Genomic DNA, 57,671 nt, shown 5'->3' with positions numbered 1-57,671 from the left:
ATAGCATCAGGTGAGCCGCCCGGTAGATTAAAAGGAGGGCCTTGATAATAATAAGCCCACTCAATCAGCCCCCAATACAGGATGCTGGCACCAATACCGCCACAAAACAACATGGACGCCCAAGAAGAATCTGAAAACTCAGGAGTTTCTTCTGGGCGGCCTAGTTTGATCTTACCGATGTCAGATATTACGATGTAAATGACAAACATCATGGCGAGAACACCGAACGCTAGATAAGCGAAGCCAAAGTTATCAACCACAAAGCTACGTGCTATTCCTACCCAAGCTTTGCCTTGTTCGGGGAATAGTATCAAAGGTATGGCGATACTGAAAAGGATGGCCAATACCATAAAAAACGTGAATTTGTCGATACGGGTATCAGGTACGTGGTCGGGTCGCCATTGTGGTACTGACATCCCGACATCGAAGGTGCCTAGATGTGGAGGTTTGTGGTGCTTTGATCGTGCTTTTACATAATCTGGAAGGTATTCTTTTGAAGATTTACTCGTGCCCTTAGCTGGTTTCTGACGATTTTGCTCGTTATCAAAGTTACTCATTTTATTGTCTCTTTATATTGCTCTTTGTATTTGACATTACTGTCTATCACTTATTCAGTTTTTAAGACTAGAACTCCTTTTTCTCGTGGTTGATATATTTCCTACAAATAATGTTTGGATATTCTAAAGTACTAATTAATTTTCCAAGACTACTCACTAGATAGCCTTCATCTTGATTACTACTATGTGTATCATATTTTATGGTAATGGTCAGCATGGTAGATATAAGCCTACCTTCTATGAGCATAACCACTACGACCATAACCACTATGAGCATAATCACTATGAGCATAGTAGCGGTAAATACATGGTTTTGTTTGTTTAGTTGCAATACCCCCGTAATGAACTGGTTTTGGTTTTCTTTATTATTTACTTTAGGTCGGGTTGTTTTCGAGCACTTACCTTCTAAAAATTCAAATATTTATGCATAACTGTTAATAATCGAACATCTAATAGCCAATAGAGGGCGTAAACTTGTTAAAATAGGGCACCAATTTATCTATTGATGGACATCGATTTATGACCATAACTGCTGCCACTCCTACCATTAAAGAAGACCGCATCTTAATCCTCGATTTTGGCTCGCAATATAGCCAGCTAATCGCCCGCCGTGTGCGCGATTCTGGGGTGTTTTGTGAGATGTTCCCTTATGACATCGACGCTCAGCGCATCATCGATTTTGGCGCAAAAGGTGTCATCCTATCGGGCGGCCCTGAGAGCGTGCATGCTGAAAACAGCCCACGTATCAACGATGCTGTATTCGATTTGGGCGTACCAGTATTGGGTATTTGCTACGGTATGCAAGCGATGGCAGATCGTTTCGGCGGGCAGGTTCATGCCAGTGATATCCATGAGTTTGGCGCAGCGACGATCAACATCAATGGCACGTCTACCTTGATCGATGGTATCGAAGACGCGGCTGGCACGCTCAATGTCTGGATGAGTCATGGCGATAAAGTGATTGAAGCACCTAAAGGCTTCGATATCGTTGCTAGTACGCCAAGCTGTCCGATTGCGATTATGGCCAATGATGACAAGCAATATTACGGTCTACAGTTCCATCCAGAAGTGACGCATACCTTACAAGGTCAGGCGTTGCTAGGTCGTTTCGTCCATGAAATATGTGAGTGTGCAGGCGATTGGACACCAGACAACATCGCTGAGATGCGTATCGCACAATTAAAAGAGCAAATCGGTAACAAGCAAGTATTGCTAGGTCTGTCAGGCGGTGTTGATAGCTCAGTGGTAGCAGCGTTACTGCACAAAGCCATTGGCGATCAGCTGACCTGCGTATTTGTAGACAACGGCTTACTTCGTTTGAACGAAGGCGACCAAGTGATGCAAATATTTGCAGAAAACATGGGCGTACAAGTGATCCGTGTTGATGCAGAAGACTTATTCTTAAATGCACTAGCTGGCGAGTCTGATCCAGAGAAAAAACGTAAAATCATTGGTAAAACGTTCATCGATGTATTCGCTAATAGCGCGCGTCAAGTGAGCGAGCAGAGTGATGGTAAAGTGGTTGAGTTCTTGGCACAGGGTACGATTTATCCAGACGTTATCGAATCTGCTAAGTCGCATCAAGGCAAAGCGCATGTGATTAAGAGCCATCATAATGTAGGTGGTTTGCCAGACGATTTGGCATTTAAGCTGATTGAGCCATTACGCGATTTGTTCAAAGACGAAGTGCGTAAGCTTGGTATTACCTTGGGCCTACCAGCAAAAATGATCTATCGTCACCCGTTCCCAGGTCCAGGTTTGGGCGTGCGTATCCTTGGTGAAGTCAAAAAAGAATATGCTGATATTCTGCGTTTGGCAGATGCAATTTTTATGCAAGAGCTTGAGCGTTCAGGCTGGTATGACAAGACGGCACAAGCATTTGCGGTATTCCAACCAATCAAATCTGTCGGCGTGGTCGGCGATGGCCGCCGCTATGCATGGGTAATCGCGCTACGTGCAGTTGAGACCGTAGACTTTATGACGGCTCGCTTTGCGCATCTGCCGTATGATTTGATCGAGACCGTATCGAACCGTATCATGAATGAAATCGCTGAAGTATCACGCGTGACTTATGATGTTTCGAGCAAGCCGCCTGCAACGATTGAGTGGGAATAACATCAAACTAAAAATCTGATTAGCGTCGTCAAACTCGTTCAGCCTACTTGATGTAGTGCTATCACTCGTTTTCCTCGCTACTCAGATTTTTTGAATTGATATACAGCTTGTCGTAAATAAAAAAGCACTCAACTTAGTTGGGTGCTTTTTTTGCCTAAAAATATCTGGAGCTAATCTCGCTTTCCGCTACTATCTTGTCTGCCCACTAGAGCCGCGACTAAAGCCCGCTGTGTTTCTGCTACGCGATACCACAGCGAGCTAAGTCGCTGCAATCTAGTGATCAAACAAGGATAACCGCTGCAATCAAGGCTAAAAAGCTCTACAAGTCGTAGATTAAGCGATTATCAAAACTCAGAGACCTGTAAAAATACCTTACCTAGTATGATAAACGTCTTATTAAGAACCGTATTCTACAGCGGCATCCCTCAATGTCTGCCAGTTTTTATTTTCTACCCATACAAAACCACAAGCTCCATTACTTCTCTTTGCCCACAAATCACCAATACGCTTTTTCTCTATACTGTCTCGATTACCAATCTCTACAGAGCGATCTTTTCCTTTGTATTCAATAGCTAAAATTACTCCACTGTTAAGTTTAACAACAAAGTCAGGATAAAATTTATCAGAGGCTGTCTGTAACCAAAAAGACGTAGATTTCTTTTCTACATTTCGTACCCACCATTCAACTCCTTGCATTTGATGCGCAATATACTCGGCACACTCAAACTCCTCTCCTTTATCTTTTAGATTACCGATAGGTTTAAAGAAATGCTTTTTTAAAGGAATGAAACCATTATAAACACTGTCATAGCCATATCGACCTTGTTCAAAAGTAATAGCGTGCTCATTTCTAACTTCGAATTTATCTTCATCAGCAAATAAATCGTCAAAAACACGCTGTTTCACTTCTACTAGTCCCGCAGCCATTTTCCGTTGTAATGCACCTCGTAAACGAAACTTACGGTAAGCTAACTCATCTAATGTGAAATTCTTTTCATTCATTAGGTAAGAAACGGCAGCATTCAACCAAGCAACTTTTACATCACGTTCTGAATACGGAAAATATAGATTTCTATCTAGCCAATATACGAGATCTGTTACTTGCCAGCCTTCCTCTTTACCAAAAATCGCTAGTTGGCTATCCATTTGATCATAAATATCACACTCTACTTTTTCTAATTGAGAAATACTTAATGAAGCGCGGCGCATAGTCTCTATGTCTGGAGAAAATTCACCATCTGTTAGCTTGTAATCAAAATCTGAAATCTCCCAGTCAGCATCTAATAATGGAGTTTCATCAAAAATATCAAAAAAACTAAATTGAGTATAACTAAGTAAAGGTATTTTAGCCGAGACTCCTTTTTCTGCAGGCGTTAATTCTTGCGTGGGTGGTGCTGCCTGAATTGCAAGTGCAGTATTAAGTTGTTCCTTTACCGATTTTGCGACTTCGGGTCGTCTAAAGGTTTCTGCTATCTGCTGAATTTGTTTGGAAGTCGCTCCCTCTTTTACGGTCAATGTAGATGTTTCTGGCGAAATTTCGATTTTCTCACGTAATGATTTTGGTAACGCTAAAACTAAGTCTTCATCAGGAAGAGACAAAAATCCATTATGCTCAGGTAAAGGAATAATCAAATCGGTAGGTTGCGAAAATAAATCTCCACTATGTTCTTCTCCACGAGCGACTATTAAGTCTTTCGCTTCTAAACGCTCAAAACCACTTTGAACTAACCCATCTTTTAAGTTCTGAACGGTAGTAGCAAGCTCATTCGAAACAACATAAGCATAACTGCGATTAAGAGCTTCTTCACTTTTACGTACAACATGAGGCATACGTAATATACGACCGAGTACTTGCTCTACAGCTGTAGCAGAAGTTGTGTTTCTAAAAGAAAATAAAACGTATGCATTCGGACAGTCCCAACCTTCACGCAGTTTATCGACAGTAATAATAAATTGTGGGTAATCAGGGTCGCCTAGCCTTTTACCTGTTAATTCATCAACAGCGCCCGTTGCGATAGCTATCGACTCTTCAGGAATATTAAAGTCGTCAATGAGATGCTTCTTTACTTTGTCTGGCGTAAAGGTTTCTTTCTCTTTAGCAATCCGTTCAGCCTGAATCAGCATAACTACTGGGTCTATGATTTCTCCCGTGAGTTGTTTCTCTTGTTCAGCATGTTTTTCTAGTCGGCGTAACCGTGCGATTGCTTCTGTCAATGAAACGCGCCATTCTGGATGAATAGCCAACTCTAATGGCAGCTTCAACATATCTTCTGACTGTAGAGTAGCGGCAGAAACGCTACGTAATACATTAGAGGGCTGATGAGATCTATCTGGTGTGGCGGTAAGCTCTAAAATGCAGCTAGGATTAAAGCGTTTAAGAGTATCAGATGCTAATTGAGTGCCTTGATTATGTGCTTCGTCCACAATAACGAAGGGTCTTCTCAAGCGAATAACGTCTACTAACGAATGCTCACCTTTTTGTTCGGTACTTGCACCTTCAAAGTGTGGCATAAGTGCACCGTTCTGACGATAAACTCGTAGCCCATCCGCTGTATCACGCTTAAAGCTCTGCATAGTAGCAACAATGATAGTATTGCCAGTATTCAGCGTAGCAGGCTGCATATACAGTGCTTCATTGATATCTAATACGTTAACTGCACCAAATAGGTCGCGCATATCTTGATGAAGTAGCTCTCCCTCAGTTTTGAGCGCATATAATGTTTGCTCACGTATAGGATCTGAAGGCACTAACCAAAGCACTAACGAGTGCTCTGTAGCTAAAAATGCATCATTGACACATTTTATAGACTGTCCTGCAATACGAGTTTTTCCGCCGCCAGTAGGTACTCGAAGGCAAACATAAGGGACATGATCCATCTCGGGTAATGGATAGTAGGGTTGGGCTAAGCCCGAAGTGGCCAATTTAGTAGATTCTGCAAAAGCGGTAGCGGGATCTTTTAATTCTCTACAGCGATACAGATAACTTGAGTATTCTTCAAGTAAAACTTCCTGGTAATTTTTTAGTGATTTATTATTTAGAACCATGTTTTAACCGCCAATTCATAGGGGAGTTGGTGAAAAGTAATATTAAGTCTAGCTAGTTTTGTTTTATCAAATCGTGTGCGAGCACCATAGACAATTTTTTGTCCTTTAAAGTCTGGCAAAGCCTCTTCTAGTAGCTCCAGAGTTCTACTATTAAGGACGTTGCCACCAGCGTCAGATTTATCTTTTAGGATGTCGTTATAAAGCAAAAATATTGCTCTATCTTTGTATTGTCCTAGATAGGGCGTACTGTTTTTCTTATCTATAGATTTCAAATCAGATTTATTTAAACCAGTTCCTGTTTCCATAAACCAAACAAATTCAGCTAATTGCTCAAAACTAACGTCCGAGCGTATTGCACCATCAGCGTTGAATAGCGGCTCTTCGGATAAACGACAATATTGAAAACCACCACCTAAGCCAGAAATAAGCTCTTTGTTACCTTTAGTGTAACCTTCAATAACTCTTTTCATTCTTGGTTGAGTTATTGTCTTAGCTATATTTTCTTTCATCTCAGTCAAAATAAAAGTTCTATTATGATTGTCTGCTTTATTGGCTTTTAGTACTGCATGAGCTGTAGTTCCAGAACCTGCAAATGAGTCTAGAATTATATCTGAGTTCGAAGTAGTAAAACTTATCAGTTCTTCTATCAGGTCAGTTGGTTTAGGAAAATCAAATGGTCTGACATTCTCTGGGAATATTTCTTTAAGTTGATTTGTTCCTTTTCTACCGTCAAGCTCAAAAAAACTAGATAGCTTTGCTCGATAATCCTTAGCATATACCTTTAGCTCTACTAGTTTATTTTCGTCATTCCCAAAAATAATACGGCCTTCTTTAATTAAAGAGTTCATAGTACTTTCTGGAAATCTATAACCCATTAAAGGTTGTTTACATGGATTGTTAGTTTCTGGATGTAATACGTCGTAACGATAGCCTTCTTTTCCAGGGTTGTGAACGCTCCTCATTCCAGTATAAATACCTTCAGAATCAATGAATTTATAGTCTTGAAATGGCCACATCTCAAACTTATGTTCCTTTAGCCATTTAGAATATACTTTTTGTAGCTCCTCTGAGTCAGTGTATTTTGAGATTAACTCTTCACTTAATTCTAGAAGCCGTTCTTTAGCTGATAAGTTTGGAGATTTCCATTCTTTCGGCAGATATGTAATTTTTTTTGCGTAGCACAGTATGTATTCGTGTTCTATTGCAATTTTCGTAGGATTATTATCGGTTGCATTTTTCCAAATAATCGTTCCAACACGATTAGTAACTCCAAAAATTTCATCAAGAAGTATCCTTAAGTTACCATATTCGTTTTCGTCGATACTGACAAAAATTACACCGTCTTCCTTTAGAAAGCTTTTAAGAAGAGCAAGTCTTGGCTGCATCATGCAAAGCCATTTATCATGCCTAGATAAATCATCTGATTCGGCTCCAACAACCTTACCAAGCCAAGCTTTAATCTCAGGGCTGTTCACGTTGTCATTATAAACCCAACCGGAACGCTTACCAGATTCATCTCTATCATCCATACCTGTATTATAGGGCGGATCGATATAGATACATTTTACTTTTCCAGCATAGCGCGGCAATAATGCTTTTAGAGCATCCAAATTATCACCTTGTACGATTAGGTTGCCGCTATCAGCATCCCCGCAAGATAACTCTTCTACGGGTTCTAACAAGCGAAAGGGTACTGCTTTATGGTGCTTTTCTACGGCTTCTTTACCAATCCAGTTGAGTGTTGGCATTTATATCCCTTTATTCATCTAAGTTTGTTTCTATTTGATGTGGTTAGTATATGTCTCAGAACATTCTAATACTATCTTTGAGTGATGTCAGGAGTACTTTGCAGTTTTTTAATAATCGTAAATGACCGCAAATTTAATTTCATAAAACAAAAAAAGCAGCACCCAAAAGAGCACTGCCATTATCTAAAATCCAATTATAGAATCAAAAGTCTACCCCTTCACATTCACCACATAACGCCCAACCACTTTGCTCGACATAAAGCGATCTAAGTATTCTGGTGTTTGCTCTAGCGTAATCTCTTCACCATAGCTTTCAAGATTGGGCAGTTTCATATCGGTGGCGACACGTTTCCAAATGGCTTCTTTATCAGCCAGCGGAATATAGACCGAGTCGATACCCAATAGCGACACCGCACGGGTGATAAAAGGTATCACCGACATCGAAAAATCCGCGCCACTTGCTAGGCCACAACTGGTCACTGCACCGCCAGATTTGGTTTGCTTGAGCAGGTTGGGTAAGTAGTCGCCGCCGATGGTATCAATGGCGTTTGCCCATAGCTCACGGCCGACAGGTTTGTTACCGATTTCATTGATGGTATCGCGATGACGTACTTCGCTCGCACCCAATGCTTTTAGATGCTCGCTTTGCTCTGGCTTACCTGAGAATGCAATCACCTCATAGCCGAGCTGCTTTAAGATAGCGATACTGATCGTACCGACGCCGCCCGTTGCACCAGTCACGGCAACTGGGCCATCACTTGGTTTTGCGCCCATTTTCTCTAATTTTTGGACACTTAGCGCTGCGGTTAAGCCGCCCGTGCCATAGGTCATCGCTTCTTTTAGGGTTAGCGTTTCTGGACAAGCCAGCGCCCAGTCTGCGGGGATTGAGATCATTTGACCCAGACCGCCATCTGTATCCATACCGAGATCATAGCCGAATACCAATACTTCTTGCCCTACGGTAAACGTGCCTGACTTATCGCTAATCACGATGCCAGCTGCATCGATACCAGGGGTATGCGGATACTGTTTGGTGATTCTTTTATTACCCGATGCCGACATCGCATCTTTAAAGTTTAACGATGAATAATGCACCTCGATGAGTAAGTCATTCTCTGGTAAGTCACTAACTTTGCGTTCTTGAATGCTTTTTTTGAATTCACCATCGCTGGTTTCTTCAACGACTAATGCTTTGAATGTTGTATCGTTTGACATGGTTATATCCTTATTAAATCTTATTATTTACGCTGATTGGCTTAGCGATACTATTACAGCAGAATGGTTAAAAAGCCCACCGTATCTTATCGCTAATACACATGGGCTTTCTTATATTTGCTAATACCGCTGGTTTTTGCCCTTATTACGAAATTAGGAGGCGAGTGTAGGAATTAAGGTTTTAAAAGCACTTTGCCTTTTTTACCTGATTGTACTTTTCCAGACACTGCGGTTGCGATATCGTCCAGACTATAGACGGCTTCGATCGGTAGCTTTAAATCGCCATTCGATGCGCGTTCTAGCAACTCAGTGATCAGGCGTTGTTTGTTGTCTAGATCCATTTCTTGACTGGTTTTGCTGCCCCAGAATCCTTTTACCGTGGCTTGCTTAAAGATCAAGCTACCAGCGTCTAATGCCATTGGCTTGCCTGACATGATACCAAATGAGACTAGCGTTCCTTTGCTACCCAGTAGCGATAGCAGCTCATTGCTCGACTCACCACCGACTGAGTCAACGGCTGCTGTGATTTTATCATCGCCGATGATGGCGCGGACTTGGTCTTTCCAGTCGTCATCAGCGGTGACGACATTGTTTTTGATACCGAGTGAGGTCAGCTCTTCTATCGCGTCTTTACTACGTACGAGGTTAATCGTATTTACGCCGCGTGCTGCTGCGAGCATGGCAAGGGTTTTACCCACTGCGCCGTTTGCCGCATTGTGGATGATCCATTGACCGCTATCTACTTCTAAGAATTCTAATAGCATTAAGGCAGACAGCGGCATCGCAATCAGCTGGGCAGCCAACTCGTCTTCGATGCTATCAGGCATGTTAAATACCATGCTGGCAGGGGCGACAAAATACTCCGCCCACGTCTCATGCACACTGGCACACGCCACACGCTGACCAACACTAAAGTCTGTCACGTCAGCGCCTACCGCATCGATAATGCCTAGCGCTTCACTACCACCGATGGCTGGCATCTCAGGCTTATAGCCATATTGTCCACTCACTGTCAGCATGTCATGGTTGTGGATAGGGGAGAGAATGGTTTTGATACGGACTTCGTTGGCAGCAGGCTGCGGCATAGGACTGTCGCCCACGCTCAATACGTCAGAAGGTTTGCCAAAGCTGTTATGAATAGCACTACGCATGATGATTTCCTTTATATATTTATGATTTAATTTATGTATAAGTGTATGAATAACCGACTATAAATATCATGTCATTGAGATCACTCATCGATGTATTTTTTCTTCTAGTAGAAACGATACCATGATAATGATGCTTAGAGGTTATCGACTAACAAAGATACTATACTTAAAAATAGACTGGTCGTCTAGGAGTTGGATACATTTGCGCTAACGGGATTTTGTTATAGAAAGCTTGGCTTACATCGGTAATATTCTCTAGCGTTAGATAGCCAATCTCATATATATGGGATACGGCATCAGACCAGTTCAGTCTATTCTCTGTGGAACCTTGACTGGCTTGCCCTATATCTAAACTATCTTAGAATTACGATAGCTATCGATACTATTTAATAAAACTCAATATGACTGAGCACATGCTCTTGCACTAGATAGGCACAAATATAAGCACTTGGCCACGCAAACATAAAGGCCAGTCCCCACGAATGCATCAACTCCATAAAAAAGCCGTCGATAAAGCCTTGTTTTACCACCAATAAGGCCGTCGAGATAATCAATGACATCATCATTGCCATGATACCTGTGAAGATAAGGCGGTAGTATTTGCGCCGTGTGCGTATTCTGATGATAGGAAAATTTGCCATAATTTTAGAGTGTCCTGAGTGGTGCTAATGACACTTCACTGATGAGGTAAGTGTCAATTTTATATAATAAATGGTGGTAGGGGCCGTTAAAATTTGCCATTGAGTACTATCATATCGCGTGCTGACCAATGAATAAAATGGTTATTATAAATGGCGAGGTTTGTTATGGTTACACTATAGCCATTCTTACAACAGGATAGTTTTTACAGCAGAACAGTATAAAGAAATAGCGCACTGAATCTGATTAATTTTGCTACGATAAAGTCGATCACAATAAACACGTAGGACAATGAAATGGTAGCTCAAAAGCAGCGCACATTAGGTATCATTGGCGGTATGAGTTGGGAGAGTACTCAGGTCTATTATCGCTTAATCAATGACGGCATCAAAGTTGAGTTGGGTAACTTACACTCAGCAGATTTGCTGATTCATAGTGTCGACTTTGCACCGATTGGCGCGTTGCAAGCACAAGGAGCGTGGACTGAGCTTGGCGCAATGATGGCAAATAGTGGCGATCGATTACAAGCGGCTGGCGCACAAGGGTTATTAATTGCGACCAATACTATGCATAAAGTAGTCAGCGACGTTGAAGCCGCGACTGGACTACCGATTATTCATATTGCGGATGCTACGGCTGAGGCGATTAAGCAGCGAGGTCTGACCAAAATTGCGCTACTCGGTACACAGTTCACCATGATCCAAGACTTTTATAAGCAGCGCCTTATCGATGCAGGGTTACAAGTCTTGATTCCTGAGACTGACGCTCGCGCAGAGGTGCACCGTATTATCTATGATGAGCTGTGCCAAGGACAGATACTCGATAGCTCACATCAGTATTATCGCCAAGTCATTACAGATTTAGCCAATGTGGGGGCAGAGGGCGTGATATTGGGCTGTACCGAGATAGGCTTACTTATCGGTCAGGCCGATAGCCCGATTCCAGTATTTGATACCACGGCTATTCATGCTGCCGCAGCGGTTAATTTTCTGTTAGGTAAAAATGATTAGGTAAGGGTTAATGGAAAGCAGTTAGTGTATACATTTTATTGGTTGGTGGCGAGTTATAGTAGATTGACTCTAAGCAGCACTAGCCGCATCTTGCACACCAGTCTTTTACTGTTTCTTAATAGGAAAGTTTCAATGATATTAAAACGCCTAAGCCTCGCGACTGTACTCAGCTTGTCAGTCGTCGGTTGCACCACCGCACCCAATACGCTAGCCGTAAATACAACTCAAAAAATCATCCAACACGAACGTGCTAAATCAGATCTTACCAGCAAAGTATTCACACTCGCTTCAGGTGAACAGCTCACTTATACTGAAAATAATACGATCAATGCTGAACCTCTATTATTGATTCATGGTTTTGGCGGTAATAAAGACAATTTCACTCGTATCGCTGACAAGCTGGCTGACTATCATCTTGTTATTCCAGACTTATTAGGGTTTGGCGATTCGAGTAAACCTGATACTGCGGATTATCGCGCTGATGCTCAAGCGCAACGTCTGCATGAATTAATGCAAGCAAAGGGCTTGGCTTCCAATATCCATATCGGCGGTAATTCAATGGGCGGTGCCATCAGTGTGGCTTACGCAGCAAAGTATCCAGAAGATGTTAAAAGTCTATGGCTCATCGATAGTGCAGGGTTTTGGTCAGCGGGCATTCCTAAATCATTGGAAAATGCCACGCTTGAGAACAATCCGCTATTGGTCAATAAGACGGAAGATATCTACGATATGTATGACTTTGTCATGTACAAGCCGCCTTATTTACCCAAATCGATAAAAGCAGTGTTTGCGCAAGAGCGTATTGCTAATAAAGCGCTTGAGTCCAAAATACTAGAGCAGATCGTCACAGACAATGTCGAAGAGCGTGCCAAAGTCATTGCGAACTATAACATTCCGACATTAGTCGTTTGGGGTGAAAAAGACCAAGTCATCAAGCCTGAAACGACTGCGTTGATTAAAGAAATCATCCCACAGTCAACAGTTATTATGATGCCAGAAGTCGGTCACGTACCGATGATAGAAGCGGTAAAAGAGACAGCAGCAGATTATAAGAAATTTCGTGCAACAATAAAAGATGAGTAAATTTATAACGCTTTTACCAATCGCTCAAGCAGTTCAAGCGTGCTCTCTTGTTTGACCAAGGCTACCCCTTGTCCCGCCCACAAAGAGAGGTGTTCTGCATCAGAGTTCTTACTAGCATGAGCTCGCATAAATTTGGTCATGGCATTTAATTGCGGGTAGGGCGGTAGCTTATCAGCGCTTTCAAATTGGGCAAAGTCACTTAGATAACTATTCAATAAACCACGAGCAAGCTTACCTGAGAATAATCGAGTTAGTCGCGTTTCTGAGCTGCGCTTATCTTGACTGGCATCGAGTAATGCTTGTTTATAAATGTCATTGATACCGCACTTGTCTGTGGTCAGAAATGCCGTCCCTATTTGTGCCAACTCGGCACCAGCTGTCTGAACCGCTTTGATGGCTTGGCCATTCATGATGCCACCTGCTGCGATCAACGGAATATCGGTACAGGCGCGTGTTTGGCCAATCAGCGTCAACAGCCCCAATGGATCGCTTTCACTTTGCGGTAGCCAACCACCGCGATGTCCGCCCGCTTCGACTCCTTGTACACATACCGCATCTGCACCAATATCTGCCCATGCTTTTGCTTCTAATGGATGATTGGCGGTGCCGATGACGCGCGTGCCGAGACCTTGGAGATGCTGAACTTGCTCGGCACTGATAATACCAAAGGTAAAACTGGCGACAGGAACGGGATTGTCATAGAGCACTTGCAGCTGGTCTAAAAAGCTTAGCGCTGGGCGTTCAGGTAGTGCATATTCGATATTATTGTCTTGATAGTACTCACTCAGCCAAGCGGGTATTGCGGTATCAAAGGTCGTAGAGTCCTGCTCAGAGAGCACCATTAGATTGATCATAAAAGGTCGGTCGGTGAGCGATTTGATGGTATCAATTTGGCTGGTCAAAATATTTGGCGCAGTCATGCCAGATCCTAATGAGCCTAGTCCGCCAAAGTTACTCACTGTCGCTGCTAGTTCGGGTGTGGTTGCACCTGCCATTGGCGCTTGAACGATAGGGTAGGTTAAGTTTAGGGTATCAAGTAAGGTCATGACGGACTGCCTTTTTAGTAGGTTGTTTGCATGACTTACTTTAACAGAGCTGAGTACAGAGTATGTGAGATAGTGTTTATTTAGTTAGGAAATAGGGTGGGTGGGTTTTGGCTACGAAGTTGTAGCTAAGTTAGTTGACTATGGTTTTGTAGTTAAGGGGATAGTGTCAATCTGACTCGTCTTAACTGTATAATATATTTATTGAAGAATGTTTAGGTTAGAAAGATGAGTCGGCTACAAAACTATAGTTTTCATGGTATTTATGATCTAATTAATCTTGTTGAAGAACACATAAACTTAGAAACGGAGTTTTGGAACTATAATGAAGATTATTTTATAAAGCATTCAGCTAAATTTAGTAAAGATACTCTGTTGCATCAGTATATTGTTATTACAGCATTTAATTTTTATAGACGTGATTTTAGGAAGAACGAAGATTGTTATGATGATGAGTACCTATCAATTTGGTATGAGAAATTTGATATTTACAGTATTAATATTCAAAAAATAGTGGAAGATGATGATAGAGAGGATCCATGTGCATATGAATGGTTCTTAGAAAATGAGGATAAATTTTATGAGTTATTCTTTGAAATGTCTGAAGAGGCTTTCTATGTTTTATTTAATAATAGAAAGTTTCTTCTGAAATTCAATAAGATAGTTTCTACTCATATATATGAAAAGAATGTAATTTATCCTAGTGAATATATGACTAAAAAAGGAACAATCAAAAGGTGTCATATACCGGTATGGGTGAAAAAGGCTGTTTTTTATAGAGATAAGGGTAGGTGTGTATTTTGTAATACAGATCTAACAAACTTGATTAATCACTATAAGAAAAGCAATTTTGATCATATTGTTCCTCTAGATATGTATGGAGTTAATGATCCTTGTAATATTCAATTAACTTGTGAAACTTGTAATAAGTCCAAAAGCAATATAGAAGTTACCACTTCAGATAAATACTTTTCATGGTGGTAATGGTATTTTGAAGAGAGATACATGTAATAGAGAAAGGTTTACTGAGTAGATTGCCCTCACAAACTTAAAAAAACAGGAAATCTTAGCTAGAGTTTTCCTGTTTTACATTAAATCTTAGAGATTCTTTCAAGAGTTGATTTGCATAAAATCCTACTCCTTAATTTAACTGCAACGATCCCTTCGCATTCATCAGTAGCTCAACCACATCATCACCGCTAATCACTGTAAAGCGTTTATCGATGGCTGATTCTTCGACACCATTGTGCTTCATGCAGGCGCTACACACCAATACTTGACCGCCTTTTTCGATAAAGGCTTCTAGTAACTCGCCAGCAGGTTCAAACGGTGCACCAATATCCACTTTTGCCAAAGCATTGGGCAATGCCAAATGCACTGCATCTACCATCAATATTACTGAGGCAGAGTGCCCTTTTTTGAGTGCCACACCTGCCATAGTAAAAGCCAAGGTGATTTTGCTTGGACTTGATTCGCTATTGTCGAATAAAGTACCGACGTAATCCGTATTATTAATCATATTATTTTCCTTATGAGACTATTCTAATGAGATAGTATTTAGTTGAGTGTCAAACTCACTACCATCCTAACATTTAATATATTTATTTATATAATGTATTGTTATGCAATAGTAGCCATAAGGTGGCTTGTTTGTGACGTGCTTTCAATAAACGCTTAGATAAGAGTTGTTTTGAGTTAAGTTTTCTTGCCACTACTCCGTTGGTGGCCATGGGCGGTCGGCATCACTCTCTATCCATTCGGCGACGTAGCCAGTTGGCGGCAGATCCCAATCAGACTGTCCCAATGCAGCCAGTACTTGAGCCGTATCGATCACTCTGCCGCCCTTGGTCACACCCGTACGCAGTAGCGCAGATGAGCAGGGCTGGCCCTTGACCCACATTGATTGCTCGATATAGAGCCAACGCGCATCGATACCGACGATTTTGGTCTTTAGCGTGACTTTTTGAAAGGCGCGAATACGCTTACGGTATTGGATGGTACTGCCAGCGATGACCAAACCCCAACGCTGTTTTAATAGCTGATTACCAAGCCCAGTCCGTACCGCAAAATCCATACGCCCTAAATCATACAGCGTGAATACGCGACCGTTATTCATCTCCAAAAAGTTATCGATATCAGATAAGCGGCAGCGAAATTGAATCTCACTGGTGTCCTTGAATGTCAATGTATCGCCTCGTTTTGCTTTGAGGGCGGCATGAGCGATGGTGCTGGCGTAGCGGATAAATGGGTACATAGAACACTCTCAAAAGTTTATAAACGTTGGCGTTATTATTTTGTCATCTATGGCAATGATTATTGATTGTCAGAGACCGCATCTTGATAAGGTTCTTTAATAGAAGCCACGCCAATATAATTAAAATAAGCACTGACAGTCTCAGGTATCCAGTTGATATCGAACTTTGAGGTTTTTGCTTTTTTACCATTGGTTCCAGATGGCTTAACGTTAGATTTATCATCAGTAGATTGACCGTTTACTGAAGAACTGTCTGCGCTATTTTCTGAATGATTGTCTGAGCGATAACGCAAATAGCCAATATGACCACCGTGCGGGGTATCTAAAATGGTGACACTATCAGAGACATCATTTGGCGTCGCGGTAAAGCCAATAAAAGGATCGTCCTTTGCACTAATTAATAGCAGAGGCTTAGTTACGTTGATCAAATAAGGTAGGGCAGAAGAAGATTGATAATAGTGATTGTTGGAGCGGTAGCCATGACGCGGGGCGGTGAAGATATCATCGAAATCGCTGATACGATTGACGGCTTTGATAGCATCAATTTCTTCTTTGGTAATATCGTTCGCCAACGCTTTTTTGATAATTGGATTGAGCAAATAAGGCGTATAGATACGATGACTCAAAAAGCTGTGCATGGTAATGGCCGCTGACGACATATCGACGGGAGCAGAGATGACAGTAGCGCCTTTGCAGATGGCTTCGTCACCATACTCGCCCATGTACTTCGCTAGTGCATTACCACCGAGTGACACGCCAGCCGCATAGATATTGGCATATTGCTCACGCAAGTTTTGTAGCGCGTGATGCACCTCGGCAGTATCACCCGCATTATAAAAAACTCGACCATTAGCTGGAATACCGCCACAACTACGAAAGTGCACCACCACAAAATGCCAGCCTTGCGCATGTATTTGATATGCCAGCGCGCGAGCATAATGGCTGTCGCTGCTGCCTTCCATACCATGAAATAGCACAATCAATGGCGTTTGCTCAAGCTCACCATCTTTTGATACCTCTACAGGATGCGCATCATAAAAGTCGTAAGCAATATCGGTTTCACTTAAGGAATCTTGCATCACCACGCGGCGATAGGTTGGTGCTTTGGGTGCAAAGAACTTGGGCAAGATGCTTTGTAGATGAGGATTGGTCAGCCAAAATGGCGGTTTAAAAGGGGCTGGAGAGAATGGCTTGTTTGATTTTGAAACAGACATAAATGGCTCTTATTTAATTATTGTTAAAAAGCAATGGCTTATCATACCGATGGCAATGGCCAAAACCAATGCTTTTCAGTGAACGCATGGATACTCAATGTTAGCTATTCAATATCAGCTACTCAATAGCAGTCATTTAAAACAGCTACTTAAAACAACCACTGCAAAGTAGATGCTAAAAAACAGTCCTTCAAAACTAAATACTGAAAAGCAATCAATTAGCATCATGCATTATTCAGGGCTTATTCAACACACGTCCATCCATCGCAAGGCGTTCTTTTAAACTGTCAATATTGGCCTCAGCTAGCGTCACGGTCAGTGTCACTTGCTTACTATAAGCGACGTCATCGATGCTGCCGTTCAGACTATCGACGACGTAACGGCATTGGGCTTCAGTCGCAAACTCTGCCAATATCTGTACTTGTGCCATTGGGACATAAGGGCTTAATGTCATCTGGTCGACGGCTGCTTGCGCCGAACCGGCATACGCACGCGTTAGACCACCTGCGCCTAACTTAATACCGCCAAAATAACGCACCACGATGATAATGACGTTGCCGATAGACTTGTGCTGTAAGACATTTAATATCGGGCGTCCTGCCGTGCCATTTGGCTCACCATCATCATCAAAGCCAGCACTGGTGGTGTTATTTGGATCACCAATGATATAAGCCCAGCAGTGATGACGGGCATCGGGGTATTGAGTACGTAGTTGTTCCACGTGAAACATTGCGTCCTCGCGTGACGTTACGGGATAAGCATAAGCAATAAACTCAGATTTCTTGATTTCTAAGCGAGCAGTGACAGTACGTTTTAGCGTTTGATAGCTCATATTTCATCAGGTCTAGGTTGGATATGGTAAACTGGTCTTACTTTCACTGTCGTCCGTATTTGGCGCAGTGTTTATTTAATTTTTATTATAGTACCACTTCTTACCCGTGAAGATAGCGATGCAAGCTCAATGTGAGTGCCCGCGTTGCTGCTATAGTCGGTTCAAGATAACTTAGAGACAAGAACGGCAAGTGAAAGGACTACAAACAGTAGACGACACTAGCCTGACATCCTCTCTAATTTAGATAGAATTGAATATGTTGAGGTAGAGTAGGTATCATAAAACGGATGGTAGTAAATAGTATGCGTCTAGATAAATTTATTAGTAAAGCCACTGAGCTGTCACGTAAAGAATCCAAAAAAATCATGCATGCCGGTGAGATTATGGTGAACGAGCAGGTCGTCAAAGATCCTGGTTTGCATGTCGATATCGTCAATGACGAAGTGATGTGGGGCGGTGAACCACTTTCGGTCGCGGCTGGCAATCGTTATATCTTGCTTCATAAACCTGAAGGGTTTGAATGTACGCTAAAGGCCAAAGAATACCCAATCGTCACCGAGCTGATTGCCGTGCCAGAGCTTGGTAGCTTACGCATTGCTGGTCGCCTCGATGTCGATACCACCGGCGCATTGCTTATCAGTGATGATGGCGGCTGGCTACATCGTGTAACCAGTCCTAAGCACGAGCATGCAAAAACATATGAGCTTACCTTAGCTGATGCGATGGATAGCGATGCTCAGGCCAATGCAGTCAAAGAAGTAGCGGAAGGTATCTTGCTAGAAGGTGATCACGAAGAAACCAAGCCTGCAGTTCTCGAATTCATCGACGAAACACATGCTCGCCTGACGTTAGAGCAAGGCAAATACCATCAAGTTAAACGTATGATGGGTTATTTTGGTAATCGAGTAACTGAGCTACATCGTGCCAGCATTGGTCATATCAATCTAGAAGGGTTAGAGAAAGGCGACAGTCGTTTCTTAACACCAGAAGAAGTTGCTAAGTTTTAAGTCGTTACTTTCTTTCGATTTGAGATGGTTTCGATTTGAGATGATTTCGCTTTAAAATAACTCGTAAGAATATTTATTTCTAGAAAGAGCAGCCACTAAACAGTGTGCTGCTTTTTTTCGTTCATTTTCAGGGCAGTATGTGTTGCCTATCTCTTAAAGCTAGGTAGCAATTTTGCAAAATTGAGCCTTTAATACTTTGAAATCATTGTCCTTGTGCTAAAGTCTTCTCACTTCTTTAATCTCTATATTTACATAATATGGTACTCGTTATGCCACGTGGCCACCATGAACAATGTCGTTCTTAAAAACTATCGTTATTAAATACTGTCATTATTACAAATCAGATAGGACTGTCTCTGTGAAATTATCCGTATTAAAATCTGCTGGTCTAATCAGTACCATACTGTTGGCAACGACTGCATGTGCTGAGCCTAGTGCCAATGATGCTACCAGTAAGAATGTCAGTCAAAGTGCTCAAGGCACTCAAATTACTGACACAGTAAGTAAATCTGTTGACAGTCGCTTGCGCCAATTGCTGGATCAGGCAGGTATCAAAACGCAAATCACCTCTATTGTGCCTTCCAACTTACCCAATATGTATCAAGTCAATTTGGCTGGGCAGTTGCCTTTGCATATCACTGAAGATGGTAGATATGTCATCCAAGGTGAGCTACAAAAGAATCCAAGCAAGCGGGTAGTTACCAAAACACCAGCACGTAGCACAAGTGCGCAGGTAGGCAAACCTGTCAGTGCTAGCGTCAAATCTGACATGCTAGCAAATATGGCAGCGCTAAAAAACATGAGTGCTAAAACACCATTTTTCTATACTGCCGTACCTGGTGTGATTTGGGGGGCGACGTTAGAAGGCGTGCCTTTCTTATTATCAGATGATGCGCAGTACATCACAGATGGCGAGATCTCTGTCATCGAAAACGGTCAGTTTATTGGGCTTGATGAAGAGTTTGAATCGCTGAAAAACCAGTCTGTGTTTGCGACGTTGGATAAGAGCCAACTGATTACTTACACAGCGACCAGCAAAGAGCGTGCTGTCATCTATGTGGCTGATGATGTGAATTGTCCGTACTGCCGTCGATTGCATCAACAGATACCCATGCTCAATACAAAAGGTGTCACCGTCAACGTTATCGGCTATCCAATATATGAGGCCTCACCTGCACAAATGCGTGGTATCTGGTGTCAAGCTGATGAAAGCAGTCGTCGCAAAGCTTTTGATAAAGCAATGCTAGCGGGTCAGATGACGCCTGCACCAGGGAGCTGTAGCACTGATCATATAACGCCGAACCGTGAAAAAGCGGCTGGTCTGGCTGTGATGGCGACGCCTGCTATTTACCGTGAGGATGGCGTACTCTATCAAGCTAGCTTTGAAAGCCCTGAATTCTTAGAGTTTTTGGGCGTAGAGTAAACCACGCCACCAGCGATGCTACTAAAATATTCTTATCTATAGTCGGTTCAATATAATTTGGATACAAGGAAGGCGAGTGAAAGTACGACAAATAGTAGACTAAGCGATACCAATACCGTATCCAGTTTATAGAGAATTGACTATAGGTGCTGCGCGAGTCGTTCGATATGCTCAACGCCAATCCCGCAGCAACCGCCAATGATATTGGCACCCGAGGCTTGCCAGAGCTCAGCCCACGTTAGGTAATGCTCAGGTGTGTTGTCCTCACGCATATCGCGCAATTGTGCATTGGCTTGTTTATGGACTTGTTTTGAGACAAACGCATTGGCATAGACGCCCAGTTGCATAGGGTGCGATGCTTTATCAATCAGCTCTTTCGCAGTTTGCAATGCTGCATTCATGACTTCAGGCTGACTACAGTTAAACAGTACGGCATCGACATTCAATGCCATCATCGCCTGTACGGCCTCGGCTACTGATTCACCAGAGCGCAACATCGGTTTGCTCACAGCGCGACTAGGCTCAGCACTGCTATCAAGGTCATCGGTAGCAATATCTAACTGACTGTCATCTAGCGTAAATGCGATCCAAATAGGTTTAGATATGGATTCTTTTCTAGATGTAGCTTCTTTTTTAGATGTGATTACCTTGTTAGATATACTTTCCTTTTGAGTCGCTGTAAATTCCGTTATTAGCTGATGCCACGTTTGTGCTTCAACGATACTGCTTTGCGTCTCTACCAGCCACATATCCACATAATCTATCTGTGCAGACAACAAAGGACGCGCAATCGTAGGAGCTTGCGTGGAGTCAAATAAATCAGGATGGTAAGAGCCAAACAGTGGCGGCAAACATCCAGCGATTTGTACGGCTGCTGAGTGGTTAGGCTTTTTGCTTGCTTGCTGCCTGTCCACTTGCTTTTCGCTTTCTTGTACGGCTTCGAATGCGAGCTGCGCTGCAGTTCTGATGAGCTGCTCACCCTCACTAAAAAAGCTGTCTCCCAAATGATAAGGAGTGACTGCATAGCTGTTGACCGTGATAACAGTGGCACCCGCTTTTATGTAGTCTAAATGGACATCACGAACACTATCTGGCGCTAGGCTCAATGACAGTGCTGACCATTCAGGTTGGCGAAAAGGAGCGCCGCGTCGTTCAAGCTCACGTCCCATACCGCCATCTAGTATCGTGATTGGTGGTAGAGAGTTAGGCGCTGGCGTGGTAAGCGAGTCATTAGGCTGAGTCGCTGTTACTGTATCTGTCATTGGAGAGGTTGTTTGAGTGTGCATCGTACGCTCACTTATAAATTGGTTTGATGTAGGGCGTATCATCAATCAGCATATTAATACATTTAGTGGCCTTAAAATGGCTATATTTTGCTAAACATCGTCAGTAATTTTGTCAATATGTTCATATTAACGGCAATTCCTTCCTTGTTTATCTACAATTTTTCTCATTTTAAGCCTCACAATCTAATTGATGACACGCCCTCGTTGATTCAAAAAACAGCCAAGGCAACCGAGTGCAAGAGTACAGGTGAAACTCATAGCGAGGTTCGCGCTGTGACTGTTTTATAACGGATTATGATAGGTGTATTTCTTATAGATAATTAGCGATAGCGCAAAAGTCGCAACCATAGCGTCTTGTGTTATGGCAACACGATATCGACGATTTTCCAGTCAATCAGACCCTCACGTTGCATCTCTATGGTGAGTGGGTAGCCTTTCACTTGCCCGCTAATAGTGAAGCAATTGATGCCGCAATAGCTCAGCTTAGGTTTGTCGCTATCAGAGCCTTGCGCCACTTGTTTCTCAAGTTCAGCGGCTTGTTTTGTCATGATTTCCTGCATTTGGCTTTTGACCACCGCATCGACATCACCGCGTTGGATAATGAGGTTTTGAATCAAATTTTTCAGATTGACCTGATTGCTCGCGATAGCCCATGCCGCCGCTAACTCTTTGGTTGCTGTATTGGCCTGACCCTGAGTGTTAATAACTTTTTCGATATTCTGCGGAGTGATGGCACCATCAACGGCTTTTGCAATAAAACTATTGGCAGCTTCGGTCAAAGGCTCGCCGCCCAGCTGAGAAACTAACGGATATTCAGTCATCGTCGCCGTAAACTGACTGGTCAATTGGTTTTGGACACTAGGCCGTACTTGGTCATAGTCAATGGCCGCTGCAATAGTGGCACCGTCTTTGTTATCGTAGGCATTTTTGAGCTGATATGCACTGTAATAAGGCGAGCCTGCATAGACGGCGACTACGATGATGATTAATAAAACAATCAGCTTCTTCATAAAAAACGATACCTTGTCGCAAACTTAGGGTCTGTTGAACATTCAAATGTGGTGCTGGCAGTCACTATTTTTTAGACAATAGGCAGTGAAATTTTTGATGCCTAGTCATTCTAGGTGAAACAATTTCGCCATATATTGGCAAAAAATAGTACTGCCCTCCACTCGAGCACAGCTCTTGCCTTGCGAACGGGCAAAGCAGTGCTTTGCTCGATCCGTTCTCAAGGCTGATGCTAAAATCCCCCCAAACGTTGTTGCAAACCTAGCTAAGGTCTCGACATTATCGTCGGCTTGCGCCTAGTTTGATGCAATTTTAGCAATCAGCAGCCCTAATATTTGAATGTTCAACAGACCCTAATAATTTTAAGATAAATGGCTATAAACTTGGCGATAAATACTAGCACGGCTTAATTGTATTAAGGTATGAAAACCTTTGTTCGTTCCTTAATAAAACCTTTTTGTAGTGACGAAATACTCTTAAACGATACTTTCCATCGCTGAGAGCTTGATAAATCATTATGCCATCTCCATAAATAGCGCAAACTTTTAATAATTGATTTGGCTAAGCAGCATCCCGCCGTATTCGCTTGTAAGATTCTTAACATTATCATCTCTTTTTCTTTACTGTTCATTGTGTTTCATGTGAAACCTTTAAGTGAGAAAACGAGTAGCAATAATATAATGATTGATAAAGGTTAATGAATCGACCGGCCGGTGGACTGTAAAGACGATAGGAGAGCCCATGAGTAAGCGCGATTTTTATGAAATATTAGGTGTCAGTAAGACCGCTGATAGCAAGGAAATTAAGCGAGCTTACCGCAAGCTGGCCATGAAATACCATCCAGACCGTAACTCTGATGACCCTGATGCTGAAGATAAGTTCAAAGAAGCATCAATGGCTTATGAAGTACTGAGCAGCGAAGAAAAACGCTCAGCCTATGATCGCATGGGTCATTCAGCGTTTGAAAACGGCATGGGCGGCGGTGGCTTTGGCGGTGGTGGCGGTAATTTCCAAGATATCTTCGGCGATATCTTCGGCAACTTCGGCGATATCTTCGGTCAGCAGCGTGGTGGCGGCGGTGGCGGACGTTCACGTCGTGGTTCTGATTTGCGTTATGTCATTGAGCTTACGTTAGAAGAAGCGGTACGTGGCTGCAAAAAAGAAATCAGCTTTACAGCACCTGCACCTTGCGACACTTGTGATGGTAAAGGCGCAAAAAACGCCTCTGACGTTGTGACTTGTCAGACGTGTCATGGCCAAGGCCAAGTCCGTATGCAGCAGGGTTTCTTTGCTGTTCAGCAAGCCTGCCCACATTGTGGCGGTACTGGTAAGCAAATCAAAAATCCATGCTCTGACTGTCATGGTAATGGTGTCAAAGACAAATCACGTACGCTCGAAGTGTCTATTCCAGCGGGTGTCGATGATGGTGATCGCGTTCGTCTCGCAGGTGAAGGTGAAGCGGGCGGTGCTGGTGTCCAAAATGGCGACCTATACGTCGAAGTACGTGTTAAACAGCACAACGTCTTCACGCGTCAAGGCGCTGATCTCTATATGGATGTGCCAGTGAGTATCACTGATGCGGCATTGGGTAAAGAAGTTGAAATCCCAACGTTAGATGGTAAAGTAAAAATCAAGGTTGCTGAAGGCACGCAAAGTGGTAAGTTGCTACGTGTACGTGGTAAAGGCGTGACACCAGTTCGTACGACCATGAAAGGCGATTTGATTTGTCGTGTTGTCATCGAGACGCCAGTCAATCTAACGCGTGAGCAAAAAGACTTGTTACGTGAATTCCAAGATACATTAGATGGTGATAGTAAGCATCAACAGTCACCACATAAAAAGTCATTCTTCAAAAAGATTGGCGAGCTATTTGACTGATAGCTTTGCTTAACTGAAAAACGTCATTGTTTTGAGCCCAATAGTTTCACGTGAAACTGTTGGGCTTTTTGCTGAGTGTATAAAAAGCCACTCAAGTGGGGATATTTGCTAAACTTACGATAAATAGTATTTTAAAACGCCTTTACTAAAAACAAAGCATTTAGGACAAAGATATGAGTCAACAAGTAAAAGAACAAGCCATCAAAGTCGGTGTCATTGGAGCGGGTGGTCGTATGGGCCGTATGCTTATCGAAGCGGTAAAAGACAATACACAAACGACATTGAGCGCAGCGATTGAACGTCAAGGATCGAGCCTAGTAGGTGCTGATGCGGGTGAAGTTGCTGCTATCGGGCGCTTAGATGTGCAGATTGTCGATGATCTAAAAGCAGTCGTAGATGACATCGATGTACTAATTGATTTTAGCTTACCTGATGCGACTGAAAAAAATATGCAAATTTGTGCTGAGCATAATGTTGCGATGGTCATCGGTACGACAGGATTCAATGAGCAGCAAGAGCAAGTATTGGCAAAAGCGAGTGAGCAAATTGCGATTGTTTATGCAGGTAACTATTCGACGGGCGTGAATCTGTCATTGAAGCTACTAGGGATGGCAGCAAAAGCCTTTGGCAATGATGCAGATGTAGAAGTCATCGAAGCACATCATAAGCACAAAATCGATGCGCCATCAGGTACCGCTTATATGATGGCAGAAGCTGTGGCAGAAGCTCGTGGACAGAACCTAAAAGACGTCGCTGTTTATGGCCGAGAAGGACAAACGGGCGAACGCGAAGCAGGTACGATTGGTATCCATGCGATTCGTGGTGGTGAAATCATCGGCGATCATACCGTGATGTTCATCGCTGACGGTGAAGTAGTCGAGATTACGCATCGTGCCCGCGCGCGCATGACTTTTGCCGCTGGTGCAGTACGTGCTGCGACTTGGATTATTCAGCAAGAAGTAGGGCAGTATAATATGCAAGATGTATTGGGCTTAAATGACTAAGGCGTGTCTTCAACTGCTCTAAATCTTAATAAATGATAAGTCGCTGCTAGGAGCCAAAAATGAATACGTTTAGACGGAGCTTGATAACGGTGCTTAGCAGTGCTATTACTGCTAGTAAAAATATTGGCTACGTAGGTCAAACAGTCTTGGCAATCAGTCTGGTGGCTCTGCCTGTCGTTGTTCAAGCTTCGACTTATGACACCTATGTTATTCATACCTATGGTGGTGAAATATTACTACCTGCGGTGCGTCAGCAGTTAAACAGCAGCCGTGACGGCGGTACAGCCACAACTTATCAAGACAAATTAGTACTGAACACTACAGCGGCTAATTATCAGGCAGTGCAACAGCTATTGACTCAGATTGATGGTCAGCCGCAAGCCTTGACCGTCTCAGTACGCGTCGGCCATGATAGCAGCACGCAGAGTAGTATCCAGCAAGGGCAGGTTATTATTACTAATCGTGGTATTCAAGGGTCAGGTATCATTAATCAAAGTAACAGTCAGCAGCAGGGCAGTAATTCATACCAAATAAAAACCTTATCTGGCAGTGCAGCGAGCATTAGTACTGGCACGCTCTACTCTCTAACTCAGGCTTATAGTAGCAATCGCTATGCAAATAACTATAATCTAAAGCCACAGATTATTATTCAGCAGCAAGTACTGCTACCAACGACACAGGGAATTGCAGTAACACCAAGACTGCTACCTACTGGCCAAGTCGAAGTACAGCTGTCTCAAGTAGAAGAAAAACTGGTGCGATCCAATTCGCCTTATAATCGAAGCGGTTCTGTTAATAATGCTATTCAAGGTCAAAGTCTGAACAGTACGATTATCGTGCCTCGTGGACAATGGGTGACTATCGGAGAAATTTCTCAAAACAGTCAAAACCAAAGTACAAGCTATGGCGGTAATCAGGCAACCAGTAGTAATAATAGTGTGCCTATTTCACTCTTGGTACAGTAGCCAGTTATTAATGACACTGCTAAACAAACACAAAAAAGCGCAGCACTGTAATGAACAGTACCGCGCTTTTTTATGGATGACTATTTATACATATAAAGCTAATCAATATAAATAACTTCTAATGGTGGGAAACCATTGAATTCAACTGATGAGTAAGAATTGGTATAAGCACCGGTGGTTAGCCAATAGATTTTATCGCCAATCTCTAGCTCTTCTGGTAATTGATAACCCGCTTCTTCATACATGATATCAGTTGAGTCACACGTTGGACCGGCCAATACCACAGTACCTTCGCTGGTTGATGTTTCCATCTTAGGCGTATAGATAGGGTATTTGATGGCTTCCCCTAAGGTTTCGATTAAGCCTTGGAATAGACCCACGTCCGTATAGACCCAACGTGTTAAATCGGTATGAGATTTACGAGAAATCAAAACGATGTCGCTGACTAGAACGCCTGAACCGCCAACCAATGAACGGCCTGGCTCAAGAATAATCTCAGGCATGTCCTCTTCGTTATAGTCATCTGTTAGATAACGCGTAATCTCTTCCGCGTAAACTTTGATAGGGTTTACTTCGCTGATATAGTTGGCTGGGAAACCACCGCCCAAATTAATCATTTGTAGCTTGATGTCTTCTTCGTTTTTCATCCAGTCAAACATATATTTGACCTTGGCTAATGCATCATCCCAAGCGGCAACGTCTTTTTGCTGACTGCCAACATGGAACGAGATACCGTAAGGTACCAAGCCTAAATCTCGGGCTTGAATCAATAGCTCAATCGCCATATTAGGGTGACAGCCAAACTTACGTGATAGCGGCCACTCAGCAGTCTCTGAACCTTGAACCAAAATACGAACGAATATTTTAGAGCCAGGCGCATGTTTCGCGATATTTTTTAAATCGGCTTCTGAGTCAGTCGCATATAGATCAACGCCTTTTTCAAAAGCATATTTGACATGATCCGCTTTTTTAATCGTGTTGCCATAAGAGATACGTGATGGCTCAACACCACAATCGAGCACACGATCAAGCTCATAAATTGACGCACAGTCAAAGTTTGAACCCAGCTCAGCCAGTAGATTGATGACCTGAACAGCAGGACTGGCCTTCATGGCATAATGGATTTTAGCATTAGGAAAAAACCCAACCATCTCATGATACTTGGTCTTAATACGGCTAAGGTCCACCATCAAAAACGGTGTCTCACAACCTTCAGCAGCTTTGGTGAATTTCTGCCAGTTGGCAGGGTCAAAATATTGGTCAATTTTGATCATGGTCATGGTAGGGAACCTTTAGTATAGACAGCACATGTTATAGGGTAAAACGAGTATCATAATATTGCCATCGAGCCATTAGTAACACTTAGCTGATGTGACAACTAGTTTATATGACAATCAATTTATATGATGAATCATTAAGAGTTGGTAGGCTGTGGCTCAGCAGTTTGTTCGCCTTGCTTTTCACGTATTTTGACGACTTTACGTACTTTATCGCGAGCACGAGTCTGTTTTAGACGCGATAAATAATCGACGAATATGACGCCATTTAGGTGATCCATCTCATGTTGGATACATACCGCGAGTAAGCCTTCTACTTCTTCGTCAATTTTTTCGCCATTCTCATCCAAGGCTTCAATACGTACTTTGTTTGGACGTTCAACGCTATCATAAACCTCAGGAACTGACAAACAACCTTCTTCATACGGCTGTTTTTCTTCTACCAGTGGCGTCACCTTTGGGTTAATAAAAACTCTAGGGCTATCTTTATCTTCTGATAAATCCATGACGATAAGTTGAATATGGCGATCCACTTGGCTGGCAGCCAAACCAATACCTTGGGCGTCATACATCGTTTCGATCATGTCCGCGATTAAGGTTTTTATTTCAGCAGTTACTTCTTTGACAGGCTTGGCAAGTGTGCGCAGGCGTGGATCTGGATAATTTAAGATAGGGAGTAAAGCCATAACGCTTACCTCAATGATAAGGATAAAATAGGGTTGATATTATAAGATAAATGGGGGCAAAAGTAATGTTTATCAATACTTTCCCGCAACTATCACCTCTTCCTAATACCAAATAACGAAGGTGAGGGCTTATCGTATGACAAACGAAAAGGCCTCGCAATCAGCAAGGCCTTTTCTTTATATCGTTATTACTGCATTACAATCAATAATGCGATCGGTTATACACCGCGTTTGTTAGTAATCATCTCATATGCAAACAGTAGTATGATCGCACCGATAACTGAGAATATTAGACCAGTGAAACCGCCATCAGCATTGATACCTACTAGGTTAGCCAGTAAACCACCAACTAAAGCACCGACGATACCCAATACGATAGTCATTATCCAACCCATAGGGTCACTGCCTGGCTTAATAGCTCTTGCCAATAAACCTGCGACCAATCCTACAATAATCATCCAAATAAAACCCATAGTATTCTCCTAACTTATTATCATTTATAGTAATTTTCTCGTTTTGATAGGTACATTGTAAGCACTCCATCAAAGTAAAGGTAAGCGCGAAATGTTACCAGTGTATGAGCTATGTGAGGAAATCCATTGATTTGCTAATATGAAGATAGGATAAGTAAATGAAAGGTTACAAAGGTAGTAAAGTCGCAAACGTTGGTCGTGATCGATGCTCATTAAAGCCAAAAAAAACGTGGCTCGTCGATAACGATGCCACGCTTTAATTTTTAATAAGATTTATCCAGCTCAGTTATTTATTACGTAGAGCCGTTAATAAACGCTGATGAATCCCTTCAAAGCCGCCATTAGACATGATGACAATCGCATCACCTGCTTGAGCATGCGTGCTGATATGTTCAATGATAGCGTCAGTACTAGACAATACTTGTTGGTCGCCCATATTCGGATTTGCAGCATTAGCGCGTTCGATGACTTCTCTTAGGCCCCATTCAAGGCCTGTAGGCTCATACCACAACGTATGGTCTGCGAGTGCAGCTGATTCGGCTAGGCTGTCTTGATGAATACCCATTTTCATTGTATTGCTACGTGGTTCGATAATGGCCCAGATACGTCTGTCAGACAGTTTCTTTTTGGCACCATCTAACGTCGTGGTAATAGCGGTTGGATGATGGGCAAAATCATCGAAGACCAAGATATCATTTACATCACCGATCAGCTCCATACGGCGCTTGATACCAGCAAAGGCTGATAGTGCTTCACAAGCTGTAGAAACACTGACACCAACGTTGTAAGCTGCGGATACCGCAACTAATGCATTATTAACATTATGGATGCCGCTCATTGCCCAATTGACGGTGGCGGTAGAATCAAGGTCTTCACTGAATCTTACTTTAAATTGGCTACCATCTTCGCTAATAAGCTCAGCTTGCCAGTCGCTATCATTTACAAGGTTGTCAGCTGCGTTCTTATCAACCACTGATGTACGCCAAACAGGTGTCCAAACGCCTTTCGCCAACGTGTCTTCTAAACTGGCAGTCGCTGCTGGCATGATGATTTTACCAGTGCTTGGAATCATACGTACCATGTGATGAAACTGAGTTTGAATCGCGTTGAGATCTGCGAAGATATCAGCATGATCAAATTCAAGGTTATTTAAAATGGCAGTACGCGGGCGATAATGCACAAACTTTGAACGCTTATCAAAAAATGCAGAGTCATACTCATCGGCTTCAATGACAAAATAGCCAGTATCTGAGCTATCCTCACTAGCCTTTTTTGCACCCAAATAACTGCTGTGCGCAAAGACTCGCTGTAGACGCTCATCAGTCGTATCGACTAATGGTACACCGCCAATCAAAAACCCAGTATCGATACCAGCATAGTGCAATATCCAAGCGAGCATGGTAGTTGTCGTGGTCTTGCCATGAGTGCCTGCTACGGCTATCACGTGGCGCGATTGCAACACTTCCTCAGATAAAAACTGTGGCCCCGACGTATAGCGTAGTCCGGTGTCCAACATATATTCGATCACGTCCATGCCGCGCTTCATCGCGTTGCCGACGACGACCAAGTCTGGTGCTGGCTGCAAATGTTCTATTAGATAGCCTGCTTCAATAGTGACGCCTGCATTTTCTAATTGGGTGGACATGGGCGGATACACGTTGGCATCAGAGCCAGTGACGGTGTGCCCAAGTTCTCGCGCTAGTAAGGCCAACGAGCCCATAAAAGTACCACAAATACCAAGAATATGAATGTGCATAGACGTTCCGTATGAGCGTAAATTGAAAGAATGAAAACGTGAAATTATTTGTAATATCAGCAGAATAAACAGCTGATTATTATAGGTCGAACCCCGCCTACATATTACCCGTACCAATGACCTTTATTGCAGAATGAGCAAGCAGTCATCAAAGTATTAACAGGATAAACAGCCACTCATTGTAAAGTAAACACTATTAGATGACCAATAAAAAACGCCTTAAAAATAGGCGTTGTTTGGTGTATTGGCTTAGGTATTTATTTATTTGAACTTGTTGATATCTGACGGTCAGCCTACTGTCTTATTTACGTGACAAGGTATAGTCATTATTAGGACTCTTATTTTCGTCCATCAATATAAGATGATTGTCTTGAATACTATAGGTCTCAATCTGTTTTTGTTGGTAGACAATCGTAATCTTATTATTGTCTTGACGATAGATGCCAGACTCAAAAAGCGGTGGACGTGGCGTCTCAGGACTATTGTAAATACTGGTCTTGAGTACTGAGCCATCAGCAAACAAGTTCAGTGTGACATCGATATTATCACAAGACGAACAAGGCACCATACCACCATAATCACCCATTAGCGTCGCTTGTAATGCGCTGCTATGTGACTTTGAATCCGTCTGTGTTTGGTAGGCGTTAGACTCATTACTTGGTTGCGCAGCAGCAATCAGCGATTGGCCTTCTGCGTTATCTTGCTCACTATCAGAGCCTTGTAACCCGTCACTATTGTCTGACAAGCTATTTGTAAGGTCAGCTGACGCTGAGCCATCAACAGGGATAACTTCATTTACCATACCCTGATCAGTATTAGACGAAGCATTGTCACAGCTGATAAGTACGACGCAAAAAGGTAGTGCCAGCAGAAAACGGCCATAGTGTCTGATGGCAGTCAATGTAATAGAGCAAGCAGGCGCAAAATATATCATGGTCACACCAAAAACAGTTTTTAAATAATATTTCTGCAGATTACCCATACTATGAGCAATGTGATTCTATCGTCAAAAATGAGAGATAGTGGGAAATATAAGCGTTGAAAGAGTCTTATTTGAGGTTTTGGTGTCAGAAGATATGATACTAAGCAGACGGAACATTAGCTAAAAATTAAGGTCAGAGTGAAAGCTACCTTAGTCATATCGACCAATCAAAAAATAAAATAAGCAGGGTCAAGATACCAAAGATTAAATATATCTCTGTAGAATTTTTGTTATGGAGTACTTGAAAGGAGGATGTGGTTTCAGCAATAGTAGCTTTGGATAAGAAGGCGTAGCAAAGGCAGTTGATGGTTTAGCAATGCTTAGTGGTAAAGCGGTCTTCAACTAAATAGATATTGAGTCATATCGCCTGTATATCTATTTAGATGAAGGATTGTAGCGTAAAGAAGATATGAGATTTACGTACTTGTTAAGCAGTTATTAAGCAGTGCGACTAGGGGTGATAGGTCGTAAGATACGCCATAATATCAGCACATGTACCAATAACAGCACGGTAAATAGAATCAAAGACTGCTCAGGGATACTTAATCCCATAAATGTCCAGTCAACTGAAGCGCATTCACCAGAGCCTGCAAAAACTTCTTTAAATACTTGCAACACAGGTAGGGTGTCTATCCAATAGTTCAATCCTGGGCCGCAAGAAGGGACTAGGTCGGCAGGTAAGTGCTGTAACCAGACATGGCGTACTGCGACTGCCGTAGACCAACCAATGCCTATCAAGCTGCCGAGCCATAATAGCAGTCTCATTCCTTTAGATTTGGGATTAAATACTGCCGATGTCAGGGCGAAACTGCCCATGACAATTAGGCCAACACGTTGAAAAATACAAAGTGGGCAAGGAGATAGCCCTAGATGGCGCTGCAAAAATAACAGCGCGAAACTCATACCTATGACGGTCATGATGACCAAAAACACTTGCAAAGAGCGGTAGGTGGCTAGCTTTAGCATTGGACAGTTACTCTTATAAAATAGTCAGCTATAAATGTTAAATGGTGATCAGAATTTAGCGGTACTGTTGCAAAAATTCCATAAAATCTTCTGTTTCCGCTTTTTCGATATCCGCTTGCTGCAGTATCGATTTTTCTGCCAGCACTTCATATTTAGCTTGGGTATTTGGACTGAGCGTTTGCTGTAATAACGAATTGCGATGCTGCTGCGCCAAAGTGAAACCAAGCTGCCATAGGCTACCCAAACGCTGACTATCAGAATTAACTTGTGCTGAGATGGTTGATTCAGAGTGTCCTGCTTTGCCTTGCATCAATGCAACTGCTGCACGGTAATCATTGCCGCCATAATGAGCATCAAGTAACGCGGCAAGTGGCTGCATACGTTCTAGATGTGTCAGCATCCAGCTCTCAAGCAATTGCTCCTCGCCGTTGTTGATGATGTGTAGATCATCACGGCGACCTTCATTGACTACACGCTCAAGGTTGATAGCCAGTGCTTCTTCTTCCTCAGGTAGCAAATCAGGAGAGTCATTGAACAGGCAATACAGTGCCATAACTTCTAAAAAGCAGGCACTAGACAGACGAATACCAACATCACTATAAGGGTCAAGATCAATGGCACGGAACTCAACATAGGCAATACCACGACGCTCAAGCGCTTCAGTTGGCGTCTCGCCACTCATCGCGATTTGCTTCGGTCGGATAGGGCTATAATATTCATTTTCTATTTGCAAAATATGGTTATTGATCTGAATAGGGTTACCTTCAGCATCCTCTAATCCGAGTTTAGCAAAGCTCTCATGCGGTGTTTGAATCGCACGGCGCAACCCTTCAACATATTCTGGCAAATAGTTATAACGAATATCGAGCTGCTCTTGCACACTATTGGTATAGCCAAGCTTGCCCATACGTAGGCTAGTAGCGGTCGGCTTATAATAGGTTGAGTTGTTTAACAGTTCTAAATCATGCTCGCGACCCGCTAAGAAACAAGGACAAACGCTTGGACTGGCACCCAATAGATAGAGAACCAGACTGGTTAGTCGCTTGAAGTTACGGATAAGCCCAAGGTATTTTTCATTTTTGAATTCGGTTGGCGTTTGGTCTTGCGCGGTAGGTGTTTGAGCTTGCCAAACGTCAAAGAGTCCATCGCCAAAAGACAAGTTATAATGCAAACCAGCAATCGTCTGCATACGGCGTCCATAACGGATGCCAAGACCACTACGATACAAAGTCTTGAGTTTACCAGTATTAGAGCTGCCATAATCAGCCAGTGGGATATCTTCATCTTTTGATGACAGCATACATGGCATAGACAGTGGCCACATCAGCTCACCTTCAGGCATGGCCTGATACACCAGCACGTGCAACTGACGTAGCATGTTTAGCGTTTCTTTTGGCGAAGTCTTGGGGTCAGTAATGAGCTCAAGTAGGCTTTCTGAATAATCAGTGGTGATAAATGGATGGGTAAGTTTTGATCCCAGTTTGGCTGGGTGCGGTGTTTGGGCCAGATACCCGTCAGGTCTAACGCGTAGTCCTTCCTTTTCGATACCGCGTAACATGCCCGCTAAATGCTTGCTGTCAAACCAGCTAGGGATTTCGAAGTTCACAAAGCTACTCGCAAAATTACTCATAATAGTCATCTATTGTTATTTATTATGGAGGATCAAAACACGACTAGCGTTCGACCATAAAAGAGGTAAATATTGGATTAAGAATTCCGTCAGTTTAGCTCAAAGCTGCCTTGAAAACCACGGACGATTACAAATACGATAAGCTTTGCAATGGCTTATCTGTCTGAACGTCAGCGGATATTTAAGCCATACTATTTTGAATAACGTGTCATTTATGCACTATAAAACCAAGTGAATAAAAAGCACCTACCTAGCAGATAGATGCTTTTAATAGATGACGTCAAGCTACTTATCATCGCTATAGCCAATAACTAGGGCATCTGAATGAACATTCACGGATACCGCTAATTTAGATTGAGAATGAAGAGCCACAGCCACAAGTAGTCGTTGCATTCGGGTTGGTCACGATAAAGCGTGCGCCTTCTAACCCTTCAGTATAGTCAACAGTAGAACCTTGCAAATACTGGTAGCTTAGTGAGTCTACCACTAAGGTCACATCTTCATTGTCAAAGTTGGCATCATCTTCATTCAACTCATTGGCAAAATTAAAGCCATAAGAAAAACCTGAGCAGCCACCGCCAGTCACATAGACGCGTAGCATAAGGTCGCTATCACCTTCTTCTTCACGTAGGCGACGTACTTTTTGTGCAGCACTATCGGTTAGGCTTAGTACCGTTGGATCTACTGGCTGGCTCGAGCTTGGACTAAATTGGTTGGCTGATTCGTTCATATCTACCTCAGTTGCTAGGATCAAATGCAGTCGTCATCCTGTTTGGGTTTGCAATGAAATGGTTGCAAATAAAGATACGCACGGCGTTTGATTTAATTGGGTGCTGTTATTAGGATAAAGCTATTGGAGCAATATAAGCTGTTTGTGCCATATCAAGCTGGTATTTGTGCCATCCAAATGGTTGAGCATATAGTTGGCACTTATTTTATAGCAGTATATCATAATGGGGGTCGCGAATCGTTTGTCAAGAGTGACGCTGCTAATCGAATTTATCGCATTCAATATAAGCCTTTGTGGCCCTGATAATTGGTTATAAGGCGAAATGCTTTTTACTTCAATAAATACTTAGTTTTGAAATAGTTATTTAATCGTTTGCCTATCGGGCAAGCGTTTGAAATAATAGCCGCCAGTTAGCATGCCAGATGTGTGTTTTTATTGCCTTATTTTTTATATTACTGTTGAGATGAAGAAATTATATGATCGAATTTAAAGACGTTGGTGTTCGCCGTGATGGTCGTGAATTGTTTGCAGGTGCAAGCTTCCAGCTACATCCGGGTCACAAGGTTGGCTTAACAGGCAATAATGGCACAGGCAAATCTACTCTGTTCGCTTTATTACTCACGCGAATGGGTAAGGGCGATACTGAAGTTACCCTTGATAAGGGCGAAGTGAGTATTCCTGATAGCTGGCATGTGGCGCATATGGCGCAGGAAGTTGGCGCGACTAAGCAGACGGCCATTGATTATGTATTAAGTGGTGATGAGCAGTGGTATGAGATTAATGCTTCATTGAATGATTTGAGCAGCGTCAGTGATGAGCAGATTGGCATATTGCATCAGCAGTTTGATGAAATTGATGGCTATCGTACGCCAACTAAAGCCGCGCAAATTATGGCGGGCTTGGGTTTCAATACCAATCAGCATGAGCTACCAGTAGAAGGGTTCTCAGGTGGTTGGCGTATGCGTCTTAACCTTGCCAAAACACTGATGAGCCGTGCTGATCTCATGTTACTCGATGAGCCGACCAACCATTTGGATTTGGATGCGATCCTTTGGCTAGAGACTTGGATCAATGCTTTTATGGGTCTCGTGATTGTCATCTCGCATGACCAAGCGTTTTTGGATGCGACAGTCGGTCATATTTTGCATGTAGAACAACAGAAAATCACCCTTTATACGGGTAACTATCAGCAGTTCATTCGCACGCGTCATGAGCGTATGGCGCAGCAGCAGCAAGCGTTTGAAAAGCAAGAAGCGACCAAGGCACATTTGGATGACTTTATTCGTCGTTTCCGTGCCAAAGCCAGTAAAGCCAAACAGGCCCAGAGCCGCATCAAGCAACTTGAGCGTATGGCAGAGTTGTCACCAATGATGGCGGACAACCCGTTCTCGTTCCGCTTCTACGAGCCAGCCAATATGAGCTCACCGCTGATTGAGCTGACGAAAGCGGATATTGGTTATAGCGACGTACCACTACTGCACAATGCCAATGTACAAGTGACGCCAGATACGCGTCTTGGCTTGCTGGGTATGAATGGTGCAGGTAAATCAACACTGATCAAGGCATTGGTTGGCGAGCTTGGTGTATTAACAGGCACGTATCGTATGTCTGATACGCTGAAACTGGGCTATTTTAACCAGCATCAAATGGACATCTTAGATGCCAAGGCAACACCGATAGAGATGCTGCGTCGCCTAGCAGGCAAGACGTCTGATGCGATGCTACGTTCATTCTTAGGCAGTTTTGACTTCCGTGGTGATCGTATTGATACCCCAAGTGAGCTGTTCTCAGGTGGTGAACGTGCACGTTTGACGCTAGCATTAATTGTTTGGCAGCGCCCGAACGTTCTGGTTCTAGATGAGCCAACCAACCATTTAGATTTGCAAATGCGTCAAGCACTGACCATCGCACTACAAGGCTTTGAAGGGGCAGTGGTCTTGGTCTCGCATGATCGTGAATTGATTGCTAACGTTTGTGATGAGTTGTATTTGGTACATGACGGTATTATCGAAGAGTTCGATGGTGATATCGGCGACTATGGCAAATGGTTGGCAGAAAAGCGTAAGCAAGAGAATTCATCAGATAAAAATACTGGTAAGAAAAAAAGTAAAAAAGAGAGCAAGAAGTTCGTTTCACGTGAAACCAATACCAGTCAAGTGAACAGTCAAGCATCTGATACTTCATCAAAAAGTAAAGCTACTGAGCCTGCACTAAGTAAAGAAGAGCAGCGTAAATTGGCGGCTGAACAACGCAAACTTACTGCTCCTATTCGCCGTGAGATAGAAGATACAGAAAAGCTATTGGCTAAGATTGATGGCCAGCTTGTGACGCTAGAAGAGAAGCTTGCTGACACCACGCTTTATGAAGAAAAGCGAAAGTCAGACCTGCTTGTTTTGCTCAATGAGCAAACAGCACTACAACAGCAGCATAGTAATAACGAAGAGAAACTATTGCTATCGATGACGACGTTAGAGGAAATAGAATCTGCTGCCAAGTAGAGAGGGTTATATATAGAACTGCAATCAGAAGGTTTAAGTGTTCGTTAAGCAGTTTTTAGATTATATAAGCAGGCATAAAAAAGGGAGAGCTAACGCTCTCCCTTTTTATTACATTATTCCTTACGGTATTTACCATCACCATAAGAGAGTATTTCCATTGTCGTCGTGCACAATTGACAGTTTATTTGACCAGCAGCGGCTTTCGATAAATCAAGAATACGGCCTCGAATAAAAGGTCCTCTATCAGTGATTTTTACGATTACGCTCTGCTTTGTCTTTTGGTTGGTTACTTGTACCTTCGTGCCGAACGGTAACGTGCGATGCGCAGCGGTCAATGAGTTCATGTTGAAGATACTACCACTAGCCGTACGTTTCCCATGAAACTTGCTGCCGTAATAGCTGGTGTTGCCAGCGAAAACAGTGGTACTAAGCAGTAGTGATAAAGTGATAACTAAAGACTTGATTAAATAAGACATTTAATACCTTTAAGCAATTTATAAGATAGACAGATACTCTTGCCTACGTTATCTATACTCCCTATGAGTATGAATAATAGGGGATTCTACAAGAGCTAGCTTGTCATATTATTACTGCCGTGTAAAAAACTCATGAGGTCAAATACCTGTTTTTTAAGGAGAAATAGATATTTTTTAGCAAAAATAATGATGACGTAGGTACTAAAATTAGACTTATAAAGAGTGATTCTCATAAAGAAGCCAACAAAATACTGGAAAGCCAATAACGTAATATAAATAGGTAATATATAAAGACCAAATCTATCGATATAGCATAATTATCGCTATGAAAGCTCAAATAGAAATAGATAATATAATGTAAAAAAACCTTGCTATATTCTTACTATTTTGTACAATGCGAAAGGTTAAACAATATTCTGGAATATCTATCAAAAATACTCAAAATAAATTTGATTGTATTACCGGATAACCTATCTTTTATCATCCTTTAAGGAAGTTTTATGTTGAAAAAAATAGTATTTGCTTCAGTTGTCGCCGCAATGATTCCGTTTAGCACAGCGAATGCTGACCTTGGTTCTAACTTCAAGACAGCAGATACTGGCCGTACTATCGAACAGATTTACAAGCAATGTGGTATCGGTGGTGCTTTGTTCGGTAATTCAAGCCCTATCCTTGCTATTATCTCTAACGTGACTTGGGATTTGGGTACAACAGCGGCTACTTCTGACTCTATGTCTCCTGCTACTTGCCAAGGTGGTAATGTTAGAGCTGCTGTCTTAATCAAAGAAGCATTCCCAAGTGTAGAAAAAGACCTAGCTTCAGGCCAAGGTGCTCATTTATCAGCACTACAGAGTGTTGCTAACTGTGATTCAGCTGCTAGCGTACGCGCGCAGTATGGTCAATATGCTCAAACTTCTGCCTATCGTACTGCTACGCAAGATCAAAATGCAGAAGCGTTATTTGGTATCGTTAAACAAAACTGTGCTATCTAAAGATTAAAAGTATTAGGTATTCAGCTGTTATTTGAATGCGAAGCTTTTGATTATTTTATGATGAAAACACGTAAGCCTAGCGCTTACGTGTTTTTTATTGCTCATGTATTTAGGGTGTCTGGATAAAATGCAAAAATTATTTTTATGGGTAGCTTGTTTTGCGGCAACGACTGCTGGTGCGGCAGCGCTTGATGAATCAAATACTTATACCCCAAAGCCAGTAATGATGGACAAAGAAGATAATATTGCTTCTAACACTGATACGGCTATTGAAGCGCATTTAGCTATCAGCGAACTCGATAGTTTGCCAAATGTTGAGCAGAGCATACAACCACTGGCAGAAGAGCAAGTAAAAGAGCAAGTACAAGAGCAAAAACTAAGTACTAATAAAAATATTGTTATCGACTCCTTAACCTTAAAGTCATTGGCGAAGCACTCTCAATGGCAGCATTTATTATTTTATAAAAATGGCAAGGCGGAAGTTATCTCGCCAGATTTTTATTTAACCAACCCCAAGCCACGTTCAAAACGCAATTTTGATCCTTATGCAGAGCTCATGGCAACGATAGAGCAAAGTAACAATGAAAACGTTGTCTGCAAGTATCCAGCCAGATATTTATGGCTTACTCATCACCTACCTGAGTTGAATGTCGATCTTAAAAATTGCTCAGAATTACCAGATCCCAATCAAGAAATAAGCCTGATTTTAGTGAGCAATTACCTAAAAAATCCAGCCTCCTCATTTGGTCATGTACTGGTCAAGACCAATATGCCTATGGATGATTCAGACTCTATGGTGCAGGATGTCAGAGAGCTTTCTAGCGAGGATTTGCTTAATAGCTCATACAATTTTGGCGCTCGCATTCCAGCAAATGAAAATGGTGCGATGTATGCCATTAAAGGGCTTTTTGGGCTTTATGATGCGGGGTTTTCGGAGACGGAGTTCTTTAAACAAGATGCGGTATACTCTAAGAATGAGCAACGAGATATGTGGGAGTATGTGCTCAATCTTGATACGTTCGATACGCAATTATTGAACTACCATTTATACGAAGCAAAATCTGCTCGTTTTGATTATTACTTCATCAAGCAAAACTGTGGTTATCGTTCAGGCGAGATACTTGAGCTGATAAGCGATGTAAAAACGACTGAGAGAATAGGCCCTTGGTATGCACCAGATTATGTGTTCGATCAGTTATTAGAGCATGAAGGCGAAACTGAGTCTGAGTCACTCGTATCTTCGGTACGTTATTTACCCTCTGAGCAAACGCAGCTGCGTGAAAAGTTTGTACAACTCTCAAAGCCAATACAAGACATCATAAACGCTGTCATTCGTACAGAGGACACTGCGCCGCTTGCTACGTTGGACGAAGAGAGCAAAGCACTTGCACTTGATTTCTTAATTCTGCATCGTACTTATAAAATATCACAAGACAACACGCCGAAGCAGCAAGCCTTTAAAAGCGTGTTATTAAGTCAGCGTTTTACACTCCCAGCCAGCAATGGTTTGGCTCAGCTGCCTGTCCCGCATAAAGCGTCTCCAGCATTGAGCAATAAAACCACGCAGACCAAAATTGTTTTATCTGATGAGATGGCAGAAGTTGGTTTATCATTATTTGTGAAAGACCCACTCAACGCCTATACGGATATTGATAAACGTTTTGAAGCGGTCAAGGCCTCATTGGGCTATAATTTTGATGAGCATCAATGGACGTTGACAGATTTTGTGTTCTTAGATATGCAACAGATTGAAGATCTTAGACAACCATTATCAGGTGAACCTAAATTATCTTGGCAACTAAAAACAGGCGCTCGTACCGATTGGTTTACGGGTAACCACCATAGCCCTTATACGCAAGCGGGCGTTGGTGCAGGTGCCAAATTTGGCAAGCATTTACTTGGCTATGGTATGGTCAATGCGACTGTCCATGACCAAGACAAACACGCAGATATTGGTATTGAGCTTGGTTTGCGAGCAAAACATGATAGTCGAAGTGCTGAGTTATCTTACATTGCTTCCAAACGAGAAGGGCGTAATGCCATTGATTTGACCAAACTCACAGTACGCCAACAGTTATCGAAGAATAACGATGCCAGACTGATAGTGACGTACTCTGACACAGTAACGGCTGATAATGATGTGATATTAGACGACTCAGATACGTTGAATGCTGCAATAGCTTGGCATCACTATTGGTAATATTTATATGACCGTCTTTACTTATTATTGCTATTATAATTAGGTCATAGCCACAACCTGATATGTCGCAGTCAAATAAGCTGTCACACTATACCGTTTAAAATTGGCATACCAGTATCATCAACATGCTTTTATTTTGAGGACTAATAACATGGCAGAGAAAAACTACTATGACATTTTAGGGGTCAAAAAAGACGCCTCAGACGCCGATATCAAAAAAAAATACCGTAAGCTCGTTCGTCAATATCATCCTGATGTCAGCGATCACCCTGACGCTGATAACAAGATTGCGGAGATTAATAATGCTTACGAGACCATCAGAGACAAAGACAAGCGTGCCGAATATGACGCCATGCTAGACAATCCTTTTGCAGGTCAAGCTGGTGCCGGTGGCTTTGGTGGTCAGTCTACAAATGGTGGTCAGGGTGGATTCCGTTGGGAGGATGTCAAAGATCAGTTCGGTGATGGCGAAGCCTATGGCGATGGTGGTTTCCGCTTCGATGATATTTTTTCAGCATTTGGTCATGGCGCACGTGGCTCGACTAATGGTCAAGCTGGTGGCCAATCACAACGTGGCGGTTTTGGGTCGCAAGATAGCAAAGGTCAAGACCAGCATGCAGAGATTACAGTTGATTTGGCCTCGGTCTATAATGGTGACGACTACAGTATCAAATTAAACGTCCCCGTTCGTCAGACCAATGGCAGCGTAGATTATGATAATAAAACGCTCAAAATTAAAATCCCTAAAGGCATCACTGATGGCAAGCAGATTCGTCTAGCAGGACAAGGTGCAGCTGGTGCTGGTCGTGGTAAAAATGGTGATTTATTCCTAAAAGTCAAAATCCTGCATGCAGACAATATCCGAATAGAAGGTGCTGATGTCTATCAGACTGTCAATATAGCGCCATGGGAAGCGGCTTTGGGCGAAAAAATAACGGTCACTACGCCTGCAGGAAAGCTTGGCGTGACCATTCCTAAAAACAGTAAGTCTGGCAGCAATCTACGATTAAAAGGTAAAGGTATTCCAGCCAAGCAAGTGGGTGATTTATATTTGACCCTGAATATTGTTAATCCTGATATCAATACTGAGGCGGCTAGCCAAGCTTATGAGCAATTAAAACAAGCCTTTGCCGAGACGACTATAGAGCGCTAATGGCAATGTTTGGTAATAGCGCTTAGTAACAGTGCTTAATAACAATCAGATACCACTGCAATAGAGATGAAGACCATACGATAACGATGAAATAAAGCGCAAACGAGGATAATAGCTATGAAACACTCGCCTGAATTGACCGACATTATCATGAGCTTAGATGAGCTAGTATCTGCCTGTGGCCAAGAGCGCCAATGGGTCATCGAATTGATTGAAGAAAATATTATTGAATATGATGTGCCAGAACGAGAGCAGTTTACTGGTTATCAGCTGACGACTGTACGCCGCGCCTCACGACTTAGTCGCGACTTTGAAGCCAGTGTCCCTGCGATTGGTCTGATACTCGAGCTGTTAGATGAGGTGGAGCAACTACGCCAATTAAAACGCCAACTAGACCTGCAAGCACCCGTGATTGAAGTGGATATTGAGGTGAAATAATTAGTGGTAAAATTTACTCCTATTAGAAAACTTGATTTCTTTCTTGCTGTGAATTTATTTGTTGTGAGTGGTGTGCTAATGACGGCATATCCTGATATGAGTTTCCCTAAGGAAAACGAGCTACATTATTATTCTGGCAAGCTAGATGTTTTGAGAGTGAGGCCTGATCCTGACTCAAAGTCGACGCACCAATATCTGGCTTTTTATGATAAAAAAACCAAAACAATACTGGAGTTTTCATGCGCATATTCACAAGCATTTTTTGGTACATCTGACCGCAGTTGTGGTTTAAATGAACATTTTGAGCCCTATATTGGTCAGATGGCCACTGTTGGATGGTATGAACAAGACAGTTTTCCAAGTTGGTCCAATAACAGGCTGCAGGTGGTCACTTTAGAGTCAGAAGATAAAGTTATACGTAGTTATGACGACACTGTGGCAATACTTGAGCGTGATAAAAAACGATTAAGATATTTCATGCTGTTTATTTCATTAGCATCTATATTTGTGTACTGGTCTTTTGGTAAGCTGCCACGACACTAATAAAGAATAGCCAATAAAAAAGGGCCTCAATGATAAATTGGGCCCTTTTTTATTTTCTCTATTTATAGCGTTTGATTTTTTATAAATTAACGAGAATACGTCGGATCAGCTGCTGCTGTGAATAGTACATCTGTTGACGAGTTCAGCGCCGTTTCTGCCGAATCTTGTATCACCCCGATGATAAAGCCAATCGCAACCACTTGCATAGCAATGTCATTTGGAATGTTGAATAAGCTAGCAGCTAGAGGAATCAGTAGCAATGAACCACCGGCGACACCAGAGGCTCCGCAAGCACTGATGGTTGCGACCAGACTCAGTAGAAGTGCTGAAGCAAAGCTCACTTCGATACCTAAAGTATGTGCTGCTGCAAGCGTTAAGACGTTAATCGTAATCGCTGCACCTGCCATATTGATAGTGGCGCCGAGTGGAATAGTCACAGAATAAGTGTCTTCGTGCAGACCCAGTTTGCGCGCAAGGTTCATGTTAACGGGAATGTTGGCCGCTGAACTGCGCGTAAAGAATGCGGTAATGCCTGATTCACGTAGGCATCTGAATACTAGCGGATAAGGGTTTTTACCCGTTTTGACTAACACGATGATTGGGTTTGCAACTAGAGCGATAAATAGCATACAACCGATAAGCACCATCAAGATACGTGCATAACCTGCCAGAGAAGCAAAGCCTGTTTCAGCGACGGTATTTGCAACCAAGCCTAAGATACCGAAAGGTGCTAGCGCAATGATCCATTTGACCACTTGCGAGATCGCATCAGAAAAATCACTGACCACTGTTCGGGCAGTATCACTGGCTTGACGCAGTGCAAAACCAATGATGATGGCCCATGCCAGAATACCAATATAATTGGCTTCAGCGATTGCGTTGATAGGGTTGGCCACCAAGTTCATCAGTAAGTTGGTCAATACGGCTTCTAAATTGGCTGGTGGTACTTGCTCAATCGTTGCATTTATCAAGACTAAGTTAGTCGGGAATAAAAAGCTGGCACCTACCGCAGTCAGTGCAGCCAAAAAAGTGCCGAACATATACATGATAAGTACAGGTTTGACATAAACTTTGTTGCCGCTACGGTGTTGGCTGATAGCAGCCATAACCAAAATAAATACCAGTATCGGAGCAACTGCTTTTAGCGCGCCTACAAACAGCGTACCCAATAGTCCTAATGCAATACCGATTCCTGGAGCTAGCCAACCAATCAATACTCCTAAAATTAAACCAATAATAATGAGCGGCACTAGCCCTATACGCTGGTACATCGCAATTAGTGAACGCATCTATACATCCTCGATTTAGTCAATACTCCAAATTATTTATAAATAGTTACTGCGTTAACCTTGCTTAAAAGACACAGTATCCGCTCGGTTGCTTTGTCTCCATTTTGAAATAATTTGACTGTAAATAAGACGTTTATAGTGAAAACAGAAAAATAATCGAAGGATGGTAGCATTTTTTAGGATAAGCGCCTACCTTTACCACGAACCAGTATAGGCGGGTAAGCTGAAGGTAGAGACTTAATATGAAAAAATTGGCGAATATTCTCTGATGAGAAATCGTGCTTTTTCGTGAGAAATTGAAGAGACGTTATCGGGCAGGCTGCAACTTAAACTTTGAAATGAGTCAGCTCATAACCTAATTGTTGATAAGCTTTATACTTATTACGACCTTCTTCAACACTGGTCGCATCAGGTTTTATCAGCTCAAGCACTCGAGTTGGTTGCGCATTACTAGTCGCTGCCATAAAGGTATTCACGGGACGTATCGTAGTATTGAGTACGATTCCCTTAAAATCGGCTGGCATATAGTTGCCAAGTAGCACAGGTGCTAGCGATTGGTTATCAGTATGGGCAGTAGCAGTATCCACATTAGTGCCTTCAGTATTAGTACCTTTCGCACCCGTATCCAAAAGGCATTGATGTGGTATAAAGCTGGTGGCCTCTTGTGCCCAAAGTGCTTCATCAAGCGATGACAGTAACGCATCATCTTCGATAAGAATCAGCAATGACTGCGTGCTTTTATTGAGCACCGTTTGGGTCAATTGACAAATAAAGCCCAAGAAATCTTGGGCTTTACTCTCGCTTAAAACATAAAAACTGATCTTCATAGAATTGTTTTCATAAAGTGATTTTCATCAAATAGTTTTCATAAATTGACTGTCATTGATTGACTAAACCATATCCGCACTATTTTTTAGATATTGCATAAATAGTGGTACTGGACGACCAGTTGCAGCTTTGTCTTTACCTGAGTTCCATGCCGTGCCAGCGATGTCTAAATGCGCCCATGCTTGACCTTCTTCTACAAAGCGAGACAAGAAGCAAGCAGCAGTGACAGCACCTGCACCTTTACCACCGATGTTTTGTAAATCAGCGATAGGCGATTCGAGCTGCGCTTGATATTCATCATCTAACGGCATATGCCAAATGAGATCACCTGATAAGTTACTGGCATTTTCTAAGTCAAACAATACGTCTTCATCATTACTAAAGACGGCCGAGCGAACACTACCGAGTGCAACTACACAGGCGCCGGTCAAGGTTGCAACATCAATGATAGCTTTTGGCTGATAACGCTGTACGTAGCATAAAGTATCTGCCAATACTAAGCGACCTTCAGCATCAGTATTCAAGATTTCAACCGATAGACCATTCATTGCTTTGACGATATCGCCTGGGCGCGTTGCATCACCTGATGGCATGTTTTCAGCACAGGCTAGCGCGCCGACTACGTTGATTGGTAGACGCGCTTCACACAAGGCTTTGATTGTGCCAAGTACTGAAGCCGAACCACCCATGTCAAATTTCATCTCATCCATCGCCGCACCTGGCTTGATTGAGATACCGCCTGAGTCAAACGTTACACCTTTGCCGACCAATACGATAGGCGCATCATCATTTGCTGCTTGCACACTAGCATCGTTGTTTTTAGCCGCTTTCTTGGTTGGTAGTTTATCAGCCAGTGCTTTTAGACCGCCGCTGACTTTGGCGCTGCTAGTCGTTGTTTTGGTAGAGCCAGCATCACTACTGAAGTTAGACTTACCGCGGTACTCCATGAGTACGAGCTTGCCTTCTTTGGTAGAGCCTTGCGCGACTGCTAAGAAGCAATGCATACCTAGCGCTGACATTTCATCTTCGCCCAGTACCTTAACGGTTAGTAGGTCAGGATAGGTCGCTGCAAGTTCTTGGGCTTTTTCTGCCATGTAAGCTGGGAAGCAGATGTTACCTGGTTCATTGGCTACATCGCGAGTCAGACTCTGACCTGCAAATACTGACTGTGCAAATGCTAGCGCAGGCTGTAATGCAGCATCAGCAACTAGGTAGATATCAGTTAGTACAGGCGTCGCTTGCTCAGATTTATATTTATCAAAGCGGTAGCTCGCTGCCAACAGATTAAGAGCAAATTGACCGAAGTGATTTTCTTCTAGAGCATCACCCAATGCGACAGTAATAGAAGACACGCGCTTTTGCGTACTGCTATAAATAGTGTTGGCAATTTTTTGTAGAACAGTATTGTTAAACTTATCCGTATTGCCCACACCGACTAGTAATAGTTGTACAGGGTTTTGCTTGGTGGTTTTTTTGTCGCCTGCCAATGCATAATCGACAACCGTTTCACCAGCCTTACCTTTGAAGTGTGACACGTCAATCAATTGCTCAATACGTGCCGTGTAATCGGTCAGAGCAGATTCAGCCAAGATGTTTTTCTTGTCATCGATTAAAACGACTAAACAAGCTTCATCTTTGCTCTTTGCTTCTTTTTTTAGAATTTTTTGTGTATGAGTCTTTGGTAGGTGCTGAGATAATTTAATATTCATATAGTTATCCTTATTAGAGTTATGAAAATTGCAGGATTTGTGCGATTGCTTGTACCTGTCAGATTATTAGATTATTAGATTATTTGGTCTATCGAGCAACCACAATAGTGTAGCATATTGCGATGACAGTGCGCAGTTAGCAAGTCTTGGGTAATGAGTTTGAACCATTCTGCTGTACCAATTTACACAATCATTTAATACGGTATCAATGGTTTATGGTGAGTCATATTAAGTAAGATATTAAACTAGGGTGTGTCCTCATTTCAAAAATGGAGATAAGTTGCCGTCAAACGAGAAAAGTAGTGTAGATAATATCGAGATATTGACCAGCTATTTGACGATGTTTGGCAAAATTTAGCCATTTTTAACCCAGTTAGATGACTATCGCTTGAATTGAGGATATGCCCTAGCCGTTAACCAATTCATCCGTTGTTACTAATGCGCTAAATCTATCTTGTAGCGCTGCCATGGCAATGTCATGCATGACATCGGCGCTTATCGTTTCTTTTGTGGCACTAGGTAGATCACGAGTGGCACAGGCGTCATGGCACACAAAGTTTTGAAAACCCAAATCAAATGCGGCGCGGGCGGTTGAGCTGACACACATATGACTCATAAAGCCAGCAAAGATAATCTGCTGCTTTTCTGCTGATGAAATCAATGATTGTAGCTGTGTATCATGAAAGGCATTTGGATGCTTTTTGGCTATTACTGTCTCGCCATCATGTGGCTTTAATGGCTCAACAATCTCGATATTGGGTGATAAAGGATCAAAGACATTGCCATTCTCTGGGCCGTGATGCATGATATGAAAGACAGGGATGTCTTGCTGACGGGCTTTGTCCAGCAGTAGGCGTGCGTTTGCGATAGCTTTAGCGCCAGCTTGTCCTAATGGCATGGCACCATCGACATATTCGTTTTGATAATCGATAAGGACGATAGCGCAATTGGACCAATCGAGCGTATCGAATGAGCCGCCTGCGAGCTCAAGTAGAGTAGAGGGTATAGACGTGGTTTTATTCACAAGTTTTATTCTCCGTATGGCATAAACATATTTTTTGAATATTCAACAGATGTCATTCAGTCTAGCAATTAATCTCAGTCATCCGCATTTCATGATACGAATGACAAACAAACCTTTCTAAAATAAATAAAGCAAAACCTCACAACATAAGCGCGGTCCACTTAAGCATTGCTACAGGCCTCACTGTTAATATGATTGATACCGAATATACCTTTCATTTACTGCCTTATGGTCTATCATCTACTGTATAGGATGGGCAGTCAGTAATAAGAATGTAATGTTTCCAAACACATTTCACCGCCATTTTTAGGCAAAACATGCTAGCATTAGCGGTTATCTTTATCGCCAGTATTTATAGGGTGTCGCTAACAAGTGACGCTGTTATTTTTATACCTGCTTAAGTCTCTGACTGAGTGGTGCTGTCTCTATAATACGCAATTATCGCGCTTGAATTTGTCAGTACTCTGTCAATAATTGTGTAATTAATGAGTGCGAATACCAACCCTTTTTAAGAGTGCCTATTGTGATATTACGCCGCTACATGACCCAACAAGTTGCCTCAACCACTGCTCTGGTATTGGGGTTTTTAGTGGTGATGATGCTTGGTGGTCGTTTGATACGTTACTTTGGCATTGCAGCAGAAGGTAATCTAGATGTCAGCTTATTATTTACCATCATTGGTTATAATTTGCCGTACTTTTTAGAGCTGATTCTACCTTTAGCGTTTTTTATCGCACTCATGCTAGTGTTTGGGCGCCTGTACGTCGATCAAGAAATGGCCGTCATCAATGCCAGTGGCGTCTCGCGCGGTAAGCTTGCCCGCTTGATAACGCCCTTGATATTGGCACTGTTCGTCGGTGAAGCTGCGCTCTCAATTGTCGGAAAACCGTGGGGTGTACGCTCTTCTGAGAGTGTTTGGCAGCAGCAAGCGTTGACCAGTGCTTTTGATTTGATACGTCCGAATGAATTTATCAGTAGTGGCAATTATCATTTGTATGTCGGCAGCTTGAGTGACGATAAAAAACAATTACAGAATGTGATACTTGTTCAGTCCGAACCTGAAGCAAAGGGTAGTGCTGCTAAGAAGACAGCGGTTGATACCAGTAATAGTATCGACCCAGAAACAGCAGAATCATTAGATATACCAGACCTGCCAGCCGCCGTTGTAAATGCTAATATCAGCAAAGACACCATCACACTCGCCAATCGTGCTGAACAAGTAGACACGGGAGATAGCGGCGTGACCCAGTTGGATTTATTCCAAGGTCGCCGTTATGAGGTTGGTGCAGGCAGTCTGAAATACAATCAAGTGGGCTTTGATCGTTACCGCATCACGTTGACTGAATCATCCAAAGAAGCGGTAACCGAAGACAATATCGAAACGCAAGCGATAGGTCCACTATGGCAAGCGGCGACTGGCAGCGGGCAAGTGGGTAATACCAGTGCACTACGAGCAGCACAAGGTGAGCTTGGATATCGTTTTGCTTTACCGTGGTTGATGATTATCGCGCCTATGCTAGCTGTGCCACTCGCGCAAGTACGTCCGCGTCAAGGTCGCTGGCTGCGTTTGTTCCCTTCTATTTTATTATTCGTCAGCTGCGCACTGGGTATTATTTCACTCAAAAATGCCGTAAGTAAAGGCAGTGTGAGTGTATGGGCTAATGCATGGCTGGTGCTTGGATTTATGGCACTAGCGCTTTATCTGAACTGGGGCAGCCGTGTGCAGCATCGATTACGCTTTCGCAAACAAGAGAATAAGCCACTAACGGTTATCGACAGTCAGAGCAATGGCTCACTAGGAGGACAACCTTAATGAGTGCTTTATTCTCTAAATCTCAGAATGCTAAGTCTCCAAACACTGGCTCTCAAAACCCTAAAGCTAAGTTTGCCAAAAGACCTGCCAATCTAAAAGTCCTTAGCCGCTACGTCAAACTCAATGCATTGCTCGCGATTATCGGCGCAGTTTTAGGTCTGTGGGCTTTGCAACTGGTATTCTCTTATTTGTCAGAGCTTGACTCACTAGATGACAGTTATACGATGGGTTCGGCGATTAAGTATATTTTTTATCGCTCGCCTTACTTTTTAGAGCAGTTTATTCCAACGGGTGCATTACTCGGTGCCGTAGTAGGCTTGGGCTTACTCGCTAACAAAAGCGAGCTGGTGGTGATGCGTGCTGCTGGTGTGAGTGTGTATCGCATCGTCGGCTGGGTACTACAGCCTGCAATGATTTTTGTGTTAATTGCACTGGCGATCAATCAGTTTGTCTTACCTTCTTCTAATCAGTTAGCAAAAGAGATCAATGATGCAGATAGCCGTTCGTTGGTCACATCAGTACGCGGCTATTGGACAGTGCAGCCCCGTTTTGATAGCGCAGAGGATGGTAGTACAACGCCTGATGGTAGCGACGTTCTGTATATTGATTATGCCGATGTGCAAGGTAATATCGGTGAGGTAAAGCGTTGGCATTTGGATAATAATGGTAGCTTACAAACGGCTGTTCATGCGGAAGATGGACAATATATCGGTCGCGAACCACTTGATACCACTACTGATGAGCCAAGCGAGCAGTATCGTTACGAGTGGCAGCTGAATAATATGACCAAACTGAATATCGGTCAGGGTTTTGATAGCAGTCAAGCCATCTCACCGTCAGATACTTTAAGCCTGCCGTTTGCCCCTGAGTCGGTGTATTTACTCACTCGTAAGGCAGAGGATTTATCTCTGACCCAATTGTATGAGCATCGTCAGTTTATGGGCCAACAAGGCACACGCTCCTTAAGTCATGAGCTGGCATTTTGGCAAAAGCTGCTATCGCCGTTGTCTATTCTGTCATTGGTGATCGTCGCCTGCTCATTCGTCTTTGGCTCACTGCGTACACATAGCTTGGGTTTGCGTATTGTGGTGGCGTTATTGTTTGGTTTGCTGTTTAGCTACGTGCAAGATTTGGTTGGTTTTGTCTCGCTCGCGACTGGGTTTTCGCCATTATTGATGGTGCTACTACCGATCATCGCTAGTGCGATATTGGGTGGCTATTTGCTCAAACGGCAGATGTAGCCAGATATCATTTGCCATAAAGAAGCACGCTAAAACACTATGTTTTAGCGGGCTTCTTATTTGTATCACTTTCAAAAATTTATACCATTCACAAAAATTAGAGTAGCAAGGAAAAAGAGCGCAAGCACTACGCATTGTAGGCTAAGCGATTTTGACACAGCTAATCGTATTTTTGGCGGTTGGTATTAGTCTTTGGTCGCCATGGTAATGGTGTATGTTTTACCTTGCTTGACCTTATCGCTATTGCCAAACACTTCGGTAAACGAGCGCTTCACAAATTGACGTAAGCCATTGATCGTAACGACATAAAAACGGCCGCCCTTACGCATGCGTGCATAAGCATCAAGGAAATACAGATAATGCTGCTCTTTACCCACTTTGGCTGGCAAGTTCGACATCACGAGACTAAAGTCTTTATCCTTTGCCACATGGTTAAAGCCATTTGATAAATGTACATCGACATTATTAAGACCGTTTTTCTCACAGTTACGGCGCGCATATTCTACTGCCATAAAGTCTTTATCAATTAAAGTGTGTAGACCATTTGGACATTCACGCGCTGCTGTCATACCAAGCACACCATAGCCACAGCCCAAATCTATCGAGTCATCGTCAGCTTCAAAGTCAATATAATCAAGCAGCATCAGGCTACCATCATCAAGCTTTTGCGGTGAAAAAATACCCCACGTGGTCGAAAAATCAAACGGCGAACCCAGTACATCTTGGCGAAAGTTAATGTCTTCGCGCCAGTGTTGGGCGTTTTTTAATAGGTCAGCAGGTGGTCTATGGCTCATGAGATTCTCAATTGATAAGTATGGTGAGTATTGTAGCGACAACCGAATAAAATTTCAGCTTACTTTTTGGTTTGCTTCTCTGTTTTAAAGGGATCAGAAAACTGCAATATCAAAAAACTAACAACGGATAAAATAATAGCGATTTCGTAGCGGTTATAAGCGACTGAGATGCCGATAGCACCAGTATTCCACAAACTTGCTGCTGTCGCTGTTCCTTTTACGCTGCCGCCACTTTTGAAAATGGCGCCGCCACCGATAAAGCCCATACCAGTAATAATACCGTACATGATACGTGCTTCGGCATCAACATCTGAATAAATATCTCTACCCACTAACATAAAAGCACAGGAGGCAATGGTCACTAGCGGAAAGGTCCTAAGTCCTGCACCACTGTCTTTCATTTCCCGATTAAGGGCAATGGGCAAAGATAATATAAAGGCAATACACAACTGAAAAAAATGATAGCCCATTAGTTGAAAGTCGATATCAAACCCAAACATAGCTCACCCCGCTATTCACAGACCAGTGGTTAATATCTATGATACATGGTTACAGCTCATTGAAAAGACATAGAAATTGCTTTAAAGATATCTGCAGTCTCGCCGTCATCATATAGAGGTATGTTTATGTGACCGAGATCACTTTAATATCACTTTCCTAACTGCTTCTTTAACACATAATCAAAAATAAACGGCCCCAAGGGTAAAAACGAGCCAAGCACACCAACAGGTAGCGCCCATAGCGGAATTTTTATTTTGCTCGCTGTGATGATCAGCACTATGATATAAGCAACGAATAGTATCCCATGCAATGGGCCGACATAGCTCACCGCTTCAGGCATACCCAGCATATATTTTAATGGCATGGCGATACCCAGCAACAGTAGAAAAGAGGTACCTTCTAAGTACCCCATAATAGTCAGTTTTTTGAGGGCAAAATTTTGCTTTTCGGTTAGAGCAGGTAGGGAAGGTGGTTGAGCTTGCAACACGGTTTAGTCCTCTAACGATCATCAATAAAAATTAAATTCTAGCCTCTCGGATGATGCTCAGCATGCAGTTTCTGCAATCTCGCTGTCGCCACATGGGTATAAATCTGCGTGGTTGATAAATCACTGTGCCCTAGCAATAATTGCACGCTACGTAAGTCTGCACCATGGTTCAGCAGGTGCGTAGCAAATGCGTGACGTAGTGTATGCGGCGATAGCTCTTTATCGATACTGGCGACTTTGGCGTATTTTTTAAGCAAATACCAAAAGTTCTGCCGCGTCATATAGCCACCTTGCGCGGTCAAAAACACTGCTTGGCAATTTCCTGACTTCAAATGCGCAATCAAATCACCACGAGCATGCGTTAGATAATCTTCTAGCGCATCTGCTGCGTATTCGCCGAGGGGCACCAGTCGAGTTTTATTACCTTTCCCCGTGATTTGTAGCCAGCCAGCGTTTAGATTCACTTGCTCTAATGAGAGATTAATCAACTCGCTCACACGCAGCCCGCAGGCATATAGCACCTCTAGCATGGCTTTATCACGCAGTCCTAGCGCAGTGCTGGTATCAGGCGAGGCGAGAAGATTATCGACATCTGCCTCGGCTAAGTCTTTTGGTAATGGACGACCTAGCTTTGGGCTTTTGATACGCTCGCAAGGATTGTCTTCACGCAGATTACTCGCAATCATCCACAGATAAAACTGACGCAAGCTTGAGAGCATGCGTGCTTGGGTACGTGGGGTTTTGCCTTCTTGAGTCAGGGTTGATAAGCAGTGCAGCACATCATCAGGCTGCCAGCGTGTCAGGGCAATAGGATTGGTCAGCTCGCAGGAGCGCAGGTCGCGGACATAAGCATTACGAGTACGCGTCGCTAAACCACGTGCCAGCATGGCTTGACGAAATTCAGTCATATAACTGGGTTCGTCATCTACTGCCAGCGCCTTAGGTTGGCGCTGTTGCACGGCACGATCACGGCTCATAATTTAATACTCGATGGTTGCATGTTAGATAAGCGTTAAACACCATAACGAAGTGACTTCAGCACTGCGTGCGACATGTAGAGGGTCGGTATCATCTTGGCTGCGACCATGCTTCGGTTTTGTATCGAGACGGTATTTCACTGCCAATCCAGCATCGGCAAACAAGTTTAATAACTCATCACGAGTACGCAGCTGCAGGTGCTCAGCTAAGTCCGACATTATCAACCAAAGCTCTCCGTGCTCAGCTAAGTGCTGTTTAGCGCCCTGCAACACCCCACGCAACATCGCGCTATTGGCATCATAGACGGCATATTCGAGCGGTGAGCTTGGCTTAGTAGGTAACCAAGGAGGATTGCAGACAATGAGGTTAGCGAGTGGCGCATCAGTTGGATACAAATCCGCTTGCTGTAACTGTACGTTAGATAACGTCAAACGCGCAAAGTTTTCGCTAGCACAGGCCAGAGAACGCGGATTTAAGTCAGTGGCAATCACTTGCGGAACACCGCGCTGCGCTAAGATAATGGCCAATAAACCCGTGCCAGTACCGATGTCATAGGCGACATCATGGATCGCTGGTAGCGGTGCATCGAGCAACAGTTGTACATACTCATGACGAGTTGGCGCAAACACACCATAATGCGGGAAAATCGATAACCCTAAGCTGTCTATTGGGACGCCTTTTTCGCGCCATCCTGCTGCGCCAAGTGCGCCTTGCATATCACGAAATGATAATACGCATGGCTCATCGATTGCACCAAAGGCTGCTGTACAGGCCGCACTGACATCAGGGGCGCGGCGTAGTTGGCTGACATAACTGGCATCAAGCTCTAGTAGCAAACGGCTCAATATGCGTGAGCGCTGGGCTTGCAATTGGCGCTGCTGATGAAATAAGTTGGGAATGCCTTTAACCTTTGCTGTGTTAGGTTTATTCGCCGCTTTCTTAACCTTACGCTGTTCAGAGCGCTCATTCGTGCGATCTATACGACGACCAAGTGCTTGTAGCAGTTGTCGTGCATTATGGAAGTCACCGCGCCATAGCAGTGATGTGCCTTCACAAGCTAAACGGTAAGCATCATCTGCGGTCGTTGTATCATCGACCAATACAATGCGTGCAGGTGGCATATGATTGCTTTCAGACAACCAAAGAGCATTACGTAGAGTTTCGTTTTCTTGCCATTGTACATATTGCTTTTCTGTTTGTAACACGTAGTAGCCTACCTTTTGTGAAAGATATATCTCGTACAAATCAAAGATATTTTTATATTGTTTGTTGCGCTGTTAATGTGTTGCTTTGATTAGAGCTTACTGCGGTAACTTGAGTGCATTTAAGCGCTTTTTTTCTTAATCAAATAGCGATAAAGCGTCACACTCATGGGTGCAGTATCATCACTATCGACCTTGATTTCATCAGGGTCAGTATCTAAGCTCACGTTCTCAGCCAGCGTTTCTTGAATTAATAGTTCGTGACCCAAATGACGACAAAAATTAGGAATATCGCGTGTGGTGGCAGGATCAGTCGCCAATATTTCAATCATTTCGCCACTGTCTGCTTTGCGAATGACTCGATGTAGCATCATCACAGGTTCAGGGCAAATAAGCCCCTGCGTGTCCAGATGATGGCTGATAGAAATATCTGTTATTGAAGTTGTCATAATTGTTTTAATAAACCTAAGAGATAAGTTTGATAATGGAGAGTTTGTTTACGCGTCTGTCAGGAGTCAGGAAGTGCTTTCTGAGTTTTCTACAATCTCTGTCTCTAGCGCTTCGTCAGTATCAGGCAAGTCAGCCACTTCTAAAAAGTTGAAAAAGCGCTTAAAGCTCACTTTGAATAAAAAAGCCACTCCTAACCAACAGGACAATCCTAACCATGCAGTATCAGCGAATAATAGCCCACCAATTAATATGATGGTCGATACGCCGATACTCATTGCAATCATAGAAGGTTGGTTCAAACGATAACGATAAACGACTAATGTGTCATAAAGCGTAATGGGAATTGTGAGCGCAACCAAGGCGTATGGCAAATTATAAAATAGCTGGTAAAGCAGCTGATTGCCATGAAAGGCTTTAATACTAGCAATGGTACCAAAGACCATAAACGCAAAGATAGCAGCATAAATGAGATAAATGGCTACTTGGTTTATCCGTTGTGCGCCTTTGATACGAGCAATGGCAAGCGGAGAAAAACCATGTTGCGATTTATTTTGCGTGGATTGGTCTGAAACAGTAGTCATAATAATCAGTCATTTATCCGTTTAGATGATATGGTCAATCCACTATATAGCAGAAATTATTGGCATAGGAGTGACAAGCTGGTTGCTAAGCTAATCTGCTTTGATTGCATCGATGGCAATACTACTATTCGGATCAGCAAAGTACGTCGACATCAGGATACATGCAGAAATATCATCAATAGGGTCACGCTCGTTTTTGATCCAGCCATTGTCCCAAGCGATTTCTCGTGCTGCAACTGATGTCAGGCGTTCATCACAGAGTGACACGACCACTGGCAGATGCTGCTCCATAACTCTATGCGCTAGGCGACGAGCGAATTTATGCGCACGCTTAGACAGCATCGAGCTGCTACCATCCATATTAAGCGGTAGGCCGACGACCACCTTTGACACGCCCCACACCTTGATAATACCGAGTAAATTATCCCAGTCAGGTTGACCATTATTCATCGCTAAGATATCAAAGGCACGCGCTGTCTCGGTAATGGTATTACCAAGTGCCATGCCCATTTTTTTGACGCCATAGTCTAAAGCTAAGACAAGATGTGGCTTAACGGTCGCTTCAGCAACGCCAGTATCAGTCTCTATTACATTGGTGCTATCTGTTGTAAGAGTGCTATCTACCATAGTAACGGATGTATCCTGTTTTAATTTTTTATTTCTGTATTCATGAAACATCTGAGGTTAAGCGTGACCGATGTCACTGCTTAGGTAATCAAAGTTGATCCCGATTTTATCAGCGGCTATTTGCCAGCGCTCTTCAAATGGTGTATCAAACAATAAGTTTAGATCTGCAGGGCAGACCAACCAATCACCATTATTCAATTCTTGATCCAGTTGTTTTTTGCCCCAGCTGGCATGACCCAAGCACAGCTGATAATGACCCACGCCTTGACCTGCAGCGATACGCTTAAGGATATCTTGACTGGTCGTGATGCAGACATTCTCTGAGATAGCAAAAGATGACGCCCATTCTGGCTGACCAGTATGCAGCACAAAGCCAACCTCAGGATACATAGGGCCGCCTTCTAATGCCAAATCTTCCATCACCTGTGGATCAGTAACCTCAATATCTAAATCTTCTAGTAGCTTACCCACATGTGATTGCTCTAATGGACGATTGATGACCAAGCCGAGTGCACCGTGCTTATCATGACGGCAGATATAGATTAGCGCCTGCTCAAACCTTGGGTCTGACAGCTCTGGCGCCGCGATTAAGAAATGATGAGTCAAATTGGTTTTAGACATAGAGACAAGCAAAACCTAATAATGAAGGTGAAAGACCACTATATGGCGATAGTGAGTAAAAAATCAACTAAAGCAAATATTTAGCCGTGATGTAGAGCTAATCATAAACCCAGAACGTTTATTTAACATCCGTTAATAAACTACGAGCATGGTCACGGGTAACGTCAGTAATAATCACACCACCGGACATACGTGCTAGCTCATCGACCTGTGCACTATCGGTCAATATCAACAGCTCGCTCTCAGTCT

The 57,671-nt window shown here is 42.9% G+C and carries 53 protein-coding genes (2 of these 53 cut by a window edge); 17 read left to right on the top strand and 36 right to left on the bottom strand.

The features are described 5' to 3' along the window. Positions 1-557, bottom strand: the 5' end (the start) of a protein-coding gene (locus IPZ60_RS02410) for a BCCT family transporter (RefSeq protein WP_265087424.1). It extends 1,312 nt beyond the left edge of the window; 557 of the gene's 1,869 nt are visible here — the first part of the coding sequence; its start codon is at positions 555-557; the stop codon falls past the left edge of the window. Positions 558-1,076: 519 nt separating this feature from the next. Here IPZ60_RS02410 and guaA point away from each other — a divergent pair. After that, entirely contained in the window at positions 1,077-2,672 is a 1,596-nt protein-coding gene (gene guaA / locus IPZ60_RS02405) for a glutamine-hydrolyzing GMP synthase (protein ID WP_194196259.1), read from the top strand. A gap of 396 nt (positions 2,673-3,068) precedes the next feature. Here the strand turns inward: guaA and IPZ60_RS02400 are convergent, their stop codons facing one another. From IPZ60_RS02400 to IPZ60_RS02380, 5 genes are all read right to left on the bottom strand, one after another. Further along, positions 3,069-5,717 carry a DEAD/DEAH box helicase gene (locus tag IPZ60_RS02400; protein ID WP_194196258.1) on the bottom strand — a complete coding sequence of 883 codons (2,649 nt, stop codon included), beginning with the start codon at positions 5,715-5,717 and terminating at the stop codon, positions 3,069-3,071. Next, positions 5,708-7,465, bottom strand: a complete 1,758-nt coding sequence (locus IPZ60_RS02395) for a site-specific DNA-methyltransferase (RefSeq protein ID WP_194196257.1) — start codon at positions 7,463-7,465, stop codon at positions 5,708-5,710. The genes IPZ60_RS02400 and IPZ60_RS02395 overlap by 10 nt, the downstream gene beginning before the upstream one ends. A gap of 210 nt (positions 7,466-7,675) precedes the next feature. Then, on the bottom strand, positions 7,676-8,680 hold the full coding sequence (locus tag IPZ60_RS02390; RefSeq protein WP_194196256.1) for a YhdH/YhfP family quinone oxidoreductase: 1,005 nt from the start codon (positions 8,678-8,680) through the stop codon (positions 7,676-7,678). Between the two features lie 173 nt (positions 8,681-8,853). Continuing rightward, positions 8,854-9,831 (bottom strand): zinc-binding dehydrogenase, encoded by a 978-nt coding sequence (locus IPZ60_RS02385; RefSeq protein ID WP_194196255.1) that lies wholly within the window; start codon positions 9,829-9,831, stop codon positions 8,854-8,856. Positions 9,832-10,217: 386 nt separating this feature from the next. After that, complete coding sequence (locus tag IPZ60_RS02380; RefSeq protein WP_194196254.1) at positions 10,218-10,472, bottom strand: DUF2798 domain-containing protein; 255 nt, start codon at positions 10,470-10,472, stop codon at positions 10,218-10,220. A 294-nt stretch (positions 10,473-10,766) separates the two neighbouring features. Between IPZ60_RS02380 and IPZ60_RS02375 the strand changes: the two genes are divergently transcribed. Then, entirely contained in the window at positions 10,767-11,480 is a 714-nt protein-coding gene (locus IPZ60_RS02375) for an aspartate/glutamate racemase family protein (RefSeq protein ID WP_194196253.1), read from the top strand. A gap of 132 nt (positions 11,481-11,612) precedes the next feature. Continuing rightward, positions 11,613-12,563 (top strand): alpha/beta fold hydrolase, encoded by a 951-nt coding sequence (locus IPZ60_RS02370; protein ID WP_194196252.1) that lies wholly within the window; start codon positions 11,613-11,615, stop codon positions 12,561-12,563. A gap of 2 nt (positions 12,564-12,565) precedes the next feature. Here the strand turns inward: IPZ60_RS02370 and IPZ60_RS02365 are convergent, their stop codons facing one another. Beyond that, positions 12,566-13,609: a nitronate monooxygenase family protein gene (locus IPZ60_RS02365; RefSeq protein WP_194196251.1), complete on the bottom strand. Its 1,044-nt coding sequence runs from the start codon at positions 13,607-13,609 to the stop codon at positions 12,566-12,568. Positions 13,610-13,834: 225 nt separating this feature from the next. On the opposite strand from IPZ60_RS02365, the gene IPZ60_RS02360 reads away from it, so the two are divergent. Next, entirely contained in the window at positions 13,835-14,590 is a 756-nt protein-coding gene (locus IPZ60_RS02360; protein WP_194196250.1) for an HNH endonuclease, read from the top strand. Positions 14,591-14,747: 157 nt separating this feature from the next. On the opposite strand, the gene IPZ60_RS02355 is transcribed toward IPZ60_RS02360, so the two are convergent. The 4 genes from IPZ60_RS02355 to IPZ60_RS02340 all read right to left on the bottom strand — a co-directional run bounded on the left by IPZ60_RS02355 (position 14,748) and on the right by IPZ60_RS02340 (position 17,906). After that, entirely contained in the window at positions 14,748-15,125 is a 378-nt protein-coding gene (locus IPZ60_RS02355; protein WP_194196249.1) for a DsrE family protein, read from the bottom strand. A 192-nt stretch (positions 15,126-15,317) separates the two neighbouring features. After that, positions 15,318-15,860, bottom strand: a complete 543-nt coding sequence (locus IPZ60_RS02350; protein WP_194196248.1) for an acyl-CoA thioesterase — start codon at positions 15,858-15,860, stop codon at positions 15,318-15,320. 59 nt (positions 15,861-15,919) lie between these two features. Beyond that, the gene (locus IPZ60_RS02345; protein WP_194196247.1) at positions 15,920-17,074 is read right to left on the bottom strand and encodes a YheT family hydrolase; all 1,155 of its coding nucleotides are present in this window, start codon (positions 17,072-17,074) and stop codon (positions 15,920-15,922) included. Between the two features lie 235 nt (positions 17,075-17,309). Beyond that, positions 17,310-17,906 carry a YigZ family protein gene (locus IPZ60_RS02340; protein ID WP_194196246.1) on the bottom strand — a complete coding sequence of 199 codons (597 nt, stop codon included), beginning with the start codon at positions 17,904-17,906 and terminating at the stop codon, positions 17,310-17,312. A gap of 302 nt (positions 17,907-18,208) precedes the next feature. Between IPZ60_RS02340 and IPZ60_RS02335 the strand changes: the two genes are divergently transcribed. Together IPZ60_RS02335 and IPZ60_RS02330 are read left to right on the top strand one after the other, a co-directional pair. Then, positions 18,209-18,913: a pseudouridine synthase gene (locus IPZ60_RS02335; protein WP_194196245.1), complete on the top strand. Its 705-nt coding sequence runs from the start codon at positions 18,209-18,211 to the stop codon at positions 18,911-18,913. Positions 18,914-19,271: 358 nt separating this feature from the next. Beyond that, a complete protein-coding gene (locus IPZ60_RS02330; RefSeq protein WP_194196244.1) occupies positions 19,272-20,336 on the top strand; it encodes a thioredoxin fold domain-containing protein in 1,065 nt (354 codons plus the stop codon). Positions 20,337-20,476: 140 nt separating this feature from the next. Here IPZ60_RS02330 and IPZ60_RS02325 read toward each other — a convergent pair whose 3' ends face one another. Together IPZ60_RS02325 and IPZ60_RS02320 are read right to left on the bottom strand one after the other, a co-directional pair. Continuing rightward, on the bottom strand, positions 20,477-21,622 hold the full coding sequence (locus IPZ60_RS02325; RefSeq protein WP_265087423.1) for a homocysteine S-methyltransferase family protein: 1,146 nt from the start codon (positions 21,620-21,622) through the stop codon (positions 20,477-20,479). Between the two features lie 359 nt (positions 21,623-21,981). Then, on the bottom strand, positions 21,982-22,632 hold the full coding sequence (locus IPZ60_RS02320; RefSeq protein WP_194196243.1) for a DUF2939 domain-containing protein: 651 nt from the start codon (positions 22,630-22,632) through the stop codon (positions 21,982-21,984). Positions 22,633-23,371: 739 nt separating this feature from the next. On the opposite strand from IPZ60_RS02320, the gene dnaJ reads away from it, so the two are divergent. From dnaJ to IPZ60_RS02305, 3 genes are all read left to right on the top strand, one after another. Then, positions 23,372-24,508: a molecular chaperone DnaJ gene (gene dnaJ / locus IPZ60_RS02315; protein WP_194196242.1), complete on the top strand. Its 1,137-nt coding sequence runs from the start codon at positions 23,372-23,374 to the stop codon at positions 24,506-24,508. A gap of 173 nt (positions 24,509-24,681) precedes the next feature. Then, positions 24,682-25,512, top strand: a complete 831-nt coding sequence (gene dapB / locus IPZ60_RS02310) for a 4-hydroxy-tetrahydrodipicolinate reductase (RefSeq protein WP_194196241.1) — start codon at positions 24,682-24,684, stop codon at positions 25,510-25,512. Positions 25,513-25,571: 59 nt separating this feature from the next. Continuing rightward, entirely contained in the window at positions 25,572-26,477 is a 906-nt protein-coding gene (locus IPZ60_RS02305; protein ID WP_194196240.1) for a hypothetical protein, read from the top strand. Between the two features lie 98 nt (positions 26,478-26,575). Here IPZ60_RS02305 and IPZ60_RS02300 read toward each other — a convergent pair whose 3' ends face one another. The 8 genes from IPZ60_RS02300 to erpA all read right to left on the bottom strand — a co-directional run bounded on the left by IPZ60_RS02300 (position 26,576) and on the right by erpA (position 34,977). Continuing rightward, complete coding sequence (locus IPZ60_RS02300) at positions 26,576-27,751, bottom strand: type III PLP-dependent enzyme (protein WP_194196359.1); 1,176 nt, start codon at positions 27,749-27,751, stop codon at positions 26,576-26,578. Positions 27,752-27,891: 140 nt separating this feature from the next. Further along, positions 27,892-28,440: a peptide deformylase gene (def, locus tag IPZ60_RS02295; RefSeq protein WP_194196239.1), complete on the bottom strand. Its 549-nt coding sequence runs from the start codon at positions 28,438-28,440 to the stop codon at positions 27,892-27,894. Between the two features lie 218 nt (positions 28,441-28,658). Beyond that, positions 28,659-28,913: a GlsB/YeaQ/YmgE family stress response membrane protein gene (locus IPZ60_RS02290; RefSeq protein ID WP_110922106.1), complete on the bottom strand. Its 255-nt coding sequence runs from the start codon at positions 28,911-28,913 to the stop codon at positions 28,659-28,661. Between the two features lie 286 nt (positions 28,914-29,199). Next, positions 29,200-30,669 carry a UDP-N-acetylmuramate:L-alanyl-gamma-D-glutamyl-meso-diaminopimelate ligase gene (gene mpl / locus IPZ60_RS02285; protein ID WP_194196238.1) on the bottom strand — a complete coding sequence of 490 codons (1,470 nt, stop codon included), beginning with the start codon at positions 30,667-30,669 and terminating at the stop codon, positions 29,200-29,202. Positions 30,670-30,970: 301 nt separating this feature from the next. Continuing rightward, complete coding sequence (locus IPZ60_RS02280) at positions 30,971-31,603, bottom strand: copper resistance protein NlpE N-terminal domain-containing protein (RefSeq protein WP_194196237.1); 633 nt, start codon at positions 31,601-31,603, stop codon at positions 30,971-30,973. 486 nt (positions 31,604-32,089) lie between these two features. After that, on the bottom strand, positions 32,090-32,617 hold the full coding sequence (locus IPZ60_RS02275) for a disulfide bond formation protein B (RefSeq protein ID WP_194196236.1): 528 nt from the start codon (positions 32,615-32,617) through the stop codon (positions 32,090-32,092). A gap of 55 nt (positions 32,618-32,672) precedes the next feature. Then, the gene (gene gshA, locus IPZ60_RS02270; protein ID WP_194196235.1) at positions 32,673-34,247 is read right to left on the bottom strand and encodes a glutamate--cysteine ligase; all 1,575 of its coding nucleotides are present in this window, start codon (positions 34,245-34,247) and stop codon (positions 32,673-32,675) included. A 349-nt stretch (positions 34,248-34,596) separates the two neighbouring features. Continuing rightward, on the bottom strand, positions 34,597-34,977 hold the full coding sequence (gene erpA, locus IPZ60_RS02265) for an iron-sulfur cluster insertion protein ErpA (protein ID WP_110922102.1): 381 nt from the start codon (positions 34,975-34,977) through the stop codon (positions 34,597-34,599). 476 nt (positions 34,978-35,453) lie between these two features. Between erpA and IPZ60_RS02260 the strand changes: the two genes are divergently transcribed. Beyond that, a complete protein-coding gene (locus tag IPZ60_RS02260; RefSeq protein ID WP_194196234.1) occupies positions 35,454-37,475 on the top strand; it encodes an ATP-binding cassette domain-containing protein in 2,022 nt (673 codons plus the stop codon). Positions 37,476-37,588: 113 nt separating this feature from the next. Here the strand turns inward: IPZ60_RS02260 and IPZ60_RS02255 are convergent, their stop codons facing one another. Then, complete coding sequence (locus IPZ60_RS02255) at positions 37,589-37,951, bottom strand: septal ring lytic transglycosylase RlpA family protein (RefSeq protein WP_110922100.1); 363 nt, start codon at positions 37,949-37,951, stop codon at positions 37,589-37,591. Between the two features lie 500 nt (positions 37,952-38,451). Between IPZ60_RS02255 and IPZ60_RS02250 the strand changes: the two genes are divergently transcribed. From IPZ60_RS02250 to IPZ60_RS02230, 5 genes are all read left to right on the top strand, one after another. After that, complete coding sequence (locus IPZ60_RS02250; RefSeq protein WP_110922099.1) at positions 38,452-38,943, top strand: DUF3015 family protein; 492 nt, start codon at positions 38,452-38,454, stop codon at positions 38,941-38,943. 127 nt (positions 38,944-39,070) lie between these two features. Beyond that, entirely contained in the window at positions 39,071-41,143 is a 2,073-nt protein-coding gene (locus IPZ60_RS02245; protein ID WP_194196233.1) for a DUF4105 domain-containing protein, read from the top strand. A gap of 151 nt (positions 41,144-41,294) precedes the next feature. Continuing rightward, positions 41,295-42,296, top strand: coding sequence for a DnaJ C-terminal domain-containing protein (locus IPZ60_RS02240; protein ID WP_194196232.1), 1,002 nt, complete (start codon positions 41,295-41,297; stop codon positions 42,294-42,296). A gap of 117 nt (positions 42,297-42,413) precedes the next feature. Further along, positions 42,414-42,734 carry a chaperone modulator CbpM gene (locus tag IPZ60_RS02235; RefSeq protein WP_110922096.1) on the top strand — a complete coding sequence of 107 codons (321 nt, stop codon included), beginning with the start codon at positions 42,414-42,416 and terminating at the stop codon, positions 42,732-42,734. Between the two features lie 3 nt (positions 42,735-42,737). Beyond that, a complete protein-coding gene (locus IPZ60_RS02230) occupies positions 42,738-43,277 on the top strand; it encodes a hypothetical protein (protein ID WP_194196231.1) in 540 nt (179 codons plus the stop codon). Between the two features lie 86 nt (positions 43,278-43,363). On the opposite strand, the gene sstT is transcribed toward IPZ60_RS02230, so the two are convergent. The 4 genes from sstT to IPZ60_RS02210 form a co-directional block, all read right to left on the bottom strand. Further along, entirely contained in the window at positions 43,364-44,566 is a 1,203-nt protein-coding gene (gene sstT / locus IPZ60_RS02225) for a serine/threonine transporter SstT (protein WP_194196230.1), read from the bottom strand. Between the two features lie 326 nt (positions 44,567-44,892). Next, positions 44,893-45,393, bottom strand: coding sequence for a DNA polymerase III subunit chi (locus IPZ60_RS02220; protein WP_194196229.1), 501 nt, complete (start codon positions 45,391-45,393; stop codon positions 44,893-44,895). Between the two features lie 63 nt (positions 45,394-45,456). After that, positions 45,457-47,103, bottom strand: a complete 1,647-nt coding sequence (locus IPZ60_RS02215; RefSeq protein ID WP_194196228.1) for a leucyl aminopeptidase — start codon at positions 47,101-47,103, stop codon at positions 45,457-45,459. Positions 47,104-47,509: 406 nt separating this feature from the next. Beyond that, the gene (locus tag IPZ60_RS02210; protein WP_194196227.1) at positions 47,510-48,127 is read right to left on the bottom strand and encodes a cysteine hydrolase family protein; all 618 of its coding nucleotides are present in this window, start codon (positions 48,125-48,127) and stop codon (positions 47,510-47,512) included. Positions 48,128-48,668: 541 nt separating this feature from the next. On the opposite strand from IPZ60_RS02210, the gene lptF reads away from it, so the two are divergent. Together lptF and lptG are read left to right on the top strand one after the other, a co-directional pair. Continuing rightward, positions 48,669-49,940 carry an LPS export ABC transporter permease LptF gene (gene lptF / locus IPZ60_RS02205; protein ID WP_194196226.1) on the top strand — a complete coding sequence of 424 codons (1,272 nt, stop codon included), beginning with the start codon at positions 48,669-48,671 and terminating at the stop codon, positions 49,938-49,940. Next, the gene (gene lptG / locus IPZ60_RS02200) at positions 49,940-51,181 is read left to right on the top strand and encodes an LPS export ABC transporter permease LptG (protein ID WP_194196225.1); all 1,242 of its coding nucleotides are present in this window, start codon (positions 49,940-49,942) and stop codon (positions 51,179-51,181) included. Before lptF ends, lptG begins: the two co-directional genes overlap by 1 nt. 185 nt (positions 51,182-51,366) lie before the next feature. Here the strand turns inward: lptG and IPZ60_RS02195 are convergent, their stop codons facing one another. From IPZ60_RS02195 to recN, 10 genes are all read right to left on the bottom strand, one after another. Beyond that, positions 51,367-51,975 (bottom strand): class I SAM-dependent methyltransferase, encoded by a 609-nt coding sequence (locus IPZ60_RS02195; protein ID WP_194196224.1) that lies wholly within the window; start codon positions 51,973-51,975, stop codon positions 51,367-51,369. Positions 51,976-52,034: 59 nt separating this feature from the next. Beyond that, the gene (locus IPZ60_RS02190; protein ID WP_194196223.1) at positions 52,035-52,475 is read right to left on the bottom strand and encodes an MgtC/SapB family protein; all 441 of its coding nucleotides are present in this window, start codon (positions 52,473-52,475) and stop codon (positions 52,035-52,037) included. 149 nt (positions 52,476-52,624) lie between these two features. After that, positions 52,625-52,963, bottom strand: a complete 339-nt coding sequence (locus IPZ60_RS02185; protein ID WP_320108707.1) for a DUF3817 domain-containing protein — start codon at positions 52,961-52,963, stop codon at positions 52,625-52,627. Between the two features lie 38 nt (positions 52,964-53,001). Continuing rightward, the gene (xerD, locus tag IPZ60_RS02180) at positions 53,002-53,940 is read right to left on the bottom strand and encodes a site-specific tyrosine recombinase XerD (RefSeq protein ID WP_194196222.1); all 939 of its coding nucleotides are present in this window, start codon (positions 53,938-53,940) and stop codon (positions 53,002-53,004) included. Positions 53,941-53,964: 24 nt separating this feature from the next. Next, positions 53,965-55,146 (bottom strand): methyltransferase, encoded by a 1,182-nt coding sequence (locus IPZ60_RS02175; RefSeq protein WP_194196221.1) that lies wholly within the window; start codon positions 55,144-55,146, stop codon positions 53,965-53,967. Positions 55,147-55,265: 119 nt separating this feature from the next. Continuing rightward, entirely contained in the window at positions 55,266-55,592 is a 327-nt protein-coding gene (gene tusA, locus IPZ60_RS02170) for a sulfurtransferase TusA (RefSeq protein ID WP_194196220.1), read from the bottom strand. A 66-nt stretch (positions 55,593-55,658) separates the two neighbouring features. Next, on the bottom strand, positions 55,659-56,174 hold the full coding sequence (locus tag IPZ60_RS02165) for a hypothetical protein (protein ID WP_194196219.1): 516 nt from the start codon (positions 56,172-56,174) through the stop codon (positions 55,659-55,661). Positions 56,175-56,264: 90 nt separating this feature from the next. Next, the gene (ruvX, locus tag IPZ60_RS02160; RefSeq protein WP_194196218.1) at positions 56,265-56,801 is read right to left on the bottom strand and encodes a Holliday junction resolvase RuvX; all 537 of its coding nucleotides are present in this window, start codon (positions 56,799-56,801) and stop codon (positions 56,265-56,267) included. Between the two features lie 57 nt (positions 56,802-56,858). Next, positions 56,859-57,422, bottom strand: a complete 564-nt coding sequence (locus tag IPZ60_RS02155; RefSeq protein ID WP_194196217.1) for a YqgE/AlgH family protein — start codon at positions 57,420-57,422, stop codon at positions 56,859-56,861. Positions 57,423-57,540: 118 nt separating this feature from the next. Further along, on the bottom strand, positions 57,541-57,671 hold the final stretch of the coding sequence (recN, locus tag IPZ60_RS02150; protein WP_194196216.1) for a DNA repair protein RecN. It continues 1,549 nt past the right edge of the window; only the last 131 of its 1,680 coding nucleotides appear in the window; its start codon lies off the right edge, out of view — the gene reads right to left on this strand; the stop codon is at positions 57,541-57,543.

The sequence above is a fragment of the Psychrobacter sp. NG25 genome (genome assembly GCF_015234355.1).
In the GTDB taxonomy this organism is placed as follows: Bacteria; Pseudomonadota; Gammaproteobacteria; order Pseudomonadales; family Moraxellaceae; genus Psychrobacter.
The sequence above is the reverse complement of the archived record's forward strand: the minus strand, read 5'-3'. Positions and strand labels throughout refer to the sequence as shown.

What these genes read in the sequence shown, in the direction of transcription:
- guaA (WP_194196259.1), top strand. Translation starts at nt 1,077, where the DNA reads ATGACCATAACTGCTGCCACTCCTACCATTAAAGAAGACCGCATCTTA.
- IPZ60_RS02400 (WP_194196258.1), bottom strand. Translation starts at nt 5,717, where the DNA reads ATGGTTCTAAATAATAAATCACTAAAAAATTACCAGGAAGTTTTACTT.
- IPZ60_RS02395 (WP_194196257.1), bottom strand. Translation starts at nt 7,465, where the DNA reads ATGCCAACACTCAACTGGATTGGTAAAGAAGCCGTAGAAAAGCACCAT.
- IPZ60_RS02390 (WP_194196256.1), bottom strand. Translation starts at nt 8,680, where the DNA reads ATGTCAAACGATACAACATTCAAAGCATTAGTCGTTGAAGAAACCAGC.
- IPZ60_RS02385 (WP_194196255.1), bottom strand. Translation starts at nt 9,831, where the DNA reads ATGCGTAGTGCTATTCATAACAGCTTTGGCAAACCTTCTGACGTATTG.
- IPZ60_RS02380 (WP_194196254.1), bottom strand. Translation starts at nt 10,472, where the DNA reads ATGGCAAATTTTCCTATCATCAGAATACGCACACGGCGCAAATACTAC.
- IPZ60_RS02375 (WP_194196253.1), top strand. Translation starts at nt 10,767, where the DNA reads ATGGTAGCTCAAAAGCAGCGCACATTAGGTATCATTGGCGGTATGAGT.
- IPZ60_RS02370 (WP_194196252.1), top strand. Translation starts at nt 11,613, where the DNA reads ATGATATTAAAACGCCTAAGCCTCGCGACTGTACTCAGCTTGTCAGTC.
- IPZ60_RS02365 (WP_194196251.1), bottom strand. Translation starts at nt 13,609, where the DNA reads ATGACCTTACTTGATACCCTAAACTTAACCTACCCTATCGTTCAAGCG.
- IPZ60_RS02360 (WP_194196250.1), top strand. Translation starts at nt 13,835, where the DNA reads ATGAGTCGGCTACAAAACTATAGTTTTCATGGTATTTATGATCTAATT.
- IPZ60_RS02355 (WP_194196249.1), bottom strand. Translation starts at nt 15,125, where the DNA reads ATGATTAATAATACGGATTACGTCGGTACTTTATTCGACAATAGCGAA.
- IPZ60_RS02350 (WP_194196248.1), bottom strand. Translation starts at nt 15,860, where the DNA reads ATGTACCCATTTATCCGCTACGCCAGCACCATCGCTCATGCCGCCCTC.
- IPZ60_RS02345 (WP_194196247.1), bottom strand. Translation starts at nt 17,074, where the DNA reads ATGTCTGTTTCAAAATCAAACAAGCCATTCTCTCCAGCCCCTTTTAAA.
- IPZ60_RS02340 (WP_194196246.1), bottom strand. Translation starts at nt 17,906, where the DNA reads ATGAGCTATCAAACGCTAAAACGTACTGTCACTGCTCGCTTAGAAATC.
- IPZ60_RS02335 (WP_194196245.1), top strand. Translation starts at nt 18,209, where the DNA reads ATGCGTCTAGATAAATTTATTAGTAAAGCCACTGAGCTGTCACGTAAA.
- IPZ60_RS02325 (WP_265087423.1), bottom strand. Translation starts at nt 21,622, where the DNA reads ATGCACACTCAAACAACCTCTCCAATGACAGATACAGTAACAGCGACT.
- IPZ60_RS02320 (WP_194196243.1), bottom strand. Translation starts at nt 22,632, where the DNA reads ATGAAGAAGCTGATTGTTTTATTAATCATCATCGTAGTCGCCGTCTAT.
- dnaJ (WP_194196242.1), top strand. Translation starts at nt 23,372, where the DNA reads ATGAGTAAGCGCGATTTTTATGAAATATTAGGTGTCAGTAAGACCGCT.
- dapB (WP_194196241.1), top strand. Translation starts at nt 24,682, where the DNA reads ATGAGTCAACAAGTAAAAGAACAAGCCATCAAAGTCGGTGTCATTGGA.
- IPZ60_RS02305 (WP_194196240.1), top strand. Translation starts at nt 25,572, where the DNA reads ATGAATACGTTTAGACGGAGCTTGATAACGGTGCTTAGCAGTGCTATT.
- IPZ60_RS02300 (WP_194196359.1), bottom strand. Translation starts at nt 27,751, where the DNA reads ATGATCAAAATTGACCAATATTTTGACCCTGCCAACTGGCAGAAATTC.
- def (WP_194196239.1), bottom strand. Translation starts at nt 28,440, where the DNA reads ATGGCTTTACTCCCTATCTTAAATTATCCAGATCCACGCCTGCGCACA.
- IPZ60_RS02290 (WP_110922106.1), bottom strand. Translation starts at nt 28,913, where the DNA reads ATGGGTTTTATTTGGATGATTATTGTAGGATTGGTCGCAGGTTTATTG.
- mpl (WP_194196238.1), bottom strand. Translation starts at nt 30,669, where the DNA reads ATGCACATTCATATTCTTGGTATTTGTGGTACTTTTATGGGCTCGTTG.
- IPZ60_RS02280 (WP_194196237.1), bottom strand. Translation starts at nt 31,603, where the DNA reads ATGATATATTTTGCGCCTGCTTGCTCTATTACATTGACTGCCATCAGA.
- IPZ60_RS02275 (WP_194196236.1), bottom strand. Translation starts at nt 32,617, where the DNA reads ATGCTAAAGCTAGCCACCTACCGCTCTTTGCAAGTGTTTTTGGTCATC.
- gshA (WP_194196235.1), bottom strand. Translation starts at nt 34,247, where the DNA reads ATGAGTAATTTTGCGAGTAGCTTTGTGAACTTCGAAATCCCTAGCTGG.
- erpA (WP_110922102.1), bottom strand. Translation starts at nt 34,977, where the DNA reads ATGAACGAATCAGCCAACCAATTTAGTCCAAGCTCGAGCCAGCCAGTA.
- IPZ60_RS02260 (WP_194196234.1), top strand. Translation starts at nt 35,454, where the DNA reads ATGATCGAATTTAAAGACGTTGGTGTTCGCCGTGATGGTCGTGAATTG.
- IPZ60_RS02255 (WP_110922100.1), bottom strand. Translation starts at nt 37,951, where the DNA reads ATGTCTTATTTAATCAAGTCTTTAGTTATCACTTTATCACTACTGCTT.
- IPZ60_RS02250 (WP_110922099.1), top strand. Translation starts at nt 38,452, where the DNA reads ATGTTGAAAAAAATAGTATTTGCTTCAGTTGTCGCCGCAATGATTCCG.
- IPZ60_RS02245 (WP_194196233.1), top strand. Translation starts at nt 39,071, where the DNA reads ATGCAAAAATTATTTTTATGGGTAGCTTGTTTTGCGGCAACGACTGCT.
- IPZ60_RS02240 (WP_194196232.1), top strand. Translation starts at nt 41,295, where the DNA reads ATGGCAGAGAAAAACTACTATGACATTTTAGGGGTCAAAAAAGACGCC.
- IPZ60_RS02235 (WP_110922096.1), top strand. Translation starts at nt 42,414, where the DNA reads ATGAAACACTCGCCTGAATTGACCGACATTATCATGAGCTTAGATGAG.
- sstT (WP_194196230.1), bottom strand. Translation starts at nt 44,566, where the DNA reads ATGCGTTCACTAATTGCGATGTACCAGCGTATAGGGCTAGTGCCGCTC.
- IPZ60_RS02220 (WP_194196229.1), bottom strand. Translation starts at nt 45,393, where the DNA reads ATGAAGATCAGTTTTTATGTTTTAAGCGAGAGTAAAGCCCAAGATTTC.
- IPZ60_RS02215 (WP_194196228.1), bottom strand. Translation starts at nt 47,103, where the DNA reads ATGAATATTAAATTATCTCAGCACCTACCAAAGACTCATACACAAAAA.
- lptF (WP_194196226.1), top strand. Translation starts at nt 48,669, where the DNA reads ATGACCCAACAAGTTGCCTCAACCACTGCTCTGGTATTGGGGTTTTTA.
- lptG (WP_194196225.1), top strand. Translation starts at nt 49,940, where the DNA reads ATGAGTGCTTTATTCTCTAAATCTCAGAATGCTAAGTCTCCAAACACT.
- IPZ60_RS02195 (WP_194196224.1), bottom strand. Translation starts at nt 51,975, where the DNA reads ATGAGCCATAGACCACCTGCTGACCTATTAAAAAACGCCCAACACTGG.
- IPZ60_RS02190 (WP_194196223.1), bottom strand. Translation starts at nt 52,475, where the DNA reads ATGTTTGGGTTTGATATCGACTTTCAACTAATGGGCTATCATTTTTTT.
- xerD (WP_194196222.1), bottom strand. Translation starts at nt 53,940, where the DNA reads ATGAGCCGTGATCGTGCCGTGCAACAGCGCCAACCTAAGGCGCTGGCA.
- tusA (WP_194196220.1), bottom strand. Translation starts at nt 55,592, where the DNA reads ATGACAACTTCAATAACAGATATTTCTATCAGCCATCATCTGGACACG.
- IPZ60_RS02165 (WP_194196219.1), bottom strand. Translation starts at nt 56,174, where the DNA reads ATGACTACTGTTTCAGACCAATCCACGCAAAATAAATCGCAACATGGT.
- ruvX (WP_194196218.1), bottom strand. Translation starts at nt 56,801, where the DNA reads ATGGTAGATAGCACTCTTACAACAGATAGCACCAATGTAATAGAGACT.
- IPZ60_RS02155 (WP_194196217.1), bottom strand. Translation starts at nt 57,422, where the DNA reads ATGTCTAAAACCAATTTGACTCATCATTTCTTAATCGCGGCGCCAGAG.